41 protein-coding genes, 1 rRNA gene and 2 pseudogenes (1 of these 44 only partly in view) are annotated in these 47,960 nt (G+C 60.4%); 27 read left to right on the top strand and 17 right to left on the bottom strand.

Annotated elements, in window-relative coordinates; genetic code table 11:
- Nucleotides 1-9 precede the first annotated feature (9 nt).
- Nucleotides 10-125 (top strand): 5S ribosomal RNA (gene rrf / locus F8N96_RS23720).
- Nucleotides 126-280: 155 nt separating this feature from the next.
- Nucleotides 281-820: a hypothetical protein gene (locus F8N96_RS23715; RefSeq protein ID WP_150799878.1), complete on the top strand. Its 540-nt coding sequence runs from the start codon at nt 281-283 to the stop codon at nt 818-820.
- Nucleotides 821-824: 4 nt separating this feature from the next.
- Here the strand turns inward: F8N96_RS23715 and F8N96_RS23710 are convergent, their stop codons facing one another.
- Nucleotides 825-4,961, bottom strand: coding sequence for a CheR family methyltransferase (locus tag F8N96_RS23710; RefSeq protein WP_150799877.1), 4,137 nt, complete (start codon nt 4,959-4,961; stop codon nt 825-827).
- Nucleotides 4,962-5,432: 471 nt separating this feature from the next.
- Here F8N96_RS23710 and F8N96_RS23705 point away from each other — a divergent pair, with 471 nt between their 5' ends.
- Nucleotides 5,433-6,674, top strand: a complete 1,242-nt coding sequence (locus F8N96_RS23705; RefSeq protein WP_191635385.1) for a glutamine synthetase family protein — start codon at nt 5,433-5,435, stop codon at nt 6,672-6,674.
- Between the two features lie 70 nt (nt 6,675-6,744).
- Nucleotides 6,745-8,127: an MFS transporter gene (locus F8N96_RS23700; protein WP_150799875.1), complete on the top strand. Its 1,383-nt coding sequence runs from the start codon at nt 6,745-6,747 to the stop codon at nt 8,125-8,127.
- A gap of 65 nt (nt 8,128-8,192) precedes the next feature.
- Here F8N96_RS23700 and F8N96_RS23695 read toward each other — a convergent pair whose 3' ends face one another.
- From F8N96_RS23695 to flgA, 4 genes are all read right to left on the bottom strand, one after another.
- The gene (locus tag F8N96_RS23695; RefSeq protein WP_150799874.1) at nt 8,193-8,939 is read right to left on the bottom strand and encodes a flagellar brake protein; all 747 of its coding nucleotides are present in this window, start codon (nt 8,937-8,939) and stop codon (nt 8,193-8,195) included.
- A gap of 92 nt (nt 8,940-9,031) precedes the next feature.
- Nucleotides 9,032-9,499 carry a flagella synthesis protein FlgN gene (locus tag F8N96_RS23690; RefSeq protein WP_150799873.1) on the bottom strand — a complete coding sequence of 156 codons (468 nt, stop codon included), beginning with the start codon at nt 9,497-9,499 and terminating at the stop codon, nt 9,032-9,034.
- A gap of 48 nt (nt 9,500-9,547) precedes the next feature.
- A complete protein-coding gene (gene flgM, locus F8N96_RS23685; protein WP_150799872.1) occupies nt 9,548-9,874 on the bottom strand; it encodes a flagellar biosynthesis anti-sigma factor FlgM in 327 nt (108 codons plus the stop codon).
- A 181-nt stretch (nt 9,875-10,055) separates the two neighbouring features.
- A complete protein-coding gene (flgA, locus tag F8N96_RS23680) occupies nt 10,056-10,817 on the bottom strand; it encodes a flagellar basal body P-ring formation chaperone FlgA (protein WP_150799871.1) in 762 nt (253 codons plus the stop codon).
- Nucleotides 10,818-10,899: 82 nt separating this feature from the next.
- On the opposite strand from flgA, the gene F8N96_RS23675 reads away from it, so the two are divergent.
- The 7 genes and pseudogenes from F8N96_RS23675 (at nt 10,900) to flgE (ending at nt 16,498) form a co-directional block, all read left to right on the top strand.
- Nucleotides 10,900-11,832: a chemotaxis protein CheV gene (locus tag F8N96_RS23675; protein WP_150799870.1), complete on the top strand. Its 933-nt coding sequence runs from the start codon at nt 10,900-10,902 to the stop codon at nt 11,830-11,832.
- 48 nt (nt 11,833-11,880) lie between these two features.
- Nucleotides 11,881-12,708: a protein-glutamate O-methyltransferase CheR gene (gene cheR / locus F8N96_RS23670; RefSeq protein ID WP_150799869.1), complete on the top strand. Its 828-nt coding sequence runs from the start codon at nt 11,881-11,883 to the stop codon at nt 12,706-12,708.
- A gap of 389 nt (nt 12,709-13,097) precedes the next feature.
- A pseudogene (locus tag F8N96_RS23665) lies at nt 13,098-13,193 on the top strand (chemotaxis protein); the annotation flags it as partial.
- A 371-nt stretch (nt 13,194-13,564) separates the two neighbouring features.
- Entirely contained in the window at nt 13,565-13,972 is a 408-nt protein-coding gene (gene flgB / locus F8N96_RS23660) for a flagellar basal body rod protein FlgB (RefSeq protein WP_150799868.1), read from the top strand.
- A gap of 3 nt (nt 13,973-13,975) precedes the next feature.
- Nucleotides 13,976-14,419, top strand: coding sequence for a flagellar basal body rod protein FlgC (flgC, locus tag F8N96_RS23655; RefSeq protein WP_150765768.1), 444 nt, complete (start codon nt 13,976-13,978; stop codon nt 14,417-14,419).
- 14 nt (nt 14,420-14,433) lie between these two features.
- Nucleotides 14,434-15,153 carry a flagellar hook assembly protein FlgD gene (flgD, locus tag F8N96_RS23650; protein WP_150799867.1) on the top strand — a complete coding sequence of 240 codons (720 nt, stop codon included), beginning with the start codon at nt 14,434-14,436 and terminating at the stop codon, nt 15,151-15,153.
- Between the two features lie 31 nt (nt 15,154-15,184).
- A complete protein-coding gene (flgE, locus tag F8N96_RS23645) occupies nt 15,185-16,498 on the top strand; it encodes a flagellar hook protein FlgE (RefSeq protein WP_150799866.1) in 1,314 nt (437 codons plus the stop codon).
- Between the two features lie 264 nt (nt 16,499-16,762).
- Here flgE and F8N96_RS23640 read toward each other — a convergent pair whose 3' ends face one another.
- Entirely contained in the window at nt 16,763-19,657 is a 2,895-nt protein-coding gene (locus F8N96_RS23640; protein WP_150799865.1) for a ribonucleoside-diphosphate reductase subunit alpha, read from the bottom strand.
- Between the two features lie 738 nt (nt 19,658-20,395).
- Between F8N96_RS23640 and F8N96_RS23635 the strand changes: the two genes are divergently transcribed.
- On the top strand, nt 20,396-21,109 hold the full coding sequence (locus tag F8N96_RS23635) for a response regulator (protein WP_150799864.1): 714 nt from the start codon (nt 20,396-20,398) through the stop codon (nt 21,107-21,109).
- Complete coding sequence (locus F8N96_RS23630) at nt 21,106-22,716, top strand: ATP-binding protein (RefSeq protein WP_150799863.1); 1,611 nt, start codon at nt 21,106-21,108, stop codon at nt 22,714-22,716. The genes F8N96_RS23635 and F8N96_RS23630 overlap by 4 nt, the downstream gene beginning before the upstream one ends.
- Nucleotides 22,717-22,748: 32 nt before the next feature.
- Here the strand turns inward: F8N96_RS23630 and F8N96_RS23625 are convergent, their stop codons facing one another.
- Nucleotides 22,749-23,474, bottom strand: a complete 726-nt coding sequence (locus F8N96_RS23625) for a 4'-phosphopantetheinyl transferase family protein (protein ID WP_224789523.1) — start codon at nt 23,472-23,474, stop codon at nt 22,749-22,751.
- A gap of 249 nt (nt 23,475-23,723) precedes the next feature.
- Between F8N96_RS23625 and F8N96_RS23620 the strand changes: the two genes are divergently transcribed.
- From F8N96_RS23620 to F8N96_RS23610, 3 genes are all read left to right on the top strand, one after another.
- Nucleotides 23,724-24,326 carry a hypothetical protein gene (locus F8N96_RS23620; RefSeq protein ID WP_150799861.1) on the top strand — a complete coding sequence of 201 codons (603 nt, stop codon included), beginning with the start codon at nt 23,724-23,726 and terminating at the stop codon, nt 24,324-24,326.
- A 118-nt stretch (nt 24,327-24,444) separates the two neighbouring features.
- On the top strand, nt 24,445-25,122 hold the full coding sequence (locus F8N96_RS23615) for a response regulator (RefSeq protein ID WP_150799860.1): 678 nt from the start codon (nt 24,445-24,447) through the stop codon (nt 25,120-25,122).
- Nucleotides 25,119-26,465: an ATP-binding protein gene (locus tag F8N96_RS23610; RefSeq protein WP_150799859.1), complete on the top strand. Its 1,347-nt coding sequence runs from the start codon at nt 25,119-25,121 to the stop codon at nt 26,463-26,465. Before F8N96_RS23615 ends, F8N96_RS23610 begins: the two co-directional genes overlap by 4 nt.
- Nucleotides 26,466-26,497: 32 nt before the next feature.
- Here the strand turns inward: F8N96_RS23610 and F8N96_RS23605 are convergent, their stop codons facing one another.
- Nucleotides 26,498-27,496: an AraC family transcriptional regulator gene (locus F8N96_RS23605; protein ID WP_150799858.1), complete on the bottom strand. Its 999-nt coding sequence runs from the start codon at nt 27,494-27,496 to the stop codon at nt 26,498-26,500.
- Between the two features lie 338 nt (nt 27,497-27,834).
- On the opposite strand from F8N96_RS23605, the gene F8N96_RS23600 reads away from it, so the two are divergent.
- Nucleotides 27,835-29,169 (top strand): dicarboxylate/amino acid:cation symporter, encoded by a 1,335-nt coding sequence (locus tag F8N96_RS23600; RefSeq protein ID WP_150765757.1) that lies wholly within the window; start codon nt 27,835-27,837, stop codon nt 29,167-29,169.
- A 162-nt stretch (nt 29,170-29,331) separates the two neighbouring features.
- The gene (locus tag F8N96_RS23595; RefSeq protein ID WP_150799857.1) at nt 29,332-30,513 is read left to right on the top strand and encodes a CaiB/BaiF CoA transferase family protein; all 1,182 of its coding nucleotides are present in this window, start codon (nt 29,332-29,334) and stop codon (nt 30,511-30,513) included.
- Nucleotides 30,514-30,660: 147 nt separating this feature from the next.
- Here the strand turns inward: F8N96_RS23595 and F8N96_RS23590 are convergent, their stop codons facing one another.
- Both F8N96_RS23590 and F8N96_RS23585 read right to left on the bottom strand, forming a co-directional pair.
- Complete coding sequence (locus F8N96_RS23590; protein WP_150765755.1) at nt 30,661-31,155, bottom strand: SprT family zinc-dependent metalloprotease; 495 nt, start codon at nt 31,153-31,155, stop codon at nt 30,661-30,663.
- A 162-nt stretch (nt 31,156-31,317) separates the two neighbouring features.
- Complete coding sequence (locus F8N96_RS23585) at nt 31,318-31,920, bottom strand: Yip1 family protein (protein WP_017340184.1); 603 nt, start codon at nt 31,918-31,920, stop codon at nt 31,318-31,320.
- Between the two features lie 279 nt (nt 31,921-32,199).
- On the opposite strand from F8N96_RS23585, the gene ttcA reads away from it, so the two are divergent.
- Together ttcA and F8N96_RS23575 are read left to right on the top strand one after the other, a co-directional pair.
- Complete coding sequence (ttcA, locus tag F8N96_RS23580) at nt 32,200-33,024, top strand: tRNA 2-thiocytidine(32) synthetase TtcA (protein WP_150799856.1); 825 nt, start codon at nt 32,200-32,202, stop codon at nt 33,022-33,024.
- A gap of 149 nt (nt 33,025-33,173) precedes the next feature.
- Nucleotides 33,174-33,848: a DNA-3-methyladenine glycosylase I gene (locus tag F8N96_RS23575; protein ID WP_150799855.1), complete on the top strand. Its 675-nt coding sequence runs from the start codon at nt 33,174-33,176 to the stop codon at nt 33,846-33,848.
- A gap of 123 nt (nt 33,849-33,971) precedes the next feature.
- Here F8N96_RS23575 and F8N96_RS23570 read toward each other — a convergent pair whose 3' ends face one another.
- The 3 genes from F8N96_RS23570 to arsC are packed head-to-tail and all read right to left on the bottom strand — an operon-like array spanning nt 33,972 to nt 35,345.
- Nucleotides 33,972-34,397, bottom strand: a complete 426-nt coding sequence (locus F8N96_RS23570) for a DUF2069 domain-containing protein (protein WP_150799854.1) — start codon at nt 34,395-34,397, stop codon at nt 33,972-33,974.
- 1 nt (nt 34,398) lies between these two features.
- Complete coding sequence (gene wrbA / locus F8N96_RS23565) at nt 34,399-34,995, bottom strand: NAD(P)H:quinone oxidoreductase (protein ID WP_150799853.1); 597 nt, start codon at nt 34,993-34,995, stop codon at nt 34,399-34,401.
- Entirely contained in the window at nt 34,992-35,345 is a 354-nt protein-coding gene (gene arsC / locus F8N96_RS23560) for an arsenate reductase (glutaredoxin) (protein WP_150799852.1), read from the bottom strand. Before arsC ends, wrbA begins: the two co-directional genes overlap by 4 nt.
- 114 nt (nt 35,346-35,459) lie before the next feature.
- Between arsC and F8N96_RS23555 the strand changes: the two genes are divergently transcribed.
- A complete protein-coding gene (locus F8N96_RS23555; RefSeq protein WP_150799851.1) occupies nt 35,460-35,927 on the top strand; it encodes a TlpA disulfide reductase family protein in 468 nt (155 codons plus the stop codon).
- Between the two features lie 164 nt (nt 35,928-36,091).
- Here the strand turns inward: F8N96_RS23555 and F8N96_RS23550 are convergent, their stop codons facing one another.
- From F8N96_RS23550 to F8N96_RS23535, 4 genes are all read right to left on the bottom strand, one after another.
- Nucleotides 36,092-36,496: an META domain-containing protein gene (locus tag F8N96_RS23550; protein WP_150799850.1), complete on the bottom strand. Its 405-nt coding sequence runs from the start codon at nt 36,494-36,496 to the stop codon at nt 36,092-36,094.
- Nucleotides 36,496-36,930, bottom strand: coding sequence for a hypothetical protein (locus tag F8N96_RS23545; RefSeq protein WP_150799849.1), 435 nt, complete (start codon nt 36,928-36,930; stop codon nt 36,496-36,498). The genes F8N96_RS23550 and F8N96_RS23545 overlap by 1 nt, the downstream gene beginning before the upstream one ends.
- Before the next feature lie 77 nt (nt 36,931-37,007).
- A complete protein-coding gene (locus tag F8N96_RS23540; RefSeq protein ID WP_150799848.1) occupies nt 37,008-38,000 on the bottom strand; it encodes a 2-hydroxyacid dehydrogenase in 993 nt (330 codons plus the stop codon).
- A 207-nt stretch (nt 38,001-38,207) separates the two neighbouring features.
- Nucleotides 38,208-40,961 carry a response regulator gene (locus tag F8N96_RS23535; protein WP_150799847.1) on the bottom strand — a complete coding sequence of 918 codons (2,754 nt, stop codon included), beginning with the start codon at nt 40,959-40,961 and terminating at the stop codon, nt 38,208-38,210.
- Between the two features lie 213 nt (nt 40,962-41,174).
- Between F8N96_RS23535 and F8N96_RS23530 the strand changes: the two genes are divergently transcribed.
- From F8N96_RS23530 to relA, 6 genes and pseudogenes are all read left to right on the top strand, one after another.
- Nucleotides 41,175-41,897 (top strand): response regulator transcription factor, encoded by a 723-nt coding sequence (locus F8N96_RS23530; RefSeq protein WP_150799846.1) that lies wholly within the window; start codon nt 41,175-41,177, stop codon nt 41,895-41,897.
- Entirely contained in the window at nt 41,884-43,323 is a 1,440-nt protein-coding gene (locus tag F8N96_RS23525) for a sensor histidine kinase (protein ID WP_150799845.1), read from the top strand. Before F8N96_RS23530 ends, F8N96_RS23525 begins: the two co-directional genes overlap by 14 nt.
- 321 nt (nt 43,324-43,644) lie before the next feature.
- Nucleotides 43,645-44,283: pseudogene (locus tag F8N96_RS23520) on the top strand (DUF1016 N-terminal domain-containing protein); the annotation flags it as partial.
- A gap of 115 nt (nt 44,284-44,398) precedes the next feature.
- The gene (gene cysM / locus F8N96_RS23515; protein ID WP_064676298.1) at nt 44,399-45,301 is read left to right on the top strand and encodes a cysteine synthase CysM; all 903 of its coding nucleotides are present in this window, start codon (nt 44,399-44,401) and stop codon (nt 45,299-45,301) included.
- The gene (gene rlmD / locus F8N96_RS23510) at nt 45,301-46,653 is read left to right on the top strand and encodes a 23S rRNA (uracil(1939)-C(5))-methyltransferase RlmD (protein WP_150799844.1); all 1,353 of its coding nucleotides are present in this window, start codon (nt 45,301-45,303) and stop codon (nt 46,651-46,653) included. Before cysM ends, rlmD begins: the two co-directional genes overlap by 1 nt.
- A 123-nt stretch (nt 46,654-46,776) precedes the next feature.
- Nucleotides 46,777-47,960: the 5' portion of a GTP diphosphokinase gene (gene relA, locus F8N96_RS23505; RefSeq protein WP_150799843.1), read on the top strand. 1,060 nt of this gene lie beyond the right edge of the window; the window shows 1,184 of its 2,244 coding nt (coding positions 1-1,184); it begins with the start codon at nt 46,777-46,779; its stop codon lies beyond the right edge, outside the window.

Genomic DNA, 47,960 nt, shown 5'->3' with positions numbered 1-47,960 from the left:
CCCGAATTTCTTGACGACCATAGAGCATTGGAACCACCTGATCCCATCCCGAACTCAGCAGTGAAACGATGCATCGCCGATGGTAGTGTGGGGTTTCCCCATGTGAGAGTAGGTCATCGTCAAGATTGAATTCCGAAACCCCTATCTGCGTATGCAGGTAGGGGTTTTGTTTTTGTCCGCCGCAAACTGGCGCGACGAAAGTGCAACCGGCCGACGACCTACATGGAAAGTCCCCCAGTGCTGTGCCTTAATCCAGAGGACCACTGAGGGAGGGATATAGATGCGACATAGAGGCGCCCAATTCTGGCTATGGACCAATAGAAGATTACCCCTCCACACCCATGAGGAAGTCCTCGACGATGGCGTGCAAATCGAGGTGCAGGCACGGATCAACCACGGAGGGATTACCCAGGTTTTCGTAGGCGTCTACGGCCCGAATGGCTGGGCGATCGGCGAGGAATTTTATGACCGGCGTGTCGGGGAACATTACTGCACGGCGTTGAAATGGGGCACCCAGCGGGCACGAGAAATTGTCGCGGGCACTCAAGGATTCGTAGCGCCACACCGGGTACAGTTGACCCTGAGTACGGTGATCACCGATGAGTCGGTATTGGCCTTGAGGCGCATGGAGATGACCGAGCGTGAACGTCTGAAGCTCAGGTCCGAGGATGCGTGGACGGAGTACCGTGCCGCCAAGACCGCCATGTTGGCCTTGATGCGCTTGACCAAGGTGGATCCCGGAATGTGGGCCGATCACAAGGAGCGACTCAGGCAGGCGATCGATAGACGCGCCTGTGTACAGCGCGCCTATCTCGATTGATGTTTTACCGCTGTGACTGGCGCAAGGTTTCGATGGTTTCGATCAGGTCATCGTAGGACACCGGCTTGCCGATATGCTGGTCAAAGCCTGATTGCCGTGACTTCTGAATGTCGCTGTGGGCGCCATAGCCGGTCAGTGCAATCGCCGGCACATCCTTGACCAGTGGCAACTGACGCAGGGCGCTCATCAACTCATGTCCGCTCATGACCGGCATGCCCAAGTCCGAAATGATCAGATCGAAACGGGTATTTCTGGCCGCGTCCAGAGCCGCCACCGGACGATCGAAGGCAATCACCTGGGCGTCCTCCATCTCCAGTAGCATTTTCAAGGTTTCCAGTACTTCGGCGGAGTCGTCTACCAAGAGGATCGTCAATCCGCTCAGGCGTCCCGAGGCGATTTCGAACGGGGGGACCGGTTGAATCGCACCATGGGTGAGTGCCAGTGGCAGGCACACCGTGAAGGTACACCCCGTTCCGACGCCCCCGGAACTCACCTCAACCGTTCCGCGTTGAGCCTCAGTCAACTGGCGAACGAGCGAAAGTCCGATGCCCAGACCTTCCCGGTGGTGGGTGGCGTGTTGCTGTTCGGCCTGACCAAAGAGGTCGAACACATGATCGAGGTTCTCGGGAGCAATGCCGGCACCATCGTCTTTGACATCCAGCCGGGCCATGTTCCCGACCTGGCTGGCGATTAACTGCACGCAGCCCTTGGGCGGGGTGAATTTCAGTGCATTGTTCACCAGGTTCCAGATGATCTGCTCCAGGCGAGTCGGGTCGGCCTGGACGAACAATGGGTCAGAGGGCACCCGCAGTTCGACCCTGAGATCGTGCTGTTCATTGAGGACGACGGTGTGGATGTCACGCAGCACACTGATCAGATCCACGGCGACCGGTTGCAGCTTGAGCTTGCCGGTACGAACCCGTGCGACATCCAGCAGGTCATCGATGATCCGTGCCTGGCTGTTGACGGCATCGCAGATGGTGTCGACCGCCTTGGCGGCCGGCGCCAGCGACTTGGTGACCGGCAGGCGACGTAGCAGCTCCGCGTTGAGCTGGATCAGGTTCAGCGGATGCTTGAGTTCGTGGGACATCACCGCAAAGAACTCATCCTTGAGGTAATTGGTGTTGCGGGTCTCGGCAAGCTGTTGGCTTTGCTCTTCGTGCTGGCGTTTGTGGCCGGTCAGGTCCCGGGCAATTTTCACATAGCCCTTGAGGTTCTCGCCCTTGAGCAGCGTCACCTCGCCGCTGCAGAAGAAGCGGCTGCCATCCTTGCGCAGGTGCCAGCGCTCATCTTCGCTGCGGCCATGGGTGCGCGCCGATAACAGCTCGTTTTCCGGCACGCCCGCCGCGCGATCCTCGGTGGCGAAAATGAAGTCGTAATACGCACCTTCGGCCTCGGCCTTGCTGTAGCCGAAGATCAACTCCGCGCCTTTGTTCCAGCTGGTGATGACGCCCTGCTCATCGAGGGTGATGATCGCGTAGTCGCGGGTACTTTCGGCGACCAGGCGCATGCGTTCTTCGCCCAGGCGCAGCTCTTCTTCGGCGGCGCGACGCTTGCTGATGTCGATGAAGGTCAGCACGGTGCCGTCGATGTGATCTTCGCTGGAGCGATAGGGCAGGAGGCGCGCGATGTACCAGCGATTGTCGTTGCTGCTGACTTCGCGCTCGATCATGTTCAACGATTCGAAAACCTGCGCTGCATCAGCGGTCAGGTCGTCGTAATGCAGGCGATGGGTAATGTCGAGCAACGAGCGACCGGTATCCACCGGCAACATGCTGAAGATGTCGGTGGCGCGCGGGGTGAACCACTTGATGCGCATGCTGCGGTCGACAAACACCGTGGCAATGTCAGTGGATGCGATCAGGTTGGTCAGGTAATCGTTGATCTTGTCGGTCTCTTCGACCTTGGTTTTCAGCTCGTAGTTGACGGTCAATAACTCTTCGTTGATCGACTGCAGTTCTTCCTTGCTGGTTTCCAACTCTTCGGTGGCCGAGCGCAGTTCTTCGTTGATCGCCTGCATTTCTTCGTTGGAAGCCTTGAGTTCTTCGCTGGAGACTTCCGATTGTTCGATGGTGTCTTGCAGGTGCAGTTTGGTGCGTTGCAGCTCGCGCTCCAGGTTGGACAGCACCTGGCTTTCGGTTTGCAGTACGGTGGTGGCCGCCAACTCCGAAGGGTCGACCTCCACCTCCTCGAAGATCACCAGCACGTAGTCGCCGTCCGATTCTTCGTCCTTGTAGGGATGGGCGACGAGATCAATCAGGTAGCTCCGGTCGTCGCGCTTGATCGGTACTTCGCGGGATTTGACCGGCTGGCCGCTCTGCTGCACCTGGAACAGGGTGGTGCGGATTTCCAGGCGCAATTGCGGAAGAATCAAGGTCAGCAAATTGCGCGACAGTTCACCGCCGACATGCCGCAGGAAACGCCCGGCACTTTCGCTCATGTGCAAGATGTCGGCATTGGCATCGACAATCATGCTCGGCGGCGCGGACTGTTCCAGGGCCCGTTGATGGATATCGGCGACAGAGAGTTTACGTGGCAGGCTGTTTTGCGGCACCTGCCGGGAAGCACTGGTTCGCACGTAGCCACCCCGGGGCATGGTCGGGGTCCGACGGCTATTGGCCGTGCCGGTTTTGGCGCGGAAGATCCGGTTACGTTTGTCTACCGGCGCGAACAATTCATGGCACGCGTCCGCGCTCTCGGATGAACCGAGAAACAGAAAGCCGCCCGGACGCAGGGCAAAGTGGAACATCTGCAGGATTTCGCGCTGCACTTCGCGATCCAGATAGATCAGCAGGTTGCGGCAAACGATCAGGTCGATTTGCGAGAAGGGCGGATCGGACAACAGGCTGTGTTTGGCGAACAACACCTTTTCGCGGATTTCCTTGCGAATTCGGTAGTGGTCGTTTTCCTTGGCGAAGTAATGCCGCAATCGTGTCGGCGGTATGTCGGTAATGATCGCTTGCGGGTACAGCCCGGCCCGACCGACGCTGATGGCGCGCTCGTCGATGTCGGTGGCGAACAGCTGGAACGAGGCCGCGCTTCTGTCCAGTTGCAGCTGATCGTTCAGCAGCATCGCCAGGCTATAGGCTTCCTCGCCCGTGGAGCAGCCAGCGGACCAGACCCGGATCTCTTCTTTCTCGGGTTGCGCCGAGACCGCGGCGCTGACCAGTTGCGGCACCACATCCCGTTCCAGCGCTTCGAAGGCTTCACGGTCGCGGAAGAAGTTGGTCACGCCGATCAGCATGTCGCCCAGCAGTGCCTTGGTTTCCTCGGGGTTGTTTTGCAGAAAACGGTAGTAGCCGGCCAGGTCCGGTTGGGCTGTCACCTGCATCCGGCGTTCGATCCGGCGCAATACGGTGGCGCGCTTGTAGTGTTTGAAATCATGGCCGGTGCCGGTGCGCAACTGGATCAGAATGTCATGCAACAATTGTTCGGCCACCACGGCTTCGCGTTCGGAGATGGCGGCAATGGTTTGTATTTCGGGATCATTGGCGGTAGGCAAGCTGATTTCCTGAGCATTACGCCACAACTCCAGCAACTTTTGCGGCATCTCGACCACGGGCAACACCAGGTCCACCAGGCGAGTGTCGATGGCCGCACGGGGCATGCTGTCGTACTCGGCGTCTTCCGGGGCCTGGGCGAGGGTGACGCCCCCCTGTTCCTTGATCCGGGACAAACCGACAGCACCGTCCGAACCGGAACCGGACAGCACCAGACAGAAAGCACGCTCCCGGTGCACGTCGGCCAGGTCGCGAAAAAACAGATCGATGGACGCGTGGCGCCCTTGACCCGAGTCGCAGGCGCGGACTTCAAGAACCCCGTCATTCATCGCCAGCCGTTGCGCCGGCGAAATGACGTACACCCGGTTTTTCTCTATGGGCACCGTTTCTGTGACCTGCAGCACCGGCATCTGGGTCCATTCCTGGATGATCTTGTCGGCGATGCTCTGGTGGTCGGGGGATAGATGGAGAATGATCACGAACGCCATGCCGTTGTCCTGGGGCATGTTTTCGAAAAACAGTTTGATGGCTTGCAGCCCGCCAGCCGACGCGCCAATGCCCACCACCGGAAAATCCAGGGTGCTGGGGCTCAAGGCCTTTGGCTCGGAAACGGTGTCCGAGCGGCTGGGAGTAGTGGTCATGACTTCGGCCTTTTGCAGCGATGGAAAGCGTCTTGAGGTCAAGCGATGGGCAGCGCACTTCAATGAGTCAGGATAATCCCGTTTTTCGATAACGCCTTCAAATATTTAGCTGCCTCGGGCGGCGGCTGTTTAGCCGCTATCTACCTGAATGCACACCCCCCTGTAGGAGCTGGCTTGCCAGCGAAGGCGTTCTGACATCCAGCGAAGATGTCGACTGAACCACCGCTTTCGCCGGCAAGCCGGCTCCTACAGTGGGGTGTTGTTATTGCTGGTGAAGTATTTGTATATCGATGCTTGAAATTCCGAACACGCGGAGCCTATTTTGTACGGGTCGCCGTTAGCGGCTCGCACAATAACAAGGATTGCGTCATGACGACCGATGGCCAGCGTTCACTCGCGCAGCGATTGACGGGCATTGATGAGATTGAATGTGTCACGCCGGACTTGAATGGCGTACCCCGTGGCAAGGTAATGACCGCCGAAGGTTTTCTCGAAGGGCGACGTTTGCAGATGGCGCGCGGGGTGCTGCTGCAATGCATCATGGGCGGATATCCGCCAGCGCGTTTCTACGGCAGCGATGACAGCGACCTGGCGTTGGTTCCCGATCCTGCGCAGATCCACCGGTTACCCTGGAGCAAGCAACCGCGCGCTTTTGCCATTTGTGATGCGGATGAGTTGACCGGCGAGAGCTCGAATCTGTCGACACGCGGCCAGCTCAAGGCCGTCATCGCGCGTTACGCCGCCTTGGGCCTGGCGCCGGTGGTGGCGACCGAGCTGGAATTTTTTGTCTTCGCGCCCAGCCCCGACCCGACTCGACCCTTCCAGCCACCGGTAGGCCTGGACGGTCGTCGCGAGGACGGTCATTCGGCCTTCAGCGTCAGTTCCAACAATGGCTTGCGGCCGTTCTTCAGTGAAGTCTATGAATGCATGGCGGCCTTGGGCTTGCCGCGCGATACCTTCATGCACGAGATGGGCGTCAGCCAATTCGAGATCAACCTGTTGCACGGCGATCCGTTGCTGCTGGCCGACCAGACATTGCTGTTCAAACATCTGCTCAAGGAAGTCGCGCTCAAGCATGGCTTGACCGTGGTCTGCATGGCCAAGCCGCTGGCGCACACGCCGGGCAGTTCGATGCACATTCACCAGAGCATCGTCGAGATCGGCACCGGGCGTAACGTGTTCAGCGACGAGGCAGGAGAGCCGACCGCGATCTTCCGTCATTTCATCGGCGGCCAGCAGGCGGGCATGGCGGACTTCACTGCGTTGTTCGCGCCTAACGTGAACTCCTATCAGCGTTTGTGCCATCCGTTCGCCTCACCGAACAATGCCTGCTGGTCCCACGACAACCGCGCGGCCGGTTTGCGCATTCCGGCCAGTTCGCCGGTCGCCCGTCGGGTCGAGAACCGTTTGCCGGGGGCTGACGCCAATCCGTATCTGGCGATTGCCGCGAGCCTGGCGGCGGGGTTATATGGCATCGTAAATCGACTGGAGCCGAGCGAGGCGATTCAGGGCGAATTCGAGGTGCCGGATAATCTTTCATTGCCCTGTACCTTGCATGCCGCTCTCGAGCGTCTGAAACGTAGTCAATTGGCGAAGGAACTGTTTGGCGAGGAGTTCATCGAAGGTTACATCGCTTCGAAGACCCTGGAGTTGACCAGCTTCCTTGATGAAATTACTCCCTGGGAGCGGCGTGTTTTAGCGGCCCAGGCCTGACGATCCGTCGACACCGGGCTATCTTTTCGGATAGTCCGTAACTCACTGCAAGGAGCCGCTCGGAACGCCGATGCGCCAAATCTGGAAACCCTTTCGAGCGCTTTATTTTGCCTCGCTGATGATGTTGATCGGCTCGGGCTTGCTGAGTACCTACCTGGCCTTGCGCCTGGCTGCCGATCATGTCGACAGCCTGTGGGTCGGTGCGTTGATGGCGGCCAACTATTTCGGCCTGGTGCTGGGTGGCAAGATCGGCCATCGGCTGATTGCCCGGGTCGGACACATTCGAGCCTATTCGGCCTGTGCCGGGATCGTCGGTGCGGCGGTGCTGGGCCATGGCCTGGTGGACTGGTTGCCCGCGTGGCTGTTTCTGCGGGTCATCGTCGGCCTCGGCATGATGTGCCAGTACATGGTCATCGAAAGCTGGCTCAACGAGCAGGCGGAAGCCAAGCAACGGGGCATCGTGTTCAGCGGCTACATGATCGCGTCATACCTGGGGCTGGTGTTGGGCCAGCTGATTCTGGTCATGCACCCGGGGTTGGGTCTGGAACTGTTGATGCTGGTCGCCCTGTGCTTCGCGCTGTGCCTGGTACCGGTAGCCCTGACCCAGCGGATCCACCCGGCGGCGTTGCACCCGGCGCCGATGGAGCCGAGGTTCTTCATCAAACGCGTGCCGCAATCGTTGAGCACGGTGCTGGGAGCGGGGTTGATCGTCGGTTCGTTCTACGGTCTGGCGCCGCTGTACGCCTCGCAGCAAGGCTTGTCCACGGAGCAGGTCGGTTTGTTCATGGGTAGCTGCATTTTCGCCGGCCTGCTGGTGCAATGGCCGTTGGGTTGGCTGTCCGATCGTTATGACCGGGCGCTGTTGATCCGTTGTTTTGCCTTCAGCCTGGCACTGGCTGCATTGCCGCTGGCGATCATGAAGCAGGTGCCGCTGGAGGTGTTGTTCATCGCCGGTTTCCTCTGCTCGTTGGTGCAATTCTGCCTGTACCCGTTGGCGGTGGCGTTCTCCAATGACCATGTCGAGGGTGACCGTCGAGTCTCCCTGACGGCGATGTTGCTGGTGACCTATGGCGTCGGCGCCAGTATCGGGCCGTTGGTGGCGGGGGTGCTGATGAAACTGTTCGGCAGCCAGATGCTGTACGCCTTCTTCAGTTTCTTCGCGTTGGTGCTGGTCTGGCGGATTCGCCCGAAAGCGGTCACCAATCTGCACCAGGTGGACGATGCACCGCTGCATCACGTCGCCATGCCGGACAGTATGTCGAGTTCACCGCTGGTGGCTTGCCTTGACCCACGGGTCGATGAGCAGGTGGTGCAGGAGCAGATGCAGAATCCGGTCGAACCCGAGCCGGACCCCGAGCCTGAGCCTGAGCGTGAACCGGTGACCGAAACCGATTCGTCCGCGGATGACGAAGACCTGGGCCGTGAGCAAAGCTTTACCGAGGCCAGGCCTTAACTTCGGGCACAAAAAAAACGGGCAGTCACCGCAAGGGGCTGCCCGTTTTTTATTGGAGCGTTGTATCAGAAGTCGTCTTTGTCGAAGCGCCGCGCTTCGCGCTGGAGCTGATAGACGAACCGCTCGACCTGACGCTGCACCAATCCGCTCATGTTGTGAAAGCGTACGCCGGCGAAGGTGGTGGAGATTCTTTCTTCGAAATGCAGGTACCGCAGTTCGACCGGTGCCGTCATTTTGCCAAAGGGCAGGGCGGCGGCGAAGCGATCGTAAACCTGGCCCAGCTGCAGGCTGCTGCTGATATCGCCTTCGAAGCGCAACTTGCAACCGGTGGCGGAAATGTCCAGCAATTTGCCGCAGATCGGCCTCCTGAGCTTTTCACCGTCCAGATTGACGTCGACCAGTTGCGCCAGCTTCAACGCGGCGCGAAAGGCATTGCGGCGCTGGTGATAGACCACTTGTTCGGGCAGTGGGCCGCGGTAGCAGCGAGTATCGCCGGACTCATCGATGGTCAGTGGGCCGTTGCTGTCCCAGGCAATGCGCACGCCGTCGTGAAAGCCTTCGACCTTGAACGATTCGCCGGCCAGCAGGAAGCGCTCGCCATCGCGGGGAATCATTTCGTCCAGAGTGATCGTTTTACGTTCACGGTCGATGTCCACCAGATAGCTCTGGAAGCGCTGGCTGCGCTCGTGGAACGTGATGATCAGCGGGTCATGGCTGTCTTGCAGCTGGCGCAGGTTGCCGGAGATCTCCAGAGGCGTGGTAAGCACCTTGGGTGGCTGCGGAGCATCTCCCGCGTTTAAGGCATTGGACACGGTTCATCAATCTCCGGACAAAATATGACTGCGGCTGGCTAGTATTTTGCCAGCATGTTTCGCGTCTAGATAGAGCGTGCTCGGCAGCAGGCTTACGCCTGACTGAGCGGGCGCGGCTTCACAAGCGTGGAGAAGGATCCGCTGGCGTTGTAGAGCGCTGGCGGCTCGCCGCCGGTGAGGATTTTCAGCTGGGTGGCCGTGGCGGCCTGCTGCCTCATGATCGACTGGCCATTGTTGAGGTTGGCGGCCTGGCATTGGCCCAGGAGGTCGGTCAGCACCTCGCTTTGTGCCAGCAACTGTTCACCCACGCTCGATTGGCTGGCCAGTTGCTCAAGGCCCTGGCGATTGGTGGGCAGGTTGAGACTGGCGAGGATTTCACTGCGCTTGCGGCCATGCTGTTCGAGCAGAACGATCAATGCCTGTTTCTGCGCCAGTATGTCTTCGAGCAACGGCATGTCGCGACCGTGCAAGGCGATGGATTCGGTTTGCAGTAGCTGCAGCAAATGTTGTGCGGGAGCAAAGTCGTCAGTGATCAATTGCAGAAGATGGGTGTCGTGCATGGCTGGCCTTGGGTGTTAAGCGTCCAAAAGCCTGGCGCGGGCCGTGGCCTAGCGCTGGGCTTCGAAGTTGAGCAGTTTGCTGGCGACACGGTTGCTGTCGACTTTGTAGCTGCCATCGGCAATCGCTGCTTTCAACTCGGCCACTCGGGCTTTGTCGACGGCAGGCTGATCGCGCAGCGTGTCAGTGACCTTCTGCAACTGTTGAGCCTCATTGCTGATGTGTACCGATTCCCCGCTTTTGACGGTACTGGCCTGTTCGGCCGGGATACTCGACGGCGCGGGCTTGCTGGCGTCGGCGGTTTCCCTGGCAGCACTGGCACGGGTACTGGCCGTTGGTGGCGAGGGACTGTTCAATCGGTTGAAATCGATGACCATGATAAAAAACCTCTGGGTATTTGGACGCTTGCCATGTTTTCGGCCATACCCGGGAAAACTTTAGGCCCATTTCTCAATGAGCTTGCGCGCGCCAGCGCTGGCCCTGCATGAAGCACAGTTTAGGGAACAGTCGAGTGGCGCGCCACATTTTCACCCACCCGGAGCCCACCCGCAGGGCACCTTACATGGCCACTTCCACCTGGCCAGGCGCGATGACTTGCGCCTTGATGACCCGTTGGGAGTTGAGGTTTTTCACTCGAATCTGTTCCCGCATGCCGCCGTTGGACAGTGCCTCACCCGGCATGCGCACACTGAGCGTACCACTGCGGGCGGTAATCACCACCTGGTCGCCCTTGCTGATGACTTCGGCCTGTTCCAGATGCACCAGGGTAATGACCTGGTCAGCGACCATGGGGCGGGTCAGTTTCTGCCCGATCGCCTGGTCGGTCGAGGTCAGGTAACCCTGATTGATCAGACTGATGTCTCGCTCACGCAAGGTCACGTCCTCGGGCTCGACAATACTCGCGCGGCGCAGGGGGCGGGTGGTGGTCACGATGTCGCGAAACAGGCGGACTTGAGCGGGCACGAAGACTGTCCAGGGGGAGGCGCCCTCGCAGCGAACCTTGACCGTGACCCGGCCCAGCGGCCTGGCCGGACTCTCGAGGGTGGCTGTCAATTCCTTGTCGCACATCGGCATGCGCAGTCGCGGGTCGAGCGGGTTGACCTGGATCTCGTAACGGCCTTGCGTCTGGCTGCTCGCCAGATAGTCTTCCACGGTGAATTCAAGAAAGCCCTGAGTGACGCCGATAAGCATGTCAGGCAAGGTAACCGTGTCAGCAATGGCAGGGCTGCCGGCGTTGAACAGGCACACGGCCGCCAGCACGCTGCACCATCGGTGGCAGTTGGAGGTCAGGCGTCGGAAAAATGTCGGGTCTGGGTTCATAAGGGTTAAAAAGCAAGCGCCGTGCCGTTTAGTGATGAATGCGCGTCGCAACACACTTAGCGTTGGTGTAGGGAGTCTGGGCATGGCTGGTGTAATGGATTCGGTAAACCAGCGCACGCAACTGGTGGGGCAGAATCGCCTTGAGCTGTTGTTGTTCCGTCTCGACGGCCAGCAGCTGTATGGGATCAACGTATTCAAGGTTCGTGAGGTGCTGCAATGCCCCAAGCTGACCCTGATGCCCAAGTCCAATCCTGTCGTGTGCGGTGTGGCGAGTATTCGTGGGGCGACTATTCCGATTCTCGACCTGGCGATGGCGACCGGTTCCGGTCGGTTGCGTGATCAAAGCAATCCCTTCGTGATCATTACGGAGTACAACACCAAGACCCAGGGGTTCCTGGTGCGCTCGGTGGAACGCATCGTCAACATGAACTGGGAGGAGATCCATCCGCCGCCCAAGGGCACGGGACGCGATCATTACCTGACGGCGGTGACCCGGGTCGACAATCAGCTGGTTGAAATCATCGACGTCGAGAAGGTGCTGGCGGAAGTGGCGCCGACCCCGGAAGCGATTTCCGTCGGTGTGGTGGACGTCGATACCCGGCAAAAGGCGTTGTCCTTGCGCGTGTTGACAGTCGACGACTCGTCGGTGGCGCGCAAGCAGGTTTCGCGGTGCCTGCAAGCGGTCGGTGTCGAAGTGGTGGCGTTGAACGATGGCCGGCAGGCGCTGGATTACCTGCGCAAGTTGGTCGAGGAGGGCAAGAAGCCGGAAGAAGAGTTCCTGATGATGATTTCCGACATCGAGATGCCGGAAATGGACGGGTACACCCTGACGGCCGAGATCCGCAACGACCCGCGCATGCAAAAGCTGCATATCATCCTGCATACTTCGTTGTCGGGTGTGTTCAATCAGGCGATGGTCAAAAAAGTCGGTGCCGATGACTTCCTGGCCAAATTCCGCCCTGATGACCTGGCATCCCGGGTAGTCGACCGGATCAAAGCAGCAGACATCAGCTAGAGGCCTTCTGTCCCTGGCGGTCAACACGATTTAAGAGGCGGTATCTTTTTGTCTACGGGTAATTTGGATTTCGAACAGTTCCGGGTCTTCCTGGAAAAAGCCTGTGGCATTTTGCTCGGTGAAAACAAGCAGTACCTGGTCGCGAGCCGTCTCAACAAACTGATGGAACAGCAAGGCATCAAGTCCCTGGGTGAGCTGGTCCAGCGCATACAGACCCAGCCACGCAGCGGTTTGCGCGAAAGGGTAGTGGATGCCATGACCACCAACGAAACCCTGTGGTTTCGTGACACCTATCCGTTTGAAGTGTTGAAGAACAAGGTGCTGCCCGAAGCGATCAAGGCCGCCCCTGGCCAGCGTCTGCGGATCTGGTCGGCGGCGTGCTCGTCGGGTCAGGAACCCTATTCGCTGTCGATGTCGATCGATGAGTTCGAGCGGGTCAACATGGGTCAGTTGAAGATGGGGGTGCAGATCGTTGCCACCGACCTGTCCAGCACCATGCTGGCCAACTGCAAGAGCGGCGAGTACGACAGCCTGGCCATCGGTCGCGGGCTGTCGCCTGAGCGCCTGCAGCGTTATTTCGACCCCAAGGGACCGGGGCGCTGGGCCATCAAGGCGCCGATCAAGAGCCGGGTGGAGTTCCGCTCGTTCAACCTGCTGGACAGTTATGCAAGCCTGGGCAAGTTCGACATCGTGTTCTGCCGCAACGTGCTGATCTACTTCTCCGCCGAGATGAAGAAAGACATCCTGTTGCGGATTCACGGCACGTTGAAACGCGGCGGTTACCTGTTCCTCGGCGCTTCTGAAGCGCTGAACGGTTTGCCGGATCATTACCAGATGGTTCAGTGCAGTCCGGGGATTATTTACCAGGCGAAGTGATTGACTGGCAGCATCAAAAAACGGGAGTCCTCAGCGGCTCCCTTTTTTATGCCCGATGATTTCCCGCCGACACCACGCCCCCTGTAGGAGCCGGCTTGCCGGCGAAGGCGTCCGTCCAGTCGACAAACAGGTTGGCTGAACCACCGCCTTCGCCGGCAAGCCGGCTCCTACAGGGACGTGGTGGCGTTTCGCAAATCGGTGTTAAGCGGCAGAGCGGCAGCCAGCGGAAACCGGTTGCCGCTTTTCTGGCATTGCCGGCTTGCCCCTGCCCGCAAAGTCCCGGTTTACGGGCTTTTTTGAATTGGCACGACGCTTGCCTTTGCAGAAGTCATCCTACGAAAAATCAGGTCACCCGAAGGTTTCCCGACATGAGCATCAGCTTCGATAGTTACCTGTTCCTCGGCGCTTCTGAAGCGCTCAACGGTTTGCCGGATCATTACCAGATGGTTCAGTGCAGTCCGGGGATTATTTACCAGGCGAAGTGATTGACTGGCAGCATCAAAAAACGGGAGTCCTCAGCGGCTCCCGTTTTTTATGCCTGAGGATTTCCCGCCGACACGCGTCCCCTGTAGGAGCCGGCTTGCCGGCGAAGGCGTCCGTCCAGTCGACAAACAGGTTGGCTGACCCACCGCCTTCGCCGGCAAGCCGGCTCCTACAGGGACGTGGTGGCGTTTCGCAAATCGGTGTTAAGCGGCAGAAAAGCGGCAGACAGCGGAAACCGGTTGCCGCTTTTCTGGCATTGCCGGCTTGCCCTTGCCCGCAAAGTCCCGGTTTACGGGCTTTTTTGAATTGGCACGACGCTTGCTTTTGCAGAAGTCATCCTACGAAAAATCAGGTCACCCGAAGGTTTCCCGACATGAGCATCAGCTTCGATAAAGCGCTCGGTATCCACGAACAGGCCCTGGGCTTTCGCGCCAAGCGCGCCGAAGTCCTGGCCAACAACATCGCCAACGCCGACACCCCGAACTATAAGGCTCGGGACCTGGACTTCTCGGCAGTGCTCGCCGCGCAGCACGAGAAGACCAAGGGCGGCTCTTTCGTCTTGAACATGACCAACAACCGGCATATCGAAGCTGAAGGCCTGGGCAATAGCGACGACTCGCTGCTGTATCGCACGCCGATGCAAGCCTCGATCGACCAGAACACCGTGGATGCCCAGCTTGAGCAATCGGCCTACGCGGAAAACTCGGTCAACTTCCAGGCCAGCTTCACCTTGCTCAACAGCAAATTCAAAGGGCTGATCTCAGCCCTTCGTGGAGAATGATTCATGTCCCTCGCCAGCGTTTTCAACATTGCCGGTAGCGGCATGAGTGCCCAGACCACTCGCTTGAACACCGTCGCCAGTAACATCGCCAACGCCGAGACCGTCTCGTCGAGCATCGACCAGACCTACCGCGCGCGTCACCCGGTGTTCGCCACCATGTTCCAGGGTGCCCAGAGTGGCGGCGGCGATTCGCTGTTCCAGAATCAGGACGCCGCCGGCCAGGGTGTGCAAGTGCTGGGCGTGGTCGAAGACCAGAGCAACCTGGATGCACGATACGAGCCGAACCATCCGGCGGCTGACGCCAAGGGCTACGTCTATTACCCCAACGTCAACGTGGTGGAAGAAATGGCCGACATGATTTCCGCGAGCCGTTCGTTCCAGACCAACGCCGAAATGATGAACACCGCCAAGACCATGATGCAGAAGGTCCTGACCCTCGGTCAGTGATAGGGACGACTCAGATGAGTGTGATTGATACCAGTGGCTTGAACCTCAACGACATCCTGGCCAACTCCTCGATCAAGACCAATGCCAGTACCGACGGCCTGGCGTCGGCAACGGACAGCGCCACCGGCAAAAAAGCCCTGGGCAAGGATGCATTCCTGCAGTTGCTGGTCACCCAGCTGAAAAACCAGAACCCGCTGGAGCCGCAGGACAACGGCGAGTTCGTCGCTCAGTTGGCGCAGTTCAGCAGCCTGGAGGGGATCACCTCGCTTAACGACACGGTGACGGGCCTCGCCAGCAACTACAACTCGTCCCAGGCCTTGCAGGCTTCGTCGCTGGTGGGGCGTTCGGTGATTGCGCCGGGCGACAAAGCCGTGGTCGACACGTCGAAGAGTATGACCGGCACGGTGGTGATCCCGGACTCAGTGGCCGGTGCCACCTTGAAAATCAGCGACAAGGACGGCAAAGCCGTTCGCACCATCGACCTGGGCAGTCAGTCGGCCGGCGACGCCAGCTTCATCTGGGACGGCAAGGACGATGCAGGCAAAACGGTTGAGTCAGGTACTTATACGTTCGCCGCTGCGACCACCATCGATGATCAGGCCGTGGCGCTGATCACCTATCTGCCGGCGACCGTCAACAGCGTGACCATCAGCCAGACCGGCGGTGAGTTGATGCTCAACCTGGCCGGGCTGGGCAGCATCGCCCTGTCCAAAGTACAAACCATTGGTATGTAGAGCCGACTAACACGGCACAAAGGAGTGGAATATGTCTTTCAATATCGGCCTTAGCGGTCTCTATGCAGCCAACAAACAACTGGACGTGACCGGCAACAACATCGCCAACGTCGCGACCACCGGTTTCAAATCGTCCCGTGCCGAATTCCAGGACGTTTACTCGGCAAGCAAGCTGGGTACCGGCAGCAAGGCCGTCGGTAGCGGGGTGCGCCTGGCCAACGTTGCCCAGCAGTTCACCCAGGGCGACATCAACAACACCGGTAACGTGCTGGACATGGGCATCAACGGCTCCGGCTTCTTCGTGCTGAATGACAGCGGTTCGCTGTCCTACACCCGTGCCGGTACGTTCAAGGTCGACAAGGAAGGTTACGTCACCAACACCGACGGCTCTGCGCGTCTGCAGGGCTACGGTGTGGATGCCAACGGCAAGATTCAGAACGGTGTGTTGACCGACTTGCGCATCGACACGTCCAACCTGGCGCCGAAGACCACCACCACCGTGTCGTCGACGATCAACCTGAACTCCACGGCTGACGTGATCGATCAGTCGATTGCCGCCAACAAGTTCGATCCGTCCAAGCAGGCCACCTTCACCAAGCAATTCAGTACCCCGATTTTCGACAGCCAGGGTAACCAGCACGTCATGGATCAATACATGGTCAAGACTGGCGCTAATGAATGGGACATCTACACCCTGATCGATGGCCGCAACCCTGCGGATGGCGACCCCGCCAAGCCTGTTACCCCTGCGATCCCTTCGACCATGAATTTCGATGCAAGCGGCAAGCTGCTTTCGATTACCACTCCGCCAGCGACTACCGGCAACGATCTGAAGATCACCGGCTGGACTCCGGGCACGGTGACCAATGGCGTGTGGGCACCCAACGGTGCTGACGACAACCCGGACGGCTTGACCATCTCCATGGGCAACACGACGCAGTTCAATGCCGATACCGCGCGTTCGATTCCTGCGCAGGACGGTTACGCCACCGGCCAGATCACCAGCCTGAGCATCGACGGTAGCGGGGTATTGCTGGCTAACTTCAGCAACTACCAGACCAAGGCTATCGGTCAGATTTCGCTCGCCAGCTTCACCAATGAACAAGGTTTGCAGCCTATTGGCGGCTCCAGCTGGAAAGAATCCTATGCGTCGGGCATTCCCGGCTTTGATGCGCCGCAAAGCGGTACCCTGGGGATGATCGAATCCAACTCTCTGGAAGAGTCCAACGTCAACCTGACCAACGAACTGGTCGACTTGATCAAGGGGCAGAGCAACTACCAGGCGAACGCCAAGACCATCTCCACCCAGAGCACCATCATGCAGACCATTATTCAGATGGCGTGATGCGGGTTGGTTGATAATTTGGCACCAAGAGCCCCTCGTGAGAGGGGCTTTTTTATGCGTGTAGGAGCGAGCTTGCTCGCGATGAACTTGAGAGCAACACGTTTAACCAGGGTGAACGCGTTATCGTTTACGTCCATCGTCGGAACGCCGCCCGGAGCAAGCTCGCTCCTACGGAAGCAGGTACAGGCAAAAGAAAACCCCCGACAAGCCAGAGGCTCATCGGGGGTTTCAGGTAACTGCCTTTCGGCGGATTACCGGCTCAGCTTATTGGCAAGCTTCGCAATCCGGCTCGTCGATGGCGCACGCCTTCGGCACTGGAGCAGGGCCGGCTGGTGCTGCCAGGACCGAATCTTCACCGTGGTTGCCGCCGCTGGAAACCGCGTTCAGCTTACCGGTGTTGATGGTCGACTTCTCGGTGCTGGTCGCGGCCAGGGCACGGAGGTAGTAAGTGGTTTTCAGGCCACGGTACCAGGCCATGCGGTAGGTCACGTCCAGCTTCTTGCCCGAGGCGCCAGCGATGTACAGGTTCAGCGATTGAGCCTGGTCGATCCACTTCTGACGACGGCTTGCCGCGTCAACGATCCACTTGGTGTCCACTTCGAACGCCGTCGCGTAGAGCTCTTTGAGTTCTTGCGGGATGCGCTCGATCTGTTGCACCGAACCGTCGTAGTACTTCAGGTCGTTGATCATGACCGAATCCCACAGACCGCGAGCCTTCAGATCGCGAACCAGGTACGGGTTGATCACGGTGAATTCGCCCGACAGGTTCGATTTCACATAGAGGTTCTGGTAGGTCGGTTCGATCGACTGCGAGACGCCGGTGATGTTGGCGATGGTGGCAGTCGGTGCGATGGCCATGATGTTGGAGTTGCGAATGCCTTTCTGCACGCGGGCACGAACCGGCGCCCAGTCCAGGGATTCCTTCAGGTCGACATCGATGTACTGCTGGCCACGTTGTTCGATCAGGATCTGTTGCGAATCCAGCGGCAGGATGCCCTTGGACCACAGCGAACCCTGGAACGTCTCGTAGGCGCCGCGCTCGTCGGCCAGGTCGCAGGACGCCTGGATCGCGTAGTAGCTGACCGCTTCCATCGACTTGTCGGCGAAATCGACGGCAGCGTCGGAACCGTAAGGAATGTGCTGCAGGTACAAAGCGTCCTGGAAGCCCATGATGCCCAGGCCGACCGGACGGTGCTTGAAGTTGGAGTTCTTCGCTTGCGGCACCGAGTAGTAGTTGATGTCGATCACGTTATCGAGCATGCGCACGGCGGTGTTCACGGTGCGTTCCAGCTTGGCGGTGTCCAGCTTGCCGTTGACGATGTGGTTCGGCAGGTTGATCGAGCCCAGGTTGCAAACGGCGATCTCGTCCTTGTTGGTGTTCAAGGTGATCTCGGTGCACAGGTTCGAGCTGTGGACCACGCCCACGTGCTGCTGCGGGCTGCGCAGGTTGCACGGGTCTTTGAAGGTCAGCCATGGGTGGCCGGTTTCAAACAGCATGGACAGCATCTTGCGCCACAGGTCTTTGGCCTGGATGGTCTTGAACAGCTTGATCTTGCCCGGGTACTGGGACAAGGCTTCGTAGTACTCGTAGCGCTCTTCGAAGGCCTTGCCGGTCAGGTCGTGCAGGTCCGGTACTTCGGATGGCGAGAACAGGGTCCACTGACCGTCGTCGAAGACACGCTTCATGAACAGGTCGGGGATCCAGTTGGCGGTGTTCATGTCGTGGGTACGACGACGGTCATCACCGGTGTTCTTGCGCAGTTCGATGAACTCTTCAATGTCCATGTGCCAGGTTTCCAGGTAGGCACAGACAGCGCCTTTGCGCTTGCCACCCTGGTTGACGGCGACGGCGGTGTCGTTCACCACTTTCAGGAAGGGTACGACGCCCTGGGACTTGCCGTTGGTGCCCTTGATGTACGAACCCAGCGCACGCACCGGGGTCCAGTCGTTGCCCAGGCCGCCGGCGAATTTCGACAACATGGCGTTGTCGTGGATCGCGTGGTAGATGCCCGACAGGTCATCCGGCACGGTGGTCAGGTAGCAGCTCGACAGCTGTGGACGCAGGGTGCCGGCGTTGAACAGGGTCGGGGTCGAGGACATGTAGTCGAAGGACGACAACAGGTTGTAGAACTCGATCGCACGGTCTTCCTTGTTCTTCTCTTCGATCGCCAGGCCCATGGCCACGCGCATGAAGAAGATCTGCGGCAGTTCGAAGCGGATACCGTCCTTGTGGATGAAGTAACGGTCGTACAGGGTTTGCAGGCCCAGGTACGTGAACTGCTGGTCGCGTTCGTGGTTGATCGCCTTGCCGAGTTTTTCCAGGTCGAAGGTGGCCAGGACCGGGTTCAGCAATTCGAATTGGATACCCTTGGCGACATACGCAGGCAAGGCCTTGGCGTACAGGTCGACCATTTCGTGGTGGGTCGCGCTTTCGGCCACTTCGAGGAAGTTCAGGCCTTCGGCACGCAGGGTGTCCATCAACAGGCGAGCGGTCACGAAGGAGTAGTTCGGTTCGCGTTCAACCAGCGTACGGGCGGTCATCACCAGGGCGGTGTTGACGTCGGTCAGGGCCACGCCGTCGTACAGGTTCTTCAGGGTTTCGCGCTGGATCAGGTCGCCGTCGACTTCTTCCAGGCCTTCGCACGCTTCGGTGACGATGGTGTTCAGGCGACCCATGTCCAGCGGTGCAAAGGTGCCATCGGCGCGGGTGATGCGGATCGACGGGTGAGCGTCCACCGCGGCCTCGGCCGGTGCGTGGGCGGCGCGTTCTTTCGAGCGGCCGTCACGGTAGATCACGTAGTCGCGAGCCACTTTCTGCTCGCCGGCACGCATCAGGGCCAGTTCGACCTGGTCCTGGATTTCTTCGATGTGGATGGTGCCGCCCGACGGCATGCGACGCTTGAAGGTCGCGGTGACCTGTTCGGTCAGGCGGGCAACGGTGTCGTGGATTCGCGACGAAGCGGCAGCGGTGCCGCCCTCAACTGCGAGGAACGCTTTGGTGATGGCGACGGTAATCTTGTCATCGGTGTAAGGAACGACAGTGCCGTTACGCTTGATCACGCGCAGTTGACCCGGCGCGGTCGCGGACAGATCCGAAGTCGAATCAGCGGCCTGCGGCAAGGTACCCTGCGGGTTCTCGCGAGTTGTGTCGGTTTGCATGGGGGGTTGTCTCCACATTCTCTATGTTTGTTTGGGCACTATCACGGTGCCCACCGTTCCGTCCTGAAGCACTACAACCGGCCAGGAGCCGGGCATACCAACTTCGGGACAGATCAGGAAGGGGCTACAGGGCGCCGCTTCCATGCCGAAGTCTGTTGGTCCCAGGCCTTGAGCCTGGAACCGGGATCCTTTTGAGTGACAGTAACTGACTGCAACACCCGTACCGTTGTCGCCGTTTTCGGCTCTAGAACAGTAGCCATCCGCATGCGCGGTTTGGTCTTTCAAAAATACGTTTGGTTCAACCGGACAGAGGCAATAAAAGCGCTTGAAATCCGTGTCTGGTTTGTGTTTGGTTTTTGATGCAAAACCCTACATGTAGGGTTTTTTTCGCGCAGGGGTACAAGATAATGCGTTTTGGGGGGTGTTGCAACGTACTACCTGTGGATAAACCTGTGCGTAAATTGTGTGTGAAAGTTGGAGCGTGCGTGCAGGCCGCGACTCTACTGGAGCGGACCGTTTTTCACGGGTTTTCAATGTTTGAAAACGGCCAGTTGGATTTTTAAGGGCGCGAACCCTACCACAAAAAACCGGCTTGGCCGAACGCATTTGCCAGCTTGTGTTCTCGGCGAGTGGCGTTTATACAATCGGCCACTGCATACGCATTCTTATCCCCCAGGTCATGACAAAAAGACGGGCGGATCCTTCCTTATTTCGTTTTGTTGGCAAGCAGAGGTCACCGTGGAGCAAGAAGCCTGGCAGGTGTTGATTGTGGAGGACGACCAGCGTCTGGCCGAATTGACCCGCGAATACCTCGAGGCCAACGGCCTGCGTGTGTCGATCGAGGGCAATGGCGCCCTGGCCGCGGCCCGCATCATCAATGAGCAGCCGGACCTGGTGATCCTCGACCTGATGCTGCCGGGCGAGGATGGCCTGAGCATCTGCCGCAAGGTCCGCGAGCGCTTTGATGGCCCGATCCTGATGCTCACGGCTCGAAGCGACGACACCGATCAGATTCTGGGCCTGGACCTGGGGGCCGACGATTATGTCTGCAAACCGGTTCGTCCTCGGTTGCTGCTGGCACGCATCCAGGCCTTGCTGCGGCGCAGTGAAGTACCCGAAGCCACCCCGGAAAAGCTTCGGCGCCTGCAATTCGGTCCGCTGGTGGTGGACAACGCCTTGCGCGAAGCCTGGCTCAATGACAACGGCATCGAGCTGACCAGCGCCGAGTTCGACCTGCTCTGGCTGCTGGTGGCCAATGCCGGGCGCATTCTGTCCCGGGAAGAAATATTCACCGCGTTGCGTGGCATTGGCTACGACGGCCAGGATCGCTCCATTGACGTGCGCATCTCGCGCATTCGCCCGAAGATTGGCGACGATCCGGAGCATCCGCGGCTGATCAAGACCATCCGCAGCAAAGGCTATTTGTTCGTGCCAGAGGCCTGCACCCTGTGAATTCGATCTTCCTGCGCATCTACGGTGGCATGTGCGCGGCGTTGATTCTGGTGGCGGTACTGGGCGTACTGGCCTTGCACATGCTCAACCAGGTGCGCGGCGAGCAATACCGCGAACGCCTGGCCCACGGCACGTTTGCGCTGATGGCCGACAATCTGCAACCGATGAACCCGACGGAGCGCCACCGAACCCTGTTGGTGTGGGAGCGGCTGCTCGGGATTCCCCTGGCATTGAAGACCTTCGCCCAGACTGACCTCGACCTCACGCAGCGCACCCGCGTACTGCGCGGTCAGGCGCTGGTGGAGCAGACCGGTCCGCATGCGGCGAAGGTTTACCGCCTGGTGAGTGACAAGGAGCAGTTGCTACTGACGGGCGAAGTGCAGCAGATCAGCGAGCAATTGGCGCGTGCGACTATCTACCTGCTGGCGGATGAACTGGTGCGCGTCCCGGTGGCCGAGCAGCCCAGGCGCCTGGCGCAATTAAAGGAAGAGAAGGGCTTCGGCTTTGACCTGCAGCTGGTCACGGCCGACCAGGCCGATATGGACGAAGACCAGAGCCGCCGGGTGGCCGAAGGCGATACGGTGATGGCCCTGGGCAAGGGCGGCGACTCGATCCGGGTGTTTGCCGGCATGGTTGGCACGCCCTGGGTCCTGGAGATCGGTCCGCTGTACCAGATGAATCCTTACCCGCCGGAGTGGCTGGTGCTGATCGCGGCCCTCGGTTTGAGCCTGATCGGTTTGATCGTCTATTTATTGGTGCGTCAGCTGGAGCGCCGCTTGCGTGGCCTGGAAGCCGCAGCCACGCGCATCGCCAAGGGCAGCCTGGAAACCCGGGTGCCGGCACGCGGAGCGGACTCGGTAGGGCGCCTGGCTTCGGCGTTCAACGGCATGGCCGAGCACCTGCAGCAGCTGTTGGCGATTCAGCGCGAACTGGTACGCGCGGTATCCCATGAGTTGCGCACACCGGTGGCACGCCTGCGTTTTGGCCTGGAGATGATCGGCTCGGCCACTACCCCGCAAGCGCTGGAGAAATACCGCGAGGGCATGGACCATGACATCGAGGATCTTGATCGGCTGGTGGACGAGATGCTGACTTATGCGCGGCTGGAGCAGGGCTCGCCGGCGCTGAACTTCCAGCGCATCGATCTGGATGCCTTGGTCAATCAGGTGATCGAGGAGCTGGCGCCGCTGCGAGCGGAGGTCACGGTGCGGCGCGGCCTGTGCCTGTCGGCCGCCGATTGCGACGACGCCTGGGTCGAGGCCGAGCCACGCTACCTGCACCGGGCGTTGCAAAATCTGGTGAGCAACGCCATGCGCCACGCTCAATCGCGGGTGACGGTCAGCTATCAAGTGGGTCAGCAGCGCTGTCGGGTGGATGTCGAGGATGACGGGCCGGGCGTGCCGGAATCTTCGTGGGAGAAGATCTTCACCCCGTTCCTGCGCCTGGATGACAGCCGCACCCGTGCCTCGGGCGGGCATGGGTTGGGGTTGTCCATCGTGCGACGGATCATCCATTGGCATGGTGGCCGGGCGTTGATCAGCAAGAGCAAGAGCCTGGGTGGGGCGTGTTTCAGTTTGAGTTGGCCGAGGAATCAGGAGACGCGTTGAGATCCTGGTTGTGTTTGAGGCACTGAAAATCTTCAGGCCTTGATGCTGACCAGACTCAATAACTGCCCATCCATCACCGCAAACTGCGCATCCAGCTCGGTGCCATTGCGCCATTCGCTGGACAGGTCGGTGAGCAACCGCAGCCGCACTTCACCACCGTCACTCCACTCCAGCACTTCAGCATGCTCAAAATAGAATCGCTGCCGAACGATCGGGTACAGCGCCTTGAACAAACTTTCCTTCACCGAAAACGTCAGCGTCACCCGCAACGCCAACTGATCCCGAGGGCTTGCGTTCATACGCTGCAACTCCGGCGCGGTGAGGATTTCCCCGGCCAGGCGTTCGGCCCGGTCAGGGGCGAGCAGGTTTTCCAGGTCCATGCCCAGCCCGCGCCAGTGGCTTTTCTTCGCGACGATCGCCGCCGCCCGGCCGGTACTGTGGGTGATCGAGCCGGCGATATGTGACGGCCACACCGGTGCCCGGTCTTCACCGATGGCCGGGATAAAGTCCAGTCCTTCCAATGCCTGCAATGCCGCCCGGGCGCAGACCCGTCCGGCGAGAAACTCCGCCTGGCGCTTGGCGACCGAGCGCTGGATGCTGGCCGGTGGCTCGATGGCACTGCGTTGAAAATCATCGCTGGCCAATTGCGCGCTATCGAAGTGAGTGCCCAGCAGGACGGTATCGGGCAGCACCAAGGGGAGCGGCCAATCGGCATCGAGTGGGGTGCAGCAAACGGGTAGGGCGGGGACGGGATTCATGTCGGGCATTTTGCCGGGTTGCCTGGGTGCTGGGTAGTCCTAAACAGGTCGATGGGTCAGCCCGCTGACAACCAGCAAGAAGAGAGCAAAGAGCATTCGCATGATCGGAACTCCTGCAGGAAAGTCATCGAAACAGCTGGGTGGGTCTGGTTCAGCTCAGGTTAAGCGCGTGTTCAGGGGGCGTTCAGGGCGAGGTCAGTAATCTTGCCCCGTACCCAAACAACACGTCACTCACTAGGAGTTTCACCCATGACTGGATTCAAAAAACTGCTTCTGGCAATTACCGTAATGGGCGCGAGCACGGCAGCGTTCGCCTCCGATGACAATTTCGCCAGCCTTACTTTTGGCCAGACCAGCGACAAGGTCAAAAAGTCCCACGCCCTGAACGATAACCTCGATCGCCCGAACGCCGACGGCGTGATCGGCAAGGACAACACCTGGGGTGTGCGCCTGGGTCGGCAAAACAGCGAGGGCCGCTACTACGCCACTTACGACAACGTGTCGGGCTCGCACAATGGCATTAAACTGCGTCATGAAAACCTGCTGGGCAGCTACGATCTGTTCTACCCGGGGGGTGGCAGCACCAAGCTGTTCGGCGGCCTCTCTGCCGGGTTGACCAAAACGACCCAGGAATCGACAGGTTTCAGCCGCGACACCAACATGGGTTACGCCATTGGCGGCCAGGTAGGCGTTTTGCAACAGGTTTCGCGAAACACGTCGGTTGAACTGGGTTACCGTTACCTGCGCCACAATGCCAGCACCGAGGTGAGCGAGCGCGGCAGCGGCAAACAGGGTTCGCTGGGCGTGAACAGCAGCGCCCAGACGTACGTCTCCGCTAACTACGCTTTCTGAAAAGCGTTCGCGACAGGTTGGTGCCGGATCAACCCAGCAGGCTGATCCGGCATCGCCCTGTCAGTCATCGAGGTGCGCCGTTCATGCCTCACGATGTTGATTGGCCCGGGAGGGCGTTATGAAACTGCTGGTCGTCGAAGATGAAGCGCTGTTGCGCCATCACCTGAAAACCCGCCTGACGGATAGCGGCCACGTGGTCGAGTCCGTGGCCAACGCCACCGAGGCGCTGTATCAGACCGAACAGTTCAACCATGACCTGGCGGTAATCGATCTCGGCTTGCCGGGCATGGGCGGGCTGGACCTGATCCGTCAGCTGCGCTCGCAGGGCAAGACCTTTCCGATACTGATCCTCACCGCGCGTGGCAACTGGCAAGACAAGGTCGAAGGCCTTGCGGCCGGTGCCGACGACTATGTGGTCAAGCCGTTCCAGTTCGAAGAACTGGAGGCGCGCCTGAATGCCTTGCTCCGTCGCTCCAGCGGGTTCACCCAGTCGACGATTGTCGCCGGGCCGCTGCTGCTGGACCTCAACCGTAAGCAGGCATCCCTCGATGAACTGCCGCTGGCGCTGACTGCGTATGAGTACCGGATACTCGAATACTTGATGCGCCACCACCAGCAAGTGGTGCCCAAGGACCGCTTGATGGAGCAGCTTTACCCGGACGATGACGAGCGCGATCCGAACGTGATCGAAGTGTTGGTCGGCCGTCTGCGCCGAAAGCTGGAGGGCCCCACCGGCTTCAAACCGATCGATACCGTGCGTGGTCTCGGCTATCTGTTCAATGAGCGCTGCACTTGATCAGTTCTCTTCGAATTCGTCTGATGCTCGCCGCCACGATCCTGGCGGTATTGTTCATGCTCGCGTTGCTGCCGGCAATGCAGGGTGCGTTCAGCCTGGCATTGCAGGACGCCATCGAGCAGCGCCTGGCATCGGACGTCACCACGTTGATCTCTGCGGCACGGGTAGAGAACAACCGCTTGCAGATGCCGGCGCAGTTGCCCGACGAACGTTTCAACCTCGCCGATGGCCGTTTGCTCGGTTATATCTACAACCGTGAAGGTCGACTGGTCTGGCGCTCGAAAGACACCCTCGAAGAGAACATCAATTACACGCCACGTTACGACGGCCACGGTAACGAGTTCGCGAGGATTCGCGAAGACAATGGCCAGGAGTTCTTCGTCTATGACGTCGAGGTCAAATTGCTCGGCGGCAAAAGTGCGGCGTTCAGTTTTGTCGCACTGCAACCGCTGCGTGACTACGAAATCACCCTTGAAGGCCTGCGGGAAAACCTTTACCTGGGCTTCGGCGCGGCTTTGCTGGTGTTGTTGGCGTTGCTGTGGATCGGTCTGACATGGGGCTTGCAGGCGTTACGCCGGTTGAGTCAGGAACTGGACGAGATCGAAAGCGGCACCCGCGAAAGCCTCAGCGAACAACACCCGAGCGAACTGCTGCGCCTGACCGGTTCCCTGAACCGTTTGCTGCATAGCGAGCGCGACCAGCGCAGCCGCTATCGCGATTCTCTCGATGACCTGGCCCACAGCCTGAAAACTCCGCTGACAGTGCTGCAAGGCGTCAGCGAGGATATGGCCCTGCGGCCGGCGGATCGCGATCAGGCCTGGGTCCTGCAAACCCAGATCGAGCGCATGAGCCAGCAGATCGGTTATCAGCTACAGCGCGCCAGCTTGCGCAAAAGCGGACTGGTGCGACATCAGGTGCGCTTGCGTCCGGTATTGCAGAGCCTTTGCGACACGCTGGACAAGGTTTATAGCGATAAGCAGGTGCGGGTGACCATTGATCTGCCAGAGCCCTGTTATGTGCCGATCGAGCAGGGCGCCTTGCTGGAGATGTTGGGCAATCTGCTGGAAAACGCCTATCGCCTGTGCCTCGGCGAAGTGCACATCAGCGCGCGCGAGACCCTGGACGGGATCGAGTTGTGCGTCGAGGATGACGGCCCCGGGGTGCCACCGGATCAGCGCGCGCGGATTCTGCAGCGCGGCGAACGCCTGGACCGCCAGCATCCGGGGCAGGGCATTGGCCTGGCGGTGGTCAAGGACATCATCGAAAGCTACGGCGCGAAGCTGACCCTGGATGATTCACCCCTGGGCGGGGCGGCGTTTCGGATTCAGGTTCCGGTGGTTTGACCAAAGTTCACCCTGGCGCTTGGCCCCGGAGCTTAATTCCCCTGGGCGCGGTAGGCCCCCGGCGTCAATCCTGTCCATTTCTTGAAAGCCCGGTGAAACGCTGACGGCTCGGAAAACCCCAGCTGCTCGGCAATCTGTTGCAACGACAGGTCTGCACGCCCCAAGTGATAAATCGCAATGTCCCGGCGCAACTGGTCCTTCAATTCCTGAAAGCTCGAACCCTCTTCACGCAAGTGTCGACGCAGCGTCTGCGGGCTGATGTGCAGGTGTGCGGCCACCGATTCCAGGTCAGGCCAGCAGGAACTGTCGCGGCTGAGCAGGCGTCGCAGCTGGCTGCTCAGGCTGTCGCCGTCATCCGGGCGCGACAACAGGTCGGCCGGGGACCGTTCGAGGAAACGCTTGAGGGTTCGTTCGTCCTGCAACAGCGGCATGCTCAGGTAGCGGCTGTGAAACAGCAGGCTGCTCTGCGCCGCCTTGAACTGCAGCGGGCATGAAAACAGCAAATCGTATTCCGCGCCGTGTTCGGGCCTTGGATAGCTGAAGGTTGCCTGCTCCAGACGAATGCGCTGGCCGATCATCCAGCTGCCAAGTCGATGCCAGATCATCAGCAGGCTCTCGCTGAGGAAATGGTCCGGGTCCCACAGCTGCGCATCGTCGAGGCTCAGGCGCACCCATTCGTCTTCGCGGATCAGGCTCAGGCGCGGAGCCCCGGGGAATAAGCTATAAAACAATAAGCCGCGATTGAGCGCGCTTTCCAGATTGCGGCAGTGGATCACCGCATGACACATCATCGCGAAGCTGCCCGGTTTGCTCGGGGCCGACCCGAATCCCAGGTACTCATCGTCCAGGGCCAGCCACAGTCCCTGGATCAACCGGGTGAACTGCTCGGGCGCGATGCGTGCACGCGGCTCGTCGAGCAGTTCGGCGTTGATACCCAATCGCTGCAGCAGGTTCGAATAGTCGTACCCACGCAGGCGCGCCCCTCCCAGGGCGGCGCGGGCGAAATGACTGGCGATGGTGCGTTCGCGCATAGAGGCAGGTCCGTCCATTGAGCAGCGGATGGTAGCCGGGTGCACGGGCGAGCAACAAGGCGGATATCCGCCAAATTGCAGGACGCGATTTGGCCGATTGGCGGGATTCCGCCACGCTGCTGTGACTGTTCAGAGCCTAGGAAAAACCTGTAACCCTTGATGTCAAAAGGCTGTAGGACATTTCCCCGAAGGTGGCACGGGCCTTGCGATACAACCAGCAGATGCCTGCCGATGCGCAGCTCGACAAAACAAATCCCTCCAGTGCAGGAGGGTTCGCAAATGAGGTGTCGTCGACAACAGATGGATGTTGTCGCCGGACGCTCTTGAGGAACTTTGCAATGACGACTCGTCAGCCACTGTACAAATCCCTGTATTTCCAGGTGATCGTTGCTATCGCCATCGGCATCCTGCTTGGTCACTTCTACCCGCAGACGGGTGTGGCCCTCAAACCGCTGGGTGACGGGTTCATCAAACTGATCAAAATGATCATCGCGCCCATCATCTTCTGTACCGTTGTCAGCGGTATCGCCGGCATGCAGAACATGAAGTCGGTCGGCAAGACCGGCGGTTACGCGCTGCTGTACTTCGAAATCGTGTCGACCATCGCATTGCTGGTCGGTCTGGTGGTGGTCAATATCGTGCAGCCCGGTGCCGGCATGCACATCGACGTCACCACCCTGGATGCCTCCAAAGTCGCTCAGTACGTCGCCGCCGGTGCCGATCAAAGCGTGGTCGGCTTCCTCCTGAATGTCATCCCGTCCACCATCGTCGGCGCGTTCGCCACGGGTGACATCCTGCAAGTGCTGATGTTCTCGGTGATCTTCGGTTTCGCCCTGCATCGCCTGGGTGCCTACGGCAAACCGATCCTGGATTTCATCGATCGTTTCGCCCACGTGATGTTCAACATCATCAACATGATCATGAAGCTCGCGCCAATCGGTGCCTTCGGTGCCATGGCGTTCACCATCGGCGCCTACGGTGTCGGCTCGCTGGTGCAACTGGGTCAGTTGATGGCCTGCTTCTACATCACTTGCCTGCTGTTCGTCCTGGTGGTGTTGGGCGGTATCGCTCGCGCCCACGGTTTCAGCGTGCTGAAAGTGATCCGTTATATTCGTGAAGAACTGCTGATCGTGCTGGGGACTTCCTCCTCGGAATCGGTGCTGCCCCGCATGCTGATCAAGATGGAGCGTCTGGGCGCGCAGAAATCCGTGGTCGGTCTGGTGATCCCGACCGGTTACTCGTTCAACCTCGACGGTACGGCGATCTACCTGACCATGGCGGCGGTGTTTATTGCTCAGGCCACCGACACGCACATGGATATCACTCACCAGATCACGCTGCTGGTGGTATTGCTGCTGTCCTCCAAAGGCGCGGCGGGCGTGACCGGCAGCGGCTTCATCGTGCTGGCGGCGACCCTGTCTGCGGTCGGCCATCTGCCGGTTGCCGGCCTGGCGCTGATTCTGGGTATCGACCGCTTCATGTCCGAAGCCCGCGCCCTGACCAACCTGGTGGGCAATGCCGTGGCGACCCTGGTGGTGGCCAAGTGGGTCAAGGAACTGGATGTCGATGTGATGCACGCCGAACTGGCTTCCGGCGGTCGCGGTATCGCCGACGAGCGTGAAGAAGATGACCTGGGCGTGGCCGAAGGCCCAACCCCGAACGGCGTCAAGTAACGCTCGCTTCACCGCTGCTCAGGCTGCAACGAAAAACCCGCTTCGGCGGGTTTTTCGTGGGCGGCGATTTGAGCGCAACGGTCAGCGCAACTGACGCAAAAGGTGATTGCCGCAATGCCGATGGCTGCCTAGTCTGGGGAGTATCGTTTACGGAGAAGACCCATGCTCGGTCCACTGGCATCACTCAAGGTTCTGGATTTCTCTACATTGTTGCCGGGGCCGTTTGCCTCGTTACTGTTGGCGGACATGGGGGCCGAGGTGTTGCGTATCGAATCGCCGAGCCGCATGGACCTGTTGCGGGTGCTGCCGCCCCATGACCAGGGGGTCTCGGCCAGCCACGCCTACCTCAATCGCAACAAGCGCAGCCTGGCGCTGGACCTCAAGCAGCCTGAAGCCCTGGATGTGATCAAGCAATTGCTGCAGGACTACGACATCGTGCTGGAGCAGTTCCGCCCCGGCGTGATGGAGCGTCTGGGCCTGGGTTATGAAGCCTTGAAGGCGATCAATCCGAAACTGATCTACGTCTCGATCACCGGTTACGGTCAGACCGGCCCTTACAAGGACCGCGCCGGCCATGACATCAATTACCTGGCGCTGGCAGGGCTGGCCAGTTACACCGGTCGCGCCGACAGCGGGCCCTTGCCCCTGGGCATGCAAGTGGCGGATGTCGCCGGCGGCTCTATGCACGGGGTGATAGGCCTGTTGGCAGCGGTGATCGCCCGTCAACACAGCGGGTCAGGGCAGTATCTGGATGTGAGCATGACCGATTGCGTGTTCAGTCTGAACGCCATGGCCGGCGCCGGCTACCTGGCCTGTGGCGCGGAGCCGCACTGGGAGGACCAGATGCTCAATGGTGGCAGTTTCTACGACCATTACCGTTCACGGGACGGGCGCTGGTTATCAGTGGGTAGCCTGGAACCGCCATTCATGAAACAACTGTGCACGGCGCTGGGGCTGGAGGAGCTGGCAACCTTGGGCTTGTCGCCTGAACCGGCGCAGCAGAAGAAACTCAAGGAAGCGCTGAAGACCGAATTCGAGAAACACGACTTTGGTGAGTTGTGCGCGCTGTTTGCCGAGCTCGATGCCTGTGTCGAACCGGTATTGAATCTGGGCGAAGCGGTTCGCCATCCTCAATTGCGCTCGCGACAGTTGGTCACTGAAGTGCCGCGCAACGACGGCTCGACCCAACCGCAGATGGCCTGTCCGTTGAAGTTTTCGGACGGGTTGCCCGAGCCGCGACATATCGGCGCGGCGCTGGGAGAACATACCGATCAGGTGTTGGGGGAGTTGGGGTATCGCGTTGAGCGGATCGAAGAGTTGCGCCGTGCCAAGGTAATTTTGTAGCGACTACAAGGACGCCTTCGTCGGAACGCCGCCCGGACCAAGCCCGCTCCCACAGGTTCCGTGTCGTTTGCAGATTATGTGTACGACACAGGTCCTGTGGGAGCGGGCTTGCCCGCGAAGAGGCCGGGACAAGCACCACAAATCCCACTACTCGACCCGCATCTCCCCACTGAACACCAGGGTGCTTCGACAGCGCCGGCACAAATACCGCCGGCCTTGCCGCACCAGCCCATGGCGCTGCGCCGAAAATGGAAAGTCGCTGTCGGCACAGGGGCATTTGTAGATGTAGCGGGTCACGCGGCGGCGTTTGACGTCATAGGTATGGCAGCGATTGGGCGGCAGTTCGTACACGCCACGCATGATCAATTGCCACTCTTCGCCATGGGGCTGGATGCGGTCGCCGAACAACTGATGGGCGATCAGGTGCGCGACTTCGTGGGCAACGGTCTGTTTAAGAAAATCTTCGGTGTTTTCCCGGTACAGCTGCGGATTGAACCGCAGCAGGTTCTCGTGCAAGTGCGCGACACCGGCTTTTTGCCCGCGCAGCTTGAGACTCACCACGGGGCGTTTGAAAGGTCGTTTGAAAAAGGATTCAGCTTGTTGGAAACAGTCTTCGACGCGGGTATTGATGTGCTCGGGCATGCTTGATGGATCTCCAGAGACGTCGAGTATGCCGCAACCCTCGGGACTTGCGAATCGTCGAGGCGCCGAGTGGTCGTCGGCCGCCCACTGACCTGAAGACGTTAGAAGGCCGCCTTGCGGCGGCCAGTATTGGCAGATCTGGTTATTAGGTAAACAGCCTTGTCAGTTGGTATAGACCGGCCCCACGCCGAGTCCCCAGACAATCACGGTGAACGCCATGATGGCTACCAGCACCACCAGGCCTACCGCGAGCACCGAACTTGAAAACAGAAATCCTTCGTCCGACGGAATGTTCATGAACGTCGGTAGTCCGACATAGAGCAGGTACACCGTGTAGCAGATGGCCGCGGTGCCGACGATCATCCCCAGCCACATGTGCGGGTACAGTGCCGCCAGGCCGCCAATGAACAGCGGCGTCGCGGTGTAGGTCGCAAACGCGACGCAGCGGGCCAGGCTCGGGTTGGCATCATAGGTACGGGCCATCCAGTGGATGAATGCGCCCATCACCGCAACGCCACCGAGCATCGCCAGGTACGACATGATCGTCATCCATAGCGCACTCTCTGTCGTCAGCATCACCGGCGCTCGATTTCCGATGACCCAGCCGACCTGGGTAGTACCGATAAACGCCGACACCGCCGGGATGGCCGCCAGGATGAGCGTGTGGGTCAGGTACATGTGGCTGATGCTTTCCTCCTGGTCGCCACGAATTTCTTTCCATTCTTGGTCAGGGTGGGTGAATAGCCCCACTACGTGATGGATCATGCCAGTCACTCCTCTTGTATTACCGTCGCCCCCCAGTGGAGCGCCTACGGGCCAAGGTGGCCGAGTAAGGAAAGGTCGGGATGCCTGTGACCTTATGTCGCAGTATAGAAAGGTCTTATCCACGCAGGTACGGGGGGCTTAGAGCAAATCGCGCTGTAAACATGTTCGTTAATCGCCTCTGGGACTGTCACCAAATCCCACGGGATGGGGGGCACTTCGCCCCCGGCGGGTTTTTGCGTAAAATGCCGGCCTTTCGTCACACCTCACGGATTTCGCGTCATGGGCACTCTCACGGTCAACCAGAACAAACTGCAAAAGCGCCTTCGCCGCCAGGCCGGTGAGGCTGTCGCCGACTTCAACATGATTGAAGACGGCGACAAGGTCATGGTCTGCCTGTCTGGAGGCAAAGACAGCTACACCATGCTCGACGTGCTGATGCACTTGCAGAAGGTTGCACCGATCAGGTTCGAGATCGTGGCCGTGAACATGGACCAGAAGCAGCCGGGCTTCCCGGAGCATGTACTGCCGGCTTACCTCAAAACGCTGGGTATCGAGTACCACATCGTCGAGAAAGACACCTACTCGGTGGTCAAGGAGCTGATCCCGGAAGGCAAGACCACCTGTTCGCTGTGCTCACGCCTGCGTCGTGGCACGCTCTATACCTTCGCCGACCAGATTGGCGCGACCAAAATGGCGCTCGGCCATCACCGCGACGACATCGTCGAGACCTTCTTCCTGAACATGTTCTTCAATGGATCGCTCAAGGCCATGCCGCCGAAGCTGCTGGCCGACGACGGTCGCAACGTGGTGATCCGCCCGCTGGCCTACTGCAACGAAAAAGACATCCAGGCCTACTCTGACTTCAAGCAGTTCCCGATCATCCCGTGCAACCTCTGCGGTTCCCAGGAAAACCTGCAGCGTCAAGTGGTCAAGGACATGCTCCAGGAGTGGGAACGCAAGACACCGGGCCGTACCGAAAGCATTTTCCGCAGCCTGCAGAACGTGATCCCGTCGCAATTGGCGGACCGCAACCTGTTCGACTTCACCAGCCTCAAGATCGACGAATCCGCCGCTTCGCGGTTCGTCAACGTGGTTAACCTCTAATCACTATTACTGTGGGAGCCAGCCTGCTGGCGATGGCGGAGTGTCAGGCACATCATTGTTGTCTGACACCCCTTCTCATCGCCAGCAGGCTGGCTCCCACAAATTTTGTCACAAGTTGGTAGTTCATTTTTCAATCCTCAGGAGAGGGCATGCGCGATTACAAGTGGCTGCACGAATACTGTCTGAACCGCTTCGGTTCAGCGGCTGAACTGGAAGCCCATCTGCCCGTTCCCAAGACCCCGGCGCAATTGCGCAAGATCAGTGATGATCGCTATCTGTCGACCATGGCGCTGCGGGTGTTCCGTGCCGGGCTCAAGCACAGCCTGGTGGACGCCAAGTGGCCGTCGTTCGAAGAGGTGTTCTTCAGGTTCGACCCGGAAAAAGTCGTGCTGATGAGTGCCGAACACCTGGAGCGTCTGATGCAGGATGCGCGGATTATCCGGCACCTGGGCAAGCTCAAGAGCGTGCCGCGCAATGCGCAATTCATCCTGGATGTGGCGCATGAGAAGGGCAGCTTCGGCGCCTTGATCGCCGAGTGGCCGGTGACCGATATCGTCGGCCTGTGGACTTACCTGAAAAAGCACGGGCATCAGTTGGGCGGGTTGTCGGCGCCACGATTCCTGCGCATGGTCGGCAAGGATACCTTTGTGCCGAGCTATGACGTGGTGGCGGCGTTGAATGCGCAGAAGATCGTCGACAAGGTGCCGACCAGCCAGCGGGACCTGGCCACGGTGCAGAACGTGTTCAACCAGTGGCATGAAGAGAGTGGCGGGCGGGCGATGAGCCAGCTTTCGATGATGCTGGCTTACACCGCCAATCATTGACGAGGATGATCGTTCCCACGCTCTGCGTGGGAACGCCGCCCGGGACGCTCCGCGTCCCTGTGACGCGGAGCGTCACTTGATGCATTCCCACGCAGAGCGTGGGAACGATCACCGTGGGGGCGATCAGGCGACGGAGGTTTCGCCTTCACCCGCCAACCGGCGATTCAACTGAAACCGCCACCGCACATACAACAGCGCCGAACAGAACACCGCCAGGCTCGCCCCCATCTCCAGCAACCCGAACAGCTGCCGGTTCGGATCGAACGCGGCCAATGCGCCCTTGATGAAATACAGGTTCACCACAAAGCACATCCACGAATGCCCGCGCGGGCTGCCGATGATCATGCCCGGCGCCAGCAACAGCAGCGGCACCAGTTCGATCAGCAGAATGACCCAGGGCCGTGCGCCGTGCAGGTCGGCGACGACCAGGTAGTAGGCGCACAGCAACCCCAGCAGGCCGAAAAAACACAGCAGACTGACGACTCGCATCGCTCGTACGCGCGGTTCCAGCCATTGGATGGAGGGCAGAATCTTCGGCTTCCTGGCCACCTCAGCTCTCCAGTTTCTGTGCGGTGCGGGCCAGGCGCAGACCCAAGGCTCGGCACAGCGCCACTTCATGTTCATTCAAGCCGCTTTTGCCATCGGCCCCGGCGTGGTGACTCGCGCCATAAGGCGTGCCGCCGCCGCGGGTTTCCAGCAAGGCCGATTCGCTGTAAGGCAGGCCGGTGATCAGCATGCCGTGGTGCAGCAGTGGCAGCATCATCGACAACAGTGTGGTTTCCTGGCCGCCATGCAGGCTTGCGGTGGAGGTGAACACCCCGGCCGGCTTGCCCACCAGTGCGCCGGTCAGCCACAGGTTGCTGGTGCCGTCGAGGAAGTATTTGAGCGGCGCCGCCATGTTGCCAAACCGGGTCGGACTGCCCATGGCCAGGCCCGCACATTGCTTCAGGTCGTCGAGGGTGGCGTACAGCGCGCCTTCATCGGGGATGTCCGGCGACACGGCTTCGCATTCGGTAGAGATCGCCGGGACCGTGCGCAACCGGGCTTCAAGCCCGGCCTGCTCGACGCCCCGGGCAATCTGCCGGGCCATTTCATTGGTCGAGCCGCTGCGGCTGTAATACAGGACCAGGATATAGGGTGCGCTCACGGCAGCAGCTCCAGCACATTCTCCGGCGGACGGCCGATGATGGCTTTGTCGCCCACTTCGAGAATCGGGCGCTCCATGAGTTTCGGGTGCGCGGCGATGGCGGCGATCAAGTGCGCCTCGCTGAGGCTGCTATCGGCCAGGTTCAGGGTTTTGTACTCGTCCTCGCCGGTGCGCAGCAGTTGCCGGGCGCTGATGCCGAGCTTGGTCAGCAGGCTCTGGATTTGCCGGGCGTCCAGCGGGGTTTCCAGGTAGCGAACCACGGTCGGGGTCAGGCCACGGCCTTCAAGCAGTTCGAGCGCACCGCGGGATTTCGAGCAGCGCGGGTTGTGATAAAGCGTCAGATCGGTCATGTGCGGGTCGCATCTTGCGTAAGGTGGCGGCTATTCTAACTGGGCAGCGCGTAATCCAGAACCTTGGGAGGCAATGGGTCGCGGCAGTATTCTTTTTTTGACAAGGATCACGACATGACAAGACGACTGGCTGCGGCATTGGCGATCATCGGGACGTTGTTGCTGGGGGGCTGCGGCAACGACTATGGCATCGACCAGAACGGCCGGAAAATTGCTGCCGAGCGTCTGGACAAGCAATGGCTGGTGCTCAACTACTGGGCGGAATGGTGTGGGCCGTGCCGTACCGAAATCCCGGAGTTGAACGCGCTGGCCGAACAGCTACAAGACAAGCAGATCGGTGTGTTCGGGGTCAACTTCGACAATGTACAGGGCGAGGAGCTCAGAAGCGCCAGTGAGAAGTTGGGGATTAAATTCACGGTGCTGGCTCAAGACCCGGCCGACCTGTTCGAACTGCCGCGCAGTGAAGCGTTGCCGGTGACCTATATCATCGATAACAAGGGCAAGGTGCGGGAACAGTTGATGGGCGAGCAGACGGCGGCGGGGGTGATGGAGAAGCTGGAGGCGTTGCAGGCGACCAACTGATCGTCCTCACCTGTACTGATCGTTCCCACGCTGATCGTTCCCACGCTTTGCGTGGGAATGCATCCTGTGACGCTCTGCGTCACGATGTGCGAAGGGACGCGGAGCGTCCCGGGCGGCATTCCCACGCGGAGCGTAGGAACGATCATTACAGGTTCAAGGTGTGTTCAACCCTCTTCCAGCCACCAGCGCAATGGCTTGCCTTCGGCCGGCCAGAAACGCATCTGGTCGATCGGCGAAACATCCCAGCGCTGCACATTTTCCAGCGCCTGGAGAAAACGCTGTTCTTGCTCCATCAATGCCGGCACACACATTTTGCGGGTGCTGCCGACCTTGCCGAAGCTCAGCTTGTCGCCATCCAGGGTGTAAGGCGCGAACCAATGGTTGCAGCCGCCGTTGCCGTAGGCCCGACCGTCGTCACCGAGGGTGATGGTCAGGTGGCTGTAATCCATCAAGGGCCGTTCGCCGATCCACTCCAGTATGTAGCTGCGGTTCTGTTGCAACTTCACCGGTTCAGCGGCGCAGCCCAACAGGCTGGCGCCAACCATGGCGCTCAGAACAAGGCGTTTCATCACGCAGGCTCCTGGCAGGTCGGGCACAGGTGCTTCTCGCCAACAGTGGTCCAGCCCAACTCGGCAATCCGCGCGGTGGCGGCTGGCTTTTCGGCCTTGTTGCCCAGCTTGGCGTCGACCGCGAACTCGAAGCTCAATGCCTTGGCGCAGCGGTCGCAGTTGACGTTCCAGGTGTGGATCGCCAGTTCGCCGAACACCGGACCACTGGCCACCGCGACCCATTGGCCGGGCGGGTTGATCAGGTGGCGAACCGTTTCGACGGTCAGGCGCATGGACAAGTCCTTGCTGCCTTTGAGGGTCACGACCAACACGTCGCTATTGCGAATCGAGCCGCCGTTGCCGGTGACTTGATAACGCCCCGGAACCAGGGCGCGGCATTCGGTGAGGGTGTGTTGCGGGTTCATCAGGCTATAGCGGAAATCGTGTTCGACCATGGGTCCTCCAAATATGCGCGGCATGCTAGCACGGACATCAACGCAGCACTGCGCGGGCGAATGACCTTCGATCTGGTTCAGCCGGCATCAACTTGATTCCGGGTATTGCCGACAGCCCAGGCCGCGATATTCTGCAGGGTGGTCGCGGCAATCGCGTCCAGGGCTTCGCGGGTCAGGAAGGCCTGGTGTGCGGTAATGATCACGTTGGGAAACGTCAGCAGGCGCGCCAGCACATCATCCTGCAGCGGCAGGTCGGAGCGATCCTCGAAGAACAGCTGCGCCTCCTCTTCATACACGTCCAGCCCCAGATAACCCAGTTGGCCGTCTTTCAACGCATCGATCAGCGCGGGGGTATCCACCAGGCCGCCGCGACCGGTATTGATCAGCATCGCGCCCCGTTGCATGTGCGCCAGTGACTCGCCGTTGATCAAATGTTTGCTCTGCTCGTTGAGCGGGCAATGCAGGCTGATGATCTGCGACTCGGCCAGCAACTGCGGCAAACTCAAATAACGGGCGCCGAGGGCTTCGACCTGAGGATTGGGACAGGGGTCGTACGCCAGCAACCGGCAGCCAAAGCCGTGCATGATTCTGGCGAAGGTCGCGCCGATCTGCCCGGTGCCGACCACGCCGACCGTCTTGCCGACCAGGTCGAAGCCGGTCAGGCCATGCAGGGTGAAATCGCCTTCGCGGGTACGGTTGTAGGCGCGGTGCAGGCGGCGGTTGAGCGCCAGGATCAGCGCCACTGCGTGTTCGGCCACCGCATGGGGAGAATAGGCCGGGACCCTTACGATCGTCAGTCCCAGCCGCTTGGCCACGGCCAGGTCGACATGGTTGTAACCGGCCGAACGCAGGGCGATCAAACGGGTGCCGCCGGCGGCCAGGCGCTCGAGCACCGGGGCGCTGAGGTCGTCATTGATGAAGGCGCAGACCACTTCGTGCTGCTCCGCCAGCGCCGCCGTATCAAGGCTCAATCGCGCCGATTGAAAGTGCAACTCGATGCCGGCGGGCAGGGCGGCGGCGAGAAAGCTGTCGCGGTCGTAGGCCTGGCTGCTGAAAAGAATGGTGCGCATGATTTCCTCCTTTGTCCCGATCCCTTGTCCCGCTCTACTGTAGGAGCTGGCTTGCCAGCGAAGGGGCCTTCAAGTTCTGTGTTGTTCTTAAGGCCGCCTTCTGTAGGAGCTGGCTTGCCAGCGAAGGGGCCCTGAAATTCAGCGTTGTTCTTGAGGACGCCTTCGCTGGCAAGCCAGCTCCTACAGGGGGGCGTGGTAATGGGTCAGTCAAGCATTGATACGGGCATGGGCGGCCAGGCGGTTGATCGCCCGGTCGAGTTCTTCCAGCGCGCGGGGGGCTTTGGGGTCCTGTTGCTTGAGCAGGGTTTCGCTGCGCTGGCAGGCGGCGCGCAGTTGCGGCACGCCGCAATAGCGGGTCGCGCCGTGCAGACGATGGACCCGCTCGATCAGGGCGTTCTGATCATTGGTATCCCGCGCGCAGCGAATGGCTTCGCGGTCGGCCTCCAGGGATGCCAGCAGCATCGCCAGCATGTCCGCCGCCAGATCGGCCTTGCCGGCGGCCAGGCGTAAACCTTCGTCGTGATCGAGCACCTGCAATTCATGGTCGCCGGCATGGCTGTCGCTGGCACGCTCGGGCCCATGGTTACGCAGTGCGAGGCCGGTCCACTTCAACACCACCTGCGCCAGTTGCCGTTCGCTGATCGGTTTGGTCAGGTAATCGTCCATGCCGCTTTGCAGCAGTGCGCGTTTTTCGTTGGCCATGGCGTGGGCGGTGAGGGCCACGATCGGCAGCGGCGTGCAATGCCGTTCGCTTTCCCACTGACGTATCGCTTCGGTGCTCTGGCGCCCGTCCATGCCGGGCATCTGCACGTCCATCAGCACCAGATCGAAGGTCTCGCTCTGCACCGCCTTGACTGCGGCGTAACCGCTTTCCACCGCAAGCACCTTGGCACCCATGTCTTCGAGCAGGGTCTGCACCAGCAACAGGTTGGCCGGGTTGTCGTCGACACACAGCACCTTCGGCGCACGGCTGGACACCGGTTCACCCGGCTCGCTACGCAACTGGCGCGGGTTGACCAGGTCAGACAGGGCCCGTCGCAGTTTGCGGGTGCAGGCCGGTTTGGCCTGGAGCTGGCTGTGGGGGTTGGGGACCGAGAGGTGGAACAGCGTCTGTTCGGTGGTCGGGCACAGCACCAGCACTTTGCAGCCCAGGTGTTCGAGGTCCCAGATGTGCTGGTTGAGGCGCTCCGGCGGCATGTCGTTGCTGGTGATGCCCAGCACCGCCAGGTCGATCGCCTGATCGGTCTGATGCGCGCCGGTCACGCCATTGGTCAGGCTTTCCAGGGTATTGAACGGGGTGACTTCGAGGCCGCAGTCCTCCAGTTGATGCTGTAGCGCCTGACGGGCCAGCTCGTGGTTTTCCAGCACCGCCACCCGACGCCCGAGCAGCGGCGGCCCCGGCAGGTCTTCGGCGTCGTCGCGGGTTTTTGGCAGGCTCAGGCTGATCCAGAACTCCGAGCCTTCGCCCGGCGTGCTGTCGACCCCGATCTCGCCGCCCATCTGTTCGATCAGGCGCTTGGAAATCACCAGGCCAAGACCGGTGCCGCCAGGCTGCCGGGACAGCGAGTTGTCGGCCTGGCTGAACGCCTGGAACAGCGCGCGCACGTCCTGGCTCGACAGGCCGATGCCGGTGTCCTGGATGCTGATGCGCAACTGCACGCTGTCCTCATGCTCTTCTTCGAGCATGGCCCGGGCGACGATGGTGCCTTCACGGGTGAATTTGATCGCGTTGCTGACCAGGTTGGTGAGGATCTGCTTGAGCCGCAGCGGATCACCCACCAGCGACAGCGGCGTGTCGCGATACACCAGGCTCACCAGCTCCAGCTGTTTGGCGTGGGCGGCCGGGGCGAGGATGGTCAGGGTGTCCTGCAACAGGTCGCGCAGATTGAATGGAATATGGTCGAGCACCAGTTTGCCGGCCTCGATCTTGGAAAAGTCGAGGATCTCGTTGATGATCCCCAGCAGGCTGTCGGCGGATTTTTCGATGGTGCCCAGGTAGTCGAGCTGGCGCGGGGTCAGCTCGCTTTTTTGCAACAGGTGGGTGAAGCCGAGTATGCCGTTGAGCGGCGTGCGGATTTCATGGCTCATGTTGGCCAGGAATTCGGATTTGATCCGGCTGGCTTCCAGGGCTTCCTTGCGCGCCAGGTCGAGCTCGATGTTCTGGATTTCGATGGTTTCCAGGTTCTGGCGCACGTCTTCGGTGGCCTGGTCGATGCTGTGCTGCAATTCTTCCTGGGCGTTCTGCAGGGTGCCGGCCATGCGATTGATGCCAGACGCCAGTTCATCCAGCTCCTGACTGCCGAGGGGCGGCAGGCGGGTTTCCAGATGCCCGTCCTTGAGTTGCGTCACGGCTTGCTTGATCTGGCTCAGCGGCCGGTTGATGGTGCGGCCCATGCGCAACGCCAGCAGCGCCGCACCGCCCAGGCCCGCGCCGATCAGCAGCAGGCTGGCGAACAGGCTGCGGTAACCGCGCAGCAGCATGCCGTTGTGGGACAGTTCGAGTTCCACCCAGCCGAGCAGGCGATCGGCTTCATCGGGGATCAAGTCACCGGCCAGATTGCGGTGCTTGCCGAATACCGGCAGCAGGTAGCGAGTCGCATCGTTGCCGCTGCGACGCAGCAGCTGCGAGCCGTCGCCCAGGGGGGCAGGGTTGAGCATGATCGGGCCGGCATGGGCCAGTAGCGTGCGGTCGGGCGCGAGGAAGGTCACCGCGCGAACGTCCGGCTGCTCCAGTGACTGGGTGGCGATGCGCTCCAGCAGCTCGTTGTTCTGGTGACCCATGGCCGGGGCCACCAGGGGCGCCAGCTGTTCGGCGATCATTTCGCCACGCTGCATGAGTTGGGCTTGCAGGTCGGACTGCTGCATCCAGGTAAAGTAGCCACCCAGCACCAACGCCATCAGGCTGGTCGGCAACAGGGTCAGCAACAGCACGCGGCCTTTGATTCCCAGTTTCTTGAGCACGCCTCTCTCCTGCATCCCGCTATTCAATGACCGGCACGTACCTCCGGCACGCACCCTCTGCGCAGTGTAGCGATTTGATCGCGGGCAATCCGGTAAAATTGATGCAGTCATTCGTCGGCTGCAGGCCTGCTTTGGCGTCGCGGGCAAACCTTGGGTTGCCCCTGGCGAGGCAATCTTGAATAATCGCCAACTGAGAATTATTTGCAGATACTCATGACTCCCATCTCTGTTGGCCATCCGCGCATCCTTTCCATCGAAGACGACCTCGTGCTCGGTGCCTATGTTCATGAGCACCTGGGGCGTTGCGGGTTTCAGGTGACCTGGTGCCAGAACGGTCAGGAAGGCCTGGCCATTGCCCGCCAGCAAGCCTTCGATGTGGTGCTGATGGACATTCTGCTGCCGGGCATGGACGGGTTGAACGTGCTGACGCAATTGCGCCAGAGCCATTCGACCCCGGTGGTGCTGATGTCTGCGCTCGGGGCCGAGGCGGATCGCATCAGCGGCTTTCGCCTGGGCGCCGATGATTATCTGCCCAAACCCTTCAGCATGGCCGAGTTGCGGGTGCGCATCGAAGCGATCCTGCGGCGGGTGGCACTCGACCGGCGGCCGGCGCGTGCATCGGTCGCCCCCTCGGCGGACAGCCTGCGGTTCGATGATGAGCTGTTTGAGGTCTATTGCGGCGCCCAGGCTGCCGGCCTGACCCGCAGCGAGTATCGGCTGCTGGAAACGCTGAACCGCAATGGCGATGAGGTGCTGAGCAAGGCCTTCCTTTATCAGCATGTGCTGCAACGCGGTTATGCGGCCCATGACCGCAGCCTCGACATGCACATCAGCCAGATCCGCCGCAAGCTCAAGGTCATCGGCTACACCGAGCGGGAAGTGCGCACGGTGTGGGGCAAGGGTTATGTATTGAGTGCCGTCGATGAAATGGTCTGATCTGCCGGGCCGGCATTCGCTGTTCTGGAAGCTGGCGTGTCTGTTGGTGGCCTTCTGTCTGTTGATGATCTGGTTGAGCTGGTCCTGGGGGCGCTACATGGAGCAGCGCAACCAGTTCCTGTCGGATGATGCCCGAGCGACCCTGACGCGTTATGCCAGCGAGGCCGAGCAGGCCTGGCTCGAGCGTCAGCACGAGGGTGTCGATGCCTGGCTGCAGGGCATGCAACAGCGCGAAACGGGCTGGGTGGGCGTCATTGGCGGTGATCTGCAGTCGTTGAGCAGCCTGCCGCTCTCGGACAAGGACATCCAGCGCCTGACCTTTCTGCGCGGCCTGGACTGGCCCATCCATAAAAAAGGCCGCCCGTGGCTGCGGGTGCCTTTCCCAGGCGATTCGTCCGCCGGCAGCCTGGTGATCGAGTTGCCACAGCGTTTTGTGCCCGGGCGTTATCGGGTGTTCTGGCGGGTGATCACCAACGGCGTCATCCCCGGCCTGTTCACCTTGCTGCTGTGCGTCGGGCTGTATCGGTTGCTGGTCGTGCCGTTGAACAGTCTGCGTGAGCAAGCCAATGCCTGGCGCGCCGACCAGTTGGGCGTGCGGCTGTCGCGCCATACGACCAACCGTTCCGATGAGCTGGGTGAGCTGGGCCGCGCCTTCGATCACATGTCTGAACGCCTGCAAAGCACCGTGGCCCTGCAACAACAATTGCTGCGCGATCTGTCCCACGAACTTCGCACGCCCCTGAGCCGCCTGCGGGTGGCCAGCGAGAGCGAGCAGGGGCTTGAGCAACTGCGCGAGCGCATCAACCGGGAAGTCGATGGCATGCAGCGCCTGGTCGAAGACACCCTGCAACTGGCCTGGCTCGACACCGAGCGCTCACCGCTACCCGACGAAGCGATCCAGATCCAGGCGCTGTGGGAAATGCTCACGGAAAACGCCTGCTATGAGAGTGGCTGGCCGGCCATTCAATTGCAATGTGCGGTGGATTCGTCCTGTTGGGTGCGCGGTCATCTCAATACCCTGGCCCAGGCACTGGAGAACATTCTGCGTAATGCCATTCGTCATTCACCAAGTGGCGGCATCGTCAGCCTCGGTGGACGGCGCGATGGCGACTTCTGGCATTTGTGGCTGGAGGATCAGGGCGGTGGGGTGGCTGAGGCGGACCTGGAACGGATCTTCTCGCCGTTCATTCGACTTGATGGTTCGCGGCCCGGGAACGGTGGATTCGGCTTGGGGTTGAGCATTGCGAGGAATGCGGTGCAGCGCCAAAGTGGGAGGCTTTGGGCTGAAAATACCGGTAAGGGGTTGCGGTTGAATATGCACTTATTGGCTGATGTCGGTGGCGTCAGCGATGACGCCTTCGCGGCGGTGCGGCGATCCGACAAGCCCGCTCCCACAGTGGGCATGGGTAGGCCACAAATTGTGTGAGCGACTCTAATACCTGTAGGAGCTGGCTCGCCAGCGAAAGCGGTCTGGTATCCGGCATCAATGTCGACTGACCCACCGCCTTCGCCGGCAAGCCGGCTCCTACAGGATCGGGTTGTACCCAGATCCCGTAACCCGCAATGATCCCATGTAGGGCTTGGTCTGGGCAGCATTCGACGAAGAGGCCCTGCCAACCGTCACCTTGCTGATTTTGCCGGAACGTTCGCGAATTTTTGTACGACATTTCCTAAAGGGTTTTGCCGGCGCCTTGAAGCTTTCTTGACGGGTTAAGCTCCCGCTTTTACTCATCATCAAGGATTGGGCATGAATTCGACCGATGTTCCCGCCGGCACAGTCGACGACCGCTTCAGTGAAGTGCTTGCGCTGATTCACAGTGCCAGGCAGCAAGCGATTCAGGCAGTCAACACCAGATTGATCGAACTGTACTGGCAGGTCGGTGCTTACATCAGTCGCAAGCTGGAACGGGCTGAGTGGGGTGATGCGGTGGTCAGCCAGTTGGCGGAGCATCTGGCTGTGACTCAACCAGGGTTGCGTGGTTTTACCCGGCGCAATCTGTTCCGTATGCGCCAATTTTACGAGGCTTATCGGGGCGATGAAAAAGTGTCAGCGCTGCTGACACAATTACCCTGGACCCACAACCTGCTCATTTTGACCCAGAGCAAACATCCACAAGAACGTGAGTTTTATCTGCGTCTGGCTATCCAGGAAAAGTGGTCCACGCGCGAATTGGAGCGTCAGCTCAAAGCCGCTCTGTTCGAGCGCAGCATTACCCAACCGGCAAAAGTTTCTGCAGTGCTGAGACAAACTCACCCTGAGGCGCTGGAAGTATTCCGCGATGCCTACATGGTTGAGTTTCTCGGCCTGCCCGGCGGCCACGCTGAAACCTATCTGCATATGGGATTGCTGGTGCGCCTCCAAAAGTTCCTTGTGGACTGGAGGAGGGTACTGAATAAATTGCTTATTCCCATAAGCCATAAGCACCGTACTTTGCGTGATATGGCCTGCGGACGTTTGCCGGTATGATAGGCGCCCCCGCAGTCTGGATTGCGAATACGCCATGACCTTGCAGTACCCAACCATCGCCGATTGCGTCGGCAACACTCCGCTGGTCCGTTTGCAGCGCCTGCCCGGCGCCACCAGCAACACCCTTTTGCTCAAGCTCGAAGGGAATAACCCGGCGGGTTCGGTCAAGGACCGTCCGGCGCTGTCGATGATCACCCGCGCCGAGTTGCGCGGGCAGATCCACGTCGGCGACACGCTGATCGAGGCGACCTCGGGCAACACCGGGATCGCCCTGGCGATGGCCGCCGCGATCAAGGGTTACAAGATGATCCTGATCATGCCGGACAACTCCAGCGCCGAGCGCAAGGCAGCCATGACCGCCTATGGCGCCGAGCTGATCCTGGTCACCCAGGAAGAAGGCATGGAAGGTGCGCGCGACCTCGCCCAGCGCATGGAAGCCGAAGGCTGCGGCAAAGTGCTGGATCAGTTCGCCAACGGCGACAACCCCGAGGCGCACTACACCACCACCGGTCCGGAAATCTGGCGTCAGACCGAAGGCACCATCACCCATTTTGTCAGCTCGATGGGCACCACCGGCACCATCATGGGTGTTTCGCGCTACTTGAAAGAGCAGAACGACAACGTGCAGATCATCGGTCTGCAACCGATGGAAGGTTCGGCGATTCCGGGTATCCGTCGCTGGCCGCAGGAATACTTGCCGAAGATCTACCAGGCCGATCGCGTGGACCGGATCGTCGACATGGCACAAAGCGAAGCCGAAGACGTGACCCGTCGCCTGGCCCGCGAAGAAGGCATCTTCTGTGGCGTGTCCTCGGGCGGTGCCGTGGCGGCGATGCTGCGTCTGTCCAAAGAGGTTGAAAACGCGGTGATCGTCGCGATCATCTGCGACCGTGGCGACCGATACCTGTCGACCGGCATTTTCGACGCGCCCAACTGATGGCCAAGCACGAGAGAGGCCTGCGCTTCCAGCCCACCGGCGGCAGCAAGGCCCCGCAAATCCCGACCGGCAAGAAGCAGCGCCTGAGTATCGAGCGCCTGGCCAATGACGGTCGCGGCATCGCGTTTTTCGAAGGTCGCACCTGGTTCGTCCTCGGTGCATTGGCCGGTGAAGAAGTCGAAGCGCGGGTTCTGGGCGCCCACGGCAAAGTGGTCGAGGCGCGCACCGAACGGGTGTTCCAGGCCAGCGAATTGCGTCGTCCGGCACCGTGCCCCCATGCCGGTCGCTGTGGCGGTTGCAGCGTGCAACATCTGCCGCACAACGAACAACTCGCCCTGAAACAGCGCATGCTCGCCGAGCAACTGTCCAAGGTCGCCGGTGTCGAACCCGAAGAGTGGGCAGCGCCGTTGAGCGGTCCGGAATTCGGATACCGCCGTCGCGCCCGGGTAGCGGTGCGCTGGGACATGAAGGCGAAAAAACTCGAGGTCGGTTTTCGCGCGGCGGGCAGCCAGGACATCGTTGCGATCAACGAATGCCCGGTGCTGGTACAGCCCTTGCAACCGATCATGACCCGCTTGCCGGAGATGTTGCGGCGCTTGAGCAAGCCTCAGGCGTTGGGGCACGTGGAATTGTTCAGCGGCTCGTCCCTGGCCGTGTTGCTGCGGCACATGGCGCCGTTGTCCGCCGCCGACCTGACGATCCTCAAGGATTTCTGCGCCTTCCACGGCGCTCAATTGTGGTTGCACGGTGACGGCGAACCGTATCCGGTCGAGCCCGATCAGTCCCTGGGTTATCGCCTGGACACCTGGGATTTGAACCTGGCATACCGGCCCGGAGATTTCATTCAGGTCAACGCCGGGGTCAACGAAGCGATGGTCGCCCAGGCGCTGGATTGGTTGAAGCCAGCCTCCGATGAACGAGTGCTCGATCTATTCTGTGGTTTGGGTAACTTCGCGTTGCCGCTGGCCAAGACCGTTCGCGAAGTGGTGGCGGTGGAAGGCGTGCAGGCGATGGTCGAACGGGCAGCCGCCAACGCCGCTAGCAACAATCTGCATAACACGAAATTTTTTCAGGCCGATTTATCCCAGCCTTTGACCGATGCCGAATGGGCGCGCGAAGGCTTTTGTGCGGTACTCTTGGACCCACCCCGTGACGGTGCTTTCGAGGTCGTGCGCAATCTCAAGTCGTTGGGCGCCGAACGGTTGGTGTATGTGTCATGCAACCCGGCAACCCTGGCACGTGACACGGTCGAATTGATCAAACAGGGCTACCGGTTAAAACGTGCCGGGATTCTCGATATGTTTCCTCAAACGGCACATGTCGAGGCCATGGCGTTATTTGAAGCGAGTTAGGAAGGCTCGTCTGGTCCGACTGGCCCGCCCGTGCAGCCGCGCACCAGCCCGACGTGGGCTCATGGGCAGCGAAGGTCAGCGATTTTGACGCATTGAATCTGCGTCGTAGGGAAGGTAAGCAAGATGGTACAGGTGAGAGCACACCAGCCGATCAACACCGACGGCAGTATCAATCTCGAGGCTTGGCTCGATCACGCGGTCAGTGTCGATCTGGCACTGGATCGCGAAGCCTTGAAGGAAGCGTGCGAGTTCGCTCGCACCTCTGAACAACAAGCCAATGCGGCGAAAAATCTGTGGTCCGAAGGGACCTCGAGTTTCCGCACCGGCCTTGAGATCGCCGAGATTCTCGCCGACCTCAAACTCGATCAGGATTCGTTGGTTGCCGCGGTCTTGTACCGCGGCGTGCGCGAGGGCCAGATCGAACTGCCGGCGGTGAGCCAGCGCTTCGGTCCGGTGGTCGCCAAACTCATCGACGGTGTGTTGCGCATGGCGGCGATCAGCGCCAGCCTCAGCCCCCGTCAATCCCTGGTGCTGGGCACCCAGGGCCAAGTGGAAAACCTGCGCAAGATGCTGGTGGCCATGGTCGACGACGTACGCGTCGCGCTGATCAAGCTGGCCGAACGCACCTGCGCGATCCGTGCGGTGAAAACCGCCGACGACGAAAAGCGCAACCGCGTGGCCCGCGAAGTCTTCGACATCTATGCGCCCCTGGCTCACCGTCTTGGTATCGGTCATATCAAGTGGGAGCTGGAGGACTTGTCCTTCCGTTACCTCGAGCCCGACCAGTACAAGCAGATTGCCAAGCTGCTTCATGAGCGGCGCCTGGATCGCGAGCGGTTCATCGCCGATGTGATGAACCAGCTGAAAGTCGAATTGCAGGCCACCGGGGTCGATGCCGATATCAGCGGCCGGGCCAAACACATCTATTCGATCTGGCGCAAAATGCAGCGCAAGGGTCTGGAGTTCAGCCAGATCTACGACGTGCGCGCCGTTCGTGTCCTGGTGCCGGAAATGCGCGACTGCTACACCGCGCTCGGCATCGTCCACACGTTGTGGCGGCACATCCCGAAGGAATTCGACGACTACATCGCCAACCCCAAGGAGAACGGCTACCGCTCGCTGCACACCGCAGTGATCGGGCCCGAGGGCAAGGTGCTGGAGGTGCAGATCCGCACCCACGCGATGCACGAAGAGGCGGAGCTGGGCGTTTGCGCGCACTGGCGCTACAAGGGCACCGACGTCAAATCCGGCTCCAACCACTACGAAGAGAAAATCTCCTGGCTGCGCCAGGTCCTGGAATGGCATGA

This window comes from Pseudomonas fluorescens (assembly GCF_902497855.1).
Classification (GTDB): Bacteria; Pseudomonadota; Gammaproteobacteria; order Pseudomonadales; family Pseudomonadaceae; genus Aquipseudomonas; species Aquipseudomonas fluorescens_BI.
The sequence above is the reverse complement of the archived record's forward strand: the minus strand, read 5'-3'. Positions and strand labels throughout refer to the sequence as shown.

Coding starts and splice junctions, on each gene's coding strand:
- F8N96_RS23715 (WP_150799878.1), top strand. CDS start 281: ATGCGACATAGAGGCGCCCAATTCTGGCTATGGACCAATAGAAGATTA.
- F8N96_RS23710 (WP_150799877.1), bottom strand. CDS start 4,961: ATGACCACTACTCCCAGCCGCTCGGACACCGTTTCCGAGCCAAAGGCC.
- F8N96_RS23705 (WP_191635385.1), top strand. CDS start 5,433: ATGACCGCCGAAGGTTTTCTCGAAGGGCGACGTTTGCAGATGGCGCGC.
- F8N96_RS23700 (WP_150799875.1), top strand. CDS start 6,745: ATGCGCCAAATCTGGAAACCCTTTCGAGCGCTTTATTTTGCCTCGCTG.
- F8N96_RS23690 (WP_150799873.1), bottom strand. CDS start 9,499: ATGCACGACACCCATCTTCTGCAATTGATCACTGACGACTTTGCTCCC.
- flgM (WP_150799872.1), bottom strand. CDS start 9,874: ATGGTCATCGATTTCAACCGATTGAACAGTCCCTCGCCACCAACGGCC.
- flgA (WP_150799871.1), bottom strand. CDS start 10,817: ATGAACCCAGACCCGACATTTTTCCGACGCCTGACCTCCAACTGCCAC.
- F8N96_RS23675 (WP_150799870.1), top strand. CDS start 10,900: ATGGCTGGTGTAATGGATTCGGTAAACCAGCGCACGCAACTGGTGGGG.
- flgB (WP_150799868.1), top strand. CDS start 13,565: ATGAGCATCAGCTTCGATAAAGCGCTCGGTATCCACGAACAGGCCCTG.
- flgC (WP_150765768.1), top strand. CDS start 13,976: ATGTCCCTCGCCAGCGTTTTCAACATTGCCGGTAGCGGCATGAGTGCC.
- flgD (WP_150799867.1), top strand. CDS start 14,434: ATGAGTGTGATTGATACCAGTGGCTTGAACCTCAACGACATCCTGGCC.
- flgE (WP_150799866.1), top strand. CDS start 15,185: ATGTCTTTCAATATCGGCCTTAGCGGTCTCTATGCAGCCAACAAACAA.
- F8N96_RS23640 (WP_150799865.1), bottom strand. CDS start 19,657: ATGCAAACCGACACAACTCGCGAGAACCCGCAGGGTACCTTGCCGCAG.
- F8N96_RS23625 (WP_224789523.1), bottom strand. CDS start 23,474: ATGAATCCCGTCCCCGCCCTACCCGTTTGCTGCACCCCACTCGATGCC.
- F8N96_RS23620 (WP_150799861.1), top strand. CDS start 23,724: ATGACTGGATTCAAAAAACTGCTTCTGGCAATTACCGTAATGGGCGCG.
- F8N96_RS23615 (WP_150799860.1), top strand. CDS start 24,445: ATGAAACTGCTGGTCGTCGAAGATGAAGCGCTGTTGCGCCATCACCTG.
- F8N96_RS23605 (WP_150799858.1), bottom strand. CDS start 27,496: ATGCGCGAACGCACCATCGCCAGTCATTTCGCCCGCGCCGCCCTGGGA.
- F8N96_RS23600 (WP_150765757.1), top strand. CDS start 27,835: ATGACGACTCGTCAGCCACTGTACAAATCCCTGTATTTCCAGGTGATC.
- F8N96_RS23595 (WP_150799857.1), top strand. CDS start 29,332: ATGCTCGGTCCACTGGCATCACTCAAGGTTCTGGATTTCTCTACATTG.
- F8N96_RS23590 (WP_150765755.1), bottom strand. CDS start 31,155: ATGCCCGAGCACATCAATACCCGCGTCGAAGACTGTTTCCAACAAGCT.
- F8N96_RS23585 (WP_017340184.1), bottom strand. CDS start 31,920: ATGATCCATCACGTAGTGGGGCTATTCACCCACCCTGACCAAGAATGG.
- ttcA (WP_150799856.1), top strand. CDS start 32,200: ATGGGCACTCTCACGGTCAACCAGAACAAACTGCAAAAGCGCCTTCGC.
- F8N96_RS23575 (WP_150799855.1), top strand. CDS start 33,174: ATGCGCGATTACAAGTGGCTGCACGAATACTGTCTGAACCGCTTCGGT.
- arsC (WP_150799852.1), bottom strand. CDS start 35,345: ATGACCGATCTGACGCTTTATCACAACCCGCGCTGCTCGAAATCCCGC.
- F8N96_RS23555 (WP_150799851.1), top strand. CDS start 35,460: ATGACAAGACGACTGGCTGCGGCATTGGCGATCATCGGGACGTTGTTG.
- F8N96_RS23550 (WP_150799850.1), bottom strand. CDS start 36,496: ATGAAACGCCTTGTTCTGAGCGCCATGGTTGGCGCCAGCCTGTTGGGC.
- F8N96_RS23545 (WP_150799849.1), bottom strand. CDS start 36,930: ATGGTCGAACACGATTTCCGCTATAGCCTGATGAACCCGCAACACACC.
- F8N96_RS23540 (WP_150799848.1), bottom strand. CDS start 38,000: ATGCGCACCATTCTTTTCAGCAGCCAGGCCTACGACCGCGACAGCTTT.
- F8N96_RS23530 (WP_150799846.1), top strand. CDS start 41,175: ATGACTCCCATCTCTGTTGGCCATCCGCGCATCCTTTCCATCGAAGAC.
- F8N96_RS23525 (WP_150799845.1), top strand. CDS start 41,884: ATGAAATGGTCTGATCTGCCGGGCCGGCATTCGCTGTTCTGGAAGCTG.
- cysM (WP_064676298.1), top strand. CDS start 44,399: ATGACCTTGCAGTACCCAACCATCGCCGATTGCGTCGGCAACACTCCG.
- rlmD (WP_150799844.1), top strand. CDS start 45,301: ATGGCCAAGCACGAGAGAGGCCTGCGCTTCCAGCCCACCGGCGGCAGC.